Source organism: Streptomyces sp. NPDC028991, from assembly GCF_055564775.1.
Window position 1 is genome coordinate 331,400 of sequence record NZ_JBVHVP010000002.1, and the last position, 56,944, is coordinate 388,343.

The 56,944-nt window shown below is 72.9% G+C and carries 51 protein-coding genes and 1 pseudogene (2 of these 52 cut by a window edge); 38 read left to right on the plus strand and 14 right to left on the minus strand.

What is annotated here, in order from left to right:
• Together ACZ4V1_RS05680 and ACZ4V1_RS05685 are read left to right on the plus strand one after the other, a co-directional pair.
• Positions 1–597, plus strand: the 3' portion of a protein-coding gene (locus tag ACZ4V1_RS05680; RefSeq protein WP_468329765.1) for a hypothetical protein. Its footprint begins 576 nt before the window's first position; the window shows 597 of its 1,173 coding nt (coding positions 577–1,173); its start codon lies off the left edge, out of view; the stop codon is at positions 595–597.
• Between the two features lie 47 nt (positions 598–644).
• Positions 645–1,256, plus strand: coding sequence for a helix-turn-helix domain-containing protein (locus ACZ4V1_RS05685; RefSeq protein WP_468329768.1), 612 nt, complete (start codon positions 645–647; stop codon positions 1,254–1,256).
• Here the strand turns inward: ACZ4V1_RS05685 and ACZ4V1_RS05690 are convergent.
• Positions 1,238–1,975 carry a formylglycine-generating enzyme family protein gene (locus ACZ4V1_RS05690; protein ID WP_468329771.1) on the minus strand — a complete coding sequence of 246 codons (738 nt, stop codon included), beginning with the start codon at positions 1,973–1,975 and terminating at the stop codon, positions 1,238–1,240. The two genes, ACZ4V1_RS05685 and ACZ4V1_RS05690, sit on opposite strands and share 19 nt — an antisense overlap.
• 147 nt (positions 1,976–2,122) lie before the next feature.
• On the opposite strand from ACZ4V1_RS05690, the gene ACZ4V1_RS05695 reads away from it, so the two are divergent.
• Complete coding sequence (locus ACZ4V1_RS05695; RefSeq protein WP_468329774.1) at positions 2,123–2,878, plus strand: hypothetical protein; 756 nt, start codon at positions 2,123–2,125, stop codon at positions 2,876–2,878.
• A 74-nt stretch (positions 2,879–2,952) separates the two neighbouring features.
• Here ACZ4V1_RS05695 and ACZ4V1_RS05700 read toward each other — a convergent pair whose 3' ends face one another.
• A complete protein-coding gene (locus ACZ4V1_RS05700) occupies positions 2,953–3,324 on the minus strand; it encodes a holo-ACP synthase (protein WP_468329777.1) in 372 nt (123 codons plus the stop codon).
• 82 nt (positions 3,325–3,406) lie between these two features.
• Here ACZ4V1_RS05700 and alr point away from each other — a divergent pair, with 82 nt between their 5' ends.
• The 4 genes from alr (at position 3,407) to ACZ4V1_RS05720 (ending at position 6,746) form a co-directional block, all read left to right on the plus strand.
• A complete protein-coding gene (gene alr, locus ACZ4V1_RS05705) occupies positions 3,407–4,573 on the plus strand; it encodes an alanine racemase (RefSeq protein WP_468329780.1) in 1,167 nt (388 codons plus the stop codon).
• A 95-nt stretch (positions 4,574–4,668) separates the two neighbouring features.
• A complete protein-coding gene (locus ACZ4V1_RS05710; RefSeq protein WP_468329783.1) occupies positions 4,669–5,940 on the plus strand; it encodes an alpha/beta fold hydrolase in 1,272 nt (423 codons plus the stop codon).
• The gene (tsaE, locus tag ACZ4V1_RS05715; RefSeq protein WP_468329786.1) at positions 5,906–6,439 is read left to right on the plus strand and encodes a tRNA (adenosine(37)-N6)-threonylcarbamoyltransferase complex ATPase subunit type 1 TsaE; all 534 of its coding nucleotides are present in this window, start codon (positions 5,906–5,908) and stop codon (positions 6,437–6,439) included. The genes ACZ4V1_RS05710 and tsaE overlap by 35 nt, the downstream gene beginning before the upstream one ends.
• A gap of 139 nt (positions 6,440–6,578) precedes the next feature.
• Positions 6,579–6,746: a hypothetical protein gene (locus ACZ4V1_RS05720; protein WP_468329789.1), complete on the plus strand. Its 168-nt coding sequence runs from the start codon at positions 6,579–6,581 to the stop codon at positions 6,744–6,746.
• Between the two features lie 162 nt (positions 6,747–6,908).
• Here the strand turns inward: ACZ4V1_RS05720 and ACZ4V1_RS05725 are convergent, their stop codons facing one another.
• Entirely contained in the window at positions 6,909–7,463 is a 555-nt protein-coding gene (locus tag ACZ4V1_RS05725) for a hypothetical protein (protein WP_468329792.1), read from the minus strand.
• 151 nt (positions 7,464–7,614) lie between these two features.
• On the opposite strand from ACZ4V1_RS05725, the gene tsaB reads away from it, so the two are divergent.
• The 8 genes from tsaB to ACZ4V1_RS05765 all read left to right on the plus strand — a co-directional run bounded on the left by tsaB (position 7,615) and on the right by ACZ4V1_RS05765 (position 14,571).
• Positions 7,615–8,268 (plus strand): tRNA (adenosine(37)-N6)-threonylcarbamoyltransferase complex dimerization subunit type 1 TsaB, encoded by a 654-nt coding sequence (gene tsaB, locus ACZ4V1_RS05730; RefSeq protein ID WP_468329795.1) that lies wholly within the window; start codon positions 7,615–7,617, stop codon positions 8,266–8,268.
• Between the two features lie 29 nt (positions 8,269–8,297).
• Positions 8,298–8,783 carry a ribosomal protein S18-alanine N-acetyltransferase gene (gene rimI, locus ACZ4V1_RS05735; protein WP_468330918.1) on the plus strand — a complete coding sequence of 162 codons (486 nt, stop codon included), beginning with the start codon at positions 8,298–8,300 and terminating at the stop codon, positions 8,781–8,783.
• Entirely contained in the window at positions 8,776–9,888 is a 1,113-nt protein-coding gene (gene tsaD / locus ACZ4V1_RS05740) for a tRNA (adenosine(37)-N6)-threonylcarbamoyltransferase complex transferase subunit TsaD (RefSeq protein WP_468329798.1), read from the plus strand. Before rimI ends, tsaD begins: the two co-directional genes overlap by 8 nt.
• Entirely contained in the window at positions 9,885–10,148 is a 264-nt protein-coding gene (locus ACZ4V1_RS05745; RefSeq protein WP_468329801.1) for a hypothetical protein, read from the plus strand. Before tsaD ends, ACZ4V1_RS05745 begins: the two co-directional genes overlap by 4 nt.
• 274 nt (positions 10,149–10,422) lie before the next feature.
• Positions 10,423–11,475: a LacI family DNA-binding transcriptional regulator gene (locus ACZ4V1_RS05750; RefSeq protein WP_468329804.1), complete on the plus strand. Its 1,053-nt coding sequence runs from the start codon at positions 10,423–10,425 to the stop codon at positions 11,473–11,475.
• A 317-nt stretch (positions 11,476–11,792) separates the two neighbouring features.
• Entirely contained in the window at positions 11,793–12,800 is a 1,008-nt protein-coding gene (locus ACZ4V1_RS05755; RefSeq protein ID WP_468329807.1) for an LCP family protein, read from the plus strand.
• Between the two features lie 110 nt (positions 12,801–12,910).
• On the plus strand, positions 12,911–13,267 hold the full coding sequence (locus tag ACZ4V1_RS05760) for a YciI family protein (RefSeq protein WP_468329810.1): 357 nt from the start codon (positions 12,911–12,913) through the stop codon (positions 13,265–13,267).
• A gap of 44 nt (positions 13,268–13,311) precedes the next feature.
• Positions 13,312–14,571: an RNA polymerase sigma factor gene (locus ACZ4V1_RS05765; protein WP_468329813.1), complete on the plus strand. Its 1,260-nt coding sequence runs from the start codon at positions 13,312–13,314 to the stop codon at positions 14,569–14,571.
• A 79-nt stretch (positions 14,572–14,650) separates the two neighbouring features.
• On the opposite strand, the gene ACZ4V1_RS05770 is transcribed toward ACZ4V1_RS05765, so the two are convergent.
• The gene (locus tag ACZ4V1_RS05770) at positions 14,651–15,826 is read right to left on the minus strand and encodes a class I SAM-dependent methyltransferase (protein ID WP_468329816.1); all 1,176 of its coding nucleotides are present in this window, start codon (positions 15,824–15,826) and stop codon (positions 14,651–14,653) included.
• 150 nt (positions 15,827–15,976) lie between these two features.
• On the opposite strand from ACZ4V1_RS05770, the gene ACZ4V1_RS05775 reads away from it, so the two are divergent.
• The 4 genes from ACZ4V1_RS05775 (at position 15,977) to groL (ending at position 19,933) form a co-directional block, all read left to right on the plus strand.
• Entirely contained in the window at positions 15,977–16,876 is a 900-nt protein-coding gene (locus ACZ4V1_RS05775) for a polysaccharide deacetylase family protein (RefSeq protein WP_468329819.1), read from the plus strand.
• Positions 16,873–17,607 carry a polysaccharide deacetylase family protein gene (locus ACZ4V1_RS05780; RefSeq protein WP_468329822.1) on the plus strand — a complete coding sequence of 245 codons (735 nt, stop codon included), beginning with the start codon at positions 16,873–16,875 and terminating at the stop codon, positions 17,605–17,607. The genes ACZ4V1_RS05775 and ACZ4V1_RS05780 overlap by 4 nt, the downstream gene beginning before the upstream one ends.
• Before the next feature lie 266 nt (positions 17,608–17,873).
• Entirely contained in the window at positions 17,874–18,182 is a 309-nt protein-coding gene (gene groES / locus ACZ4V1_RS05785; protein WP_003974211.1) for a co-chaperone GroES, read from the plus strand.
• A gap of 125 nt (positions 18,183–18,307) precedes the next feature.
• Positions 18,308–19,933, plus strand: a complete 1,626-nt coding sequence (groL, locus tag ACZ4V1_RS05790; RefSeq protein ID WP_468329825.1) for a chaperonin GroEL — start codon at positions 18,308–18,310, stop codon at positions 19,931–19,933.
• A 126-nt stretch (positions 19,934–20,059) separates the two neighbouring features.
• Here the strand turns inward: groL and ACZ4V1_RS05795 are convergent, their stop codons facing one another.
• Both ACZ4V1_RS05795 and ACZ4V1_RS05800 read right to left on the minus strand, forming a co-directional pair.
• Positions 20,060–20,833, minus strand: a complete 774-nt coding sequence (locus ACZ4V1_RS05795; protein WP_468329828.1) for an SDR family NAD(P)-dependent oxidoreductase — start codon at positions 20,831–20,833, stop codon at positions 20,060–20,062.
• 41 nt (positions 20,834–20,874) lie between these two features.
• The gene (locus tag ACZ4V1_RS05800; RefSeq protein ID WP_468329831.1) at positions 20,875–21,543 is read right to left on the minus strand and encodes an MOSC domain-containing protein; all 669 of its coding nucleotides are present in this window, start codon (positions 21,541–21,543) and stop codon (positions 20,875–20,877) included.
• Positions 21,544–21,635: 92 nt separating this feature from the next.
• Here ACZ4V1_RS05800 and ACZ4V1_RS05805 point away from each other — a divergent pair, with 92 nt between their 5' ends.
• Positions 21,636–22,556: a LysR family transcriptional regulator gene (locus ACZ4V1_RS05805; RefSeq protein WP_468329834.1), complete on the plus strand. Its 921-nt coding sequence runs from the start codon at positions 21,636–21,638 to the stop codon at positions 22,554–22,556.
• A gap of 62 nt (positions 22,557–22,618) precedes the next feature.
• Here the strand turns inward: ACZ4V1_RS05805 and ACZ4V1_RS05810 are convergent, their stop codons facing one another.
• Positions 22,619–22,951 (minus strand): WhiB family transcriptional regulator, encoded by a 333-nt coding sequence (locus ACZ4V1_RS05810; protein ID WP_468329837.1) that lies wholly within the window; start codon positions 22,949–22,951, stop codon positions 22,619–22,621.
• Between the two features lie 382 nt (positions 22,952–23,333).
• Between ACZ4V1_RS05810 and ACZ4V1_RS05815 the strand changes: the two genes are divergently transcribed.
• The 4 genes from ACZ4V1_RS05815 (at position 23,334) to ACZ4V1_RS05830 (ending at position 27,703) form a co-directional block, all read left to right on the plus strand.
• Positions 23,334–23,945: a response regulator transcription factor gene (locus ACZ4V1_RS05815; protein ID WP_003948568.1), complete on the plus strand. Its 612-nt coding sequence runs from the start codon at positions 23,334–23,336 to the stop codon at positions 23,943–23,945.
• 280 nt (positions 23,946–24,225) lie between these two features.
• On the plus strand, positions 24,226–24,813 hold the full coding sequence (locus ACZ4V1_RS05820) for a sigma-70 family RNA polymerase sigma factor (protein WP_055418308.1): 588 nt from the start codon (positions 24,226–24,228) through the stop codon (positions 24,811–24,813).
• 140 nt (positions 24,814–24,953) lie between these two features.
• The gene (gene guaB, locus ACZ4V1_RS05825) at positions 24,954–26,462 is read left to right on the plus strand and encodes an IMP dehydrogenase (protein ID WP_468329841.1); all 1,509 of its coding nucleotides are present in this window, start codon (positions 24,954–24,956) and stop codon (positions 26,460–26,462) included.
• 116 nt (positions 26,463–26,578) lie between these two features.
• Positions 26,579–27,703, plus strand: a complete 1,125-nt coding sequence (locus tag ACZ4V1_RS05830) for a GuaB3 family IMP dehydrogenase-related protein (RefSeq protein ID WP_468329844.1) — start codon at positions 26,579–26,581, stop codon at positions 27,701–27,703.
• A gap of 123 nt (positions 27,704–27,826) precedes the next feature.
• Here ACZ4V1_RS05830 and ACZ4V1_RS05835 read toward each other — a convergent pair whose 3' ends face one another.
• Entirely contained in the window at positions 27,827–29,035 is a 1,209-nt protein-coding gene (locus ACZ4V1_RS05835; protein WP_468329847.1) for a nucleotide sugar dehydrogenase, read from the minus strand.
• Between the two features lie 314 nt (positions 29,036–29,349).
• Between ACZ4V1_RS05835 and ACZ4V1_RS05840 the strand changes: the two genes are divergently transcribed.
• The 9 genes and pseudogenes from ACZ4V1_RS05840 (at position 29,350) to ACZ4V1_RS05880 (ending at position 45,873) form a co-directional block, all read left to right on the plus strand.
• Positions 29,350–31,056, plus strand: a complete 1,707-nt coding sequence (locus tag ACZ4V1_RS05840) for a glycerol-3-phosphate dehydrogenase/oxidase (protein ID WP_468329850.1) — start codon at positions 29,350–29,352, stop codon at positions 31,054–31,056.
• 231 nt (positions 31,057–31,287) lie between these two features.
• Entirely contained in the window at positions 31,288–33,402 is a 2,115-nt protein-coding gene (locus ACZ4V1_RS05845) for a protein kinase domain-containing protein (RefSeq protein ID WP_468330921.1), read from the plus strand.
• A 153-nt stretch (positions 33,403–33,555) separates the two neighbouring features.
• On the plus strand, positions 33,556–36,327 hold the full coding sequence (locus ACZ4V1_RS05850) for a protein kinase (protein WP_468329852.1): 2,772 nt from the start codon (positions 33,556–33,558) through the stop codon (positions 36,325–36,327).
• A gap of 171 nt (positions 36,328–36,498) precedes the next feature.
• A complete protein-coding gene (locus ACZ4V1_RS05855; protein WP_468329855.1) occupies positions 36,499–38,241 on the plus strand; it encodes a serine/threonine-protein kinase in 1,743 nt (580 codons plus the stop codon).
• Between the two features lie 116 nt (positions 38,242–38,357).
• Positions 38,358–39,596, plus strand: coding sequence for a serine/threonine-protein kinase (locus ACZ4V1_RS05860; protein WP_468329858.1), 1,239 nt, complete (start codon positions 38,358–38,360; stop codon positions 39,594–39,596).
• A gap of 81 nt (positions 39,597–39,677) precedes the next feature.
• Entirely contained in the window at positions 39,678–41,414 is a 1,737-nt protein-coding gene (locus tag ACZ4V1_RS05865) for a serine/threonine-protein kinase (protein WP_468329861.1), read from the plus strand.
• Positions 41,414–42,211 (plus strand): annotated as a pseudogene (locus ACZ4V1_RS05870) (serine/threonine-protein kinase); the annotation flags it as partial. The gene ACZ4V1_RS05865 and the pseudogene ACZ4V1_RS05870, both read left to right, overlap by 1 nt.
• 175 nt (positions 42,212–42,386) lie before the next feature.
• The gene (locus tag ACZ4V1_RS05875; RefSeq protein ID WP_468329864.1) at positions 42,387–44,000 is read left to right on the plus strand and encodes a succinic semialdehyde dehydrogenase; all 1,614 of its coding nucleotides are present in this window, start codon (positions 42,387–42,389) and stop codon (positions 43,998–44,000) included.
• Between the two features lie 37 nt (positions 44,001–44,037).
• Positions 44,038–45,873, plus strand: coding sequence for a GMC oxidoreductase (locus ACZ4V1_RS05880; RefSeq protein ID WP_468329867.1), 1,836 nt, complete (start codon positions 44,038–44,040; stop codon positions 45,871–45,873).
• Positions 45,874–45,979: 106 nt separating this feature from the next.
• On the opposite strand, the gene ACZ4V1_RS05885 is transcribed toward ACZ4V1_RS05880, so the two are convergent.
• Complete coding sequence (locus tag ACZ4V1_RS05885; RefSeq protein WP_468329869.1) at positions 45,980–46,639, minus strand: LAETG motif-containing sortase-dependent surface protein; 660 nt, start codon at positions 46,637–46,639, stop codon at positions 45,980–45,982.
• Here ACZ4V1_RS05885 and ACZ4V1_RS05890 point away from each other — a divergent pair.
• Positions 46,626–46,916 (plus strand): hypothetical protein, encoded by a 291-nt coding sequence (locus ACZ4V1_RS05890; RefSeq protein ID WP_468329872.1) that lies wholly within the window; start codon positions 46,626–46,628, stop codon positions 46,914–46,916. The two genes, ACZ4V1_RS05885 and ACZ4V1_RS05890, sit on opposite strands and share 14 nt — an antisense overlap.
• Positions 46,917–47,704: 788 nt before the next feature.
• Here ACZ4V1_RS05890 and ACZ4V1_RS05895 read toward each other — a convergent pair.
• A complete protein-coding gene (locus tag ACZ4V1_RS05895; protein WP_468329875.1) occupies positions 47,705–47,992 on the minus strand; it encodes a chorismate mutase in 288 nt (95 codons plus the stop codon).
• 343 nt (positions 47,993–48,335) lie between these two features.
• Here ACZ4V1_RS05895 and guaA point away from each other — a divergent pair, with 343 nt between their 5' ends.
• Entirely contained in the window at positions 48,336–49,916 is a 1,581-nt protein-coding gene (guaA, locus tag ACZ4V1_RS05900; protein WP_468329878.1) for a glutamine-hydrolyzing GMP synthase, read from the plus strand.
• Between the two features lie 4 nt (positions 49,917–49,920).
• Here the strand turns inward: guaA and ACZ4V1_RS05905 are convergent, their stop codons facing one another.
• Together ACZ4V1_RS05905 and ACZ4V1_RS05910 are read right to left on the minus strand one after the other, a co-directional pair.
• Positions 49,921–50,460: a pyridoxamine 5'-phosphate oxidase family protein gene (locus tag ACZ4V1_RS05905; protein ID WP_468329881.1), complete on the minus strand. Its 540-nt coding sequence runs from the start codon at positions 50,458–50,460 to the stop codon at positions 49,921–49,923.
• Positions 50,461–50,569: 109 nt separating this feature from the next.
• The gene (locus tag ACZ4V1_RS05910; protein ID WP_468329884.1) at positions 50,570–51,517 is read right to left on the minus strand and encodes a DUF4429 domain-containing protein; all 948 of its coding nucleotides are present in this window, start codon (positions 51,515–51,517) and stop codon (positions 50,570–50,572) included.
• Between the two features lie 228 nt (positions 51,518–51,745).
• Here ACZ4V1_RS05910 and ACZ4V1_RS05915 point away from each other — a divergent pair, with 228 nt between their 5' ends.
• Both ACZ4V1_RS05915 and ACZ4V1_RS05920 read left to right on the plus strand, forming a co-directional pair.
• Complete coding sequence (locus tag ACZ4V1_RS05915; protein ID WP_468329887.1) at positions 51,746–53,041, plus strand: hypothetical protein; 1,296 nt, start codon at positions 51,746–51,748, stop codon at positions 53,039–53,041.
• A 253-nt stretch (positions 53,042–53,294) separates the two neighbouring features.
• The gene (locus tag ACZ4V1_RS05920; RefSeq protein WP_468329890.1) at positions 53,295–53,813 is read left to right on the plus strand and encodes a DoxX family membrane protein; all 519 of its coding nucleotides are present in this window, start codon (positions 53,295–53,297) and stop codon (positions 53,811–53,813) included.
• A gap of 60 nt (positions 53,814–53,873) precedes the next feature.
• On the opposite strand, the gene ACZ4V1_RS05925 is transcribed toward ACZ4V1_RS05920, so the two are convergent.
• Both ACZ4V1_RS05925 and ACZ4V1_RS05930 read right to left on the minus strand, forming a co-directional pair.
• Positions 53,874–54,116, minus strand: coding sequence for a hypothetical protein (locus ACZ4V1_RS05925; protein WP_468329892.1), 243 nt, complete (start codon positions 54,114–54,116; stop codon positions 53,874–53,876).
• A complete protein-coding gene (locus ACZ4V1_RS05930) occupies positions 54,103–55,539 on the minus strand; it encodes a PspC domain-containing protein (RefSeq protein WP_468329895.1) in 1,437 nt (478 codons plus the stop codon). Before ACZ4V1_RS05930 ends, ACZ4V1_RS05925 begins: the two co-directional genes overlap by 14 nt.
• A gap of 180 nt (positions 55,540–55,719) precedes the next feature.
• Here ACZ4V1_RS05930 and ACZ4V1_RS05935 point away from each other — a divergent pair, with 180 nt between their 5' ends.
• Positions 55,720–56,944, plus strand: the 5' portion of a protein-coding gene (locus ACZ4V1_RS05935) for a PspC domain-containing protein (protein WP_468329898.1). It continues 68 nt past the right edge of the window; the window shows 1,225 of its 1,293 coding nt (coding positions 1–1,225); it begins with the start codon at positions 55,720–55,722; its stop codon lies off the right edge, out of view.

Sequence of the window (56,944 nt, forward strand, 5' to 3'; positions counted from 1 at the left end):
TGGTCCCGCAACATCCGCATCGACAGCGTCTACGTCTCCGGTGCCTCCAGCCACGCCGTGGAGACGTACGGCGTGGACGGCATCACCATCGGCACGGTCACCGCCCGCAACGTGGGCGAGTCGGGCCTGCTCCTCAACCAGACGATCAACGCCACCGTCACCAGGGTCGACACGGACGGCGCGGGCACCGGCACCGGCTACGCCGCCTTCCGCATGGCCAACCGCAACGGCCGGATCGGCAGCGGCTACCCGACCAACATCCGCGTCGGCGAGGTGATCGCGCGCGGCGGCGGGCGGGGCGTCTTCTGCGTCTCGGAGAGCGGCGGCGCGGTCATCGACCGGGTGAACATCTCGAACACCGGCAACAACTCGGTCCTCATCGAGAACTGCCACAACGTCACCCTCGCCGCCCGGAGCGGCAGCGTCACGGGCGGCGGCGAGATCCGGCTCGCGGCCCGCTCCGAGTTCGCCAACAACTCCGACATCACCGTCCAGAACCTGACGGTGACCAACACCTCCATCCGCGAGAGCCCCTGCGGCACGAACACGACGTTCCGCAACAACACCCTGGTGAACAGCAGCCAGTCGATCTGCTGAGCCGAGCCTCCGCACGGCCGCATGGCCGCATGGGGGAAAGTTGTCCCATGGGCGACGACGAGACGGCCGAGACGACGCGGGTGATGACCTCACTGGGGGTCCGCCTGCGCGCCATCCGGCAGGCCCGCGGCCTCACCCTGGCCCAGCTCGGCGCCGCCACCGGCATCTCCGTGTCCACGCTGTCCCGGCTGGAGTCGGGACAGCGTGAGCCGGGGCTGCGGCACCTGCTGCCGCTGGCCAGGGCGCACCGCCTGCCACTGGACGAACTGGTCGGCTCCCGGACCGGCGACCCCCGCGTCCACCCGCGCCCCTTCACCCGGCACGGCCAGACCTGGATCCCCCTCACCCGCAACCCCAACGACGGCCTGCACGCGTACAAGCAGATCCTCCCCGCCCCGCCGGTCGCGCGGACCGGATCGACCCCGCGCCCCGACCAGGGCTCCCACGAGGGCCACGAGTGGATCTACGTACTCTCCGGCCGCCTGCTCCTCGCCCTGGGCGACCACGACCTCGTCCTGACGGCCGGGGAGACGGCGGAGTTCGACACCCGCGTCCCGCACGGCATCGCCAACGCCGGGGACCGGCCCGCCGAGTGGATCGCCCTGTACGGGGCGCAGGGCGAGCGGATGCACATCCGGGTTCAGCCGACGGGCGACTGACCTCCGTCGACCGAACGGGCGACGCGGAACCCCACGTCGTCGACCCGGAACGTCGGGTGGCTGCGGCGCCGCACGGAGGCCCGGCAGCTCCAGTGCTCGTCGAACCAGCCGCCACCGCGCAGCACCCGGTAGGCGCCGTAGACCTCGGCGTCGTAGACGTCCCAGCACCACTCCCAGACGTTGCCGAGCATGTCGTACAGGCCCCAGCCGTTCGGCCGCCTGCCGCCCACCTCGTGGACGCGCTCGTGCGAGTTGCCCCGGTACCAGGCGATGTCGTCCAGGGCGCCGTAGCGCGGTCCCTCCGTCCCGGCGCGGCAGGCGTGCTCCCACTCGGCCTCGGTCGGCAGCCGGTACCCGTCGGCGGAGGTGTCCCAGGTGACACCGGCGTCGCCGTCCCCGTCGCCGTCGCCGTCGCCGTCGGAGAGGAGATAGGCCGGGCGGAGGCCCTCGCTTCGCGACAGGGAGTTGCAGAAGCCGACCGCGTCCGCCCAGGAGACGTCGGCGACGGGCAGCCGCGCCTCCCGCGCGGCGACGGGCCGCCGCCCGGTGACCCGCGCGTACTCGGCCCGCGTGACCGGGAACGCCGCCAGCCGACAGGACGCGACCTCCACCGGCCAACTGCGCCGCGTCCGCCGGTCCGACAGGGTCACCCGTCCCGGCGGAACGGAGACCATGCCGATTCCGGCACCCGCGTCCTCGGTTCCCGCGCTCGCATCCATGGTCGGATGATCGTACGACCTGTGCTCTGCCCTGTCCCGTCCCGGTGCCTTGCGGTCCCGGCCCCGGTCCCGGTCCCGGTCCCTGTCCGCATCCCGGTCCCGGTCCCGGCCACGGCCACGGCCACGGCCACGGTCCATAATCTCCGGATGACGACGCGGGATGCGGAGGCGGCGCGGCGGTGGCTCGCCGAACGGGGGGTCCGGGCGGACGGGGACGGCTGGACGGCGGACGGGGAACCGGAGCGGCGGCTGACGGCCAACGAGGTCGCGCACTCCTGGGCGGGCGAGGTGTTCGACGACGAGCGCCTGGACGCGCCCGGCCGGGTGCGGTTGGCGTTCGGGCTGCTCGACCTGCTCGGTGAGTACTGGGTGACCTGCGAGATCCGGTCCGCGGACCAGGGCGCGGCCGGCCCGTTGCCCACCGACTCGCTCTGGGACGGTTACCGACGCCGGCTGGAGGCCGAGGAGGACGCCGAGGCTCTCACCTACTCACTCTGGGTCGACTGGTTCGAGGACCGGGCCACCGCGGCGGCGGCCTTCCACGAGGTGCTGGGCCGCGACATCGACCGCGTGGTGGGCGAACCGACGGACGCCCTGCTGCGCCGGGCTCGCCGGGTACTGGAGTGCACCGGGCCGGTGCCCTGGCCGGTGAAGGCGACGGCGTACGACACCGCCGTGCGGCTCCCGGCCCTGCACCACGCCCTGTTCAGGGGACTGCTGGCCGGCTACCACGACGTCTACGGAGACCTGGAACCGTCCGCCGCGCTCGCGCTTCTGGCCCGCCTGGACCTGCCCCCGGACACCGAGCACCTCGCCGCACTGCGCCACGTACTCACCGAGGGCCACCGGAACCACCACCTCGGCCGCTCCGCCTGGGACGAGGCGATCCGCGCCCACGGCTGACCCGCGTCCGGTGTCCATCGCCGGTCCGCGCCCACGGCCGGCCGGCGCCCGCCGTCGGCCCGGGGAAGCCCGCCCTACCCCTCCGCGATCACCACCGCCGACGCCACCCCCGCGTCATGGCTCAGCGACACGTGCCACGACGTCACGCCCAGCTCCGCCGCCCGCGCCGCCACCGTCCCCGTCACCCGCAGCCGAGGCCGCCCGCTGTCCTCGACGTACACCTCGGCGTCCGTCCAGTGCAGTCCCGCGGGCGCGCCCAGCGCCTTCGCCAGGGCCTCCTTCGCCGCGAACCGGGCGGCGAGCGAGGCGACGCCCCGGCGTTCCCCGCTCGGCAGCAGCAACTCGCTCTCCAGGAAGAGCCGCCGTGCCAGGGCCGGTGTGCGTTCCAGCGACACCCCGAACCGCTCGATCTCGGCCACGTCGATCCCGACCCCGATGATGCTCATGCCGGGCACCCTAACGACCTCGCGAGCGATCCGTGTTCCGCGGGAAAGCGGGCCCCGGGTGCTCTGAGAGACTGGGGGGACGATGAGTGAGACAGCTACTCGGCGGGACGCGGTACTGCGGGCCCGTGCCGAGATCGACCTGGCCGCCCTGCGGGCCAACGTCCGCGCACTGCGCGAACGGGCCCCCGGGGCGGCGCTCATGGCCGTCGTCAAGGCCGACGGCTACGGCCACGGTGCGATTCCGTGCGCCCGCGCGGCCATCGACGCGGGTGCGACCTGGCTGGGCACCGCCACGCCTCAGGAGGCCCTCGCGCTGCGCGCGGAGGCGGGACTGCCGGACGACGTGCGGATCATGTGCTGGCTCTGGACGCCGGGCGGCCCCTGGCAGGAGGCCGTCGAGGCGAACCTCGACGTGTCCGTCAGCGGGGTGTGGGCCCTGGACGAGGTCACCGGGGCGGCACGGCGGGCCGGGCTCCCCGCGCGCGTGCAGCTCAAGGCCGACACCGGGCTCGGTCGCAACGGCTGCCAGCCGGGCGAGGACTGGGAGGAGCTGGTCCGGGCGGCCCTGCGGGCCGAGCGCGAGGGGCTGCTCCGCGTCACCGGCCTCTGGTCGCACTTCGCCTGTGCCGACGAGCCCGGGCACCCCTCCATCGCCGCCCAGCTCGCCCTCTTCCGGGAGATGACGGCCTACGCCGAGCAGCGGGGCGTACGCCCCGACGTGCGGCACATCGCCAACTCGCCGGCCACGCTCACCCTCCCCGAGGCCCACTTCGACCTCGTACGGCCGGGCATCGCCATGTACGGCGTCTCGCCCAGCCCCGAGACCGGCACCCCCGCCGACTTCGGACTGCGCCCCGTGATGACGCTCGCCGCCTCGCTGGCCCTGGTCAAACAGGTCCCCGGCGGCCACGGCGTCAGCTACGGCCACCACTACACCACCCCCGGCGAGACCACCCTCGGCCTCGTCCCCCTCGGCTACGCGGACGGCGTCCCCCGCCACGCCTCCTCCACCGGCCCCGTCCTGGTCGACGGCAAGTGGCGCACGGTGGCGGGGCGGATCGCGATGGACCAGTTCGTCGTCGACCTGGGCGGGGACCGGCCGGGGCCGGGCACCGAGGCGGTGCTGTTCGGCCCCGGCGACCGGGGCGAGCCGACCGCCGAGGACTGGGCGCAGGCGGCCGGCACCATCGCGTACGAGATCGTCACCCGGATCGGAAGCCGGGTTCCGCGCGTCTACGTGAACGAGTGACGCGTCCGTCAGCGGCGCGACGCGCGCGACGCGCGTTCAGGTGAAACAGCGACCAGCGGGTATCCGCGCAGCGGCCCGGTGAAGAGGAGCGGTACGTGAGCGAGAGCAACGCGGAGGCCGTAGCGGACGTCGCCGCGGCGGCCGTCGCCTCCGCCGCGGAGGCCGCCACCGAGGCCGCGGCCGGCGGCTGGCGCCGGGCGACCGGCATCGCCGGTGTCGCGATAGGCGTGGTCGCGGCGGGCGCCGCGGCGGGCGTGGCGATAGAACGGCTCACCGTCGGCCGCGGGATACGGCAGAAGGCCCGGCTCGCCCTCGACTCGGCGGGCCCTTACGGCGGACTGCGCGGCACCCCCGGCAAGGCGTACGCCGACGACGGCACCGAGCTGTACTACGAGGTCGACGACGTCGATCCGGAGAAGGAGTCCGCGCTCACCCGGCGCCGGCGGCGGCTGTTCGGCCGCAAGGCGCCCGCCCCCGTGACCGTCGTCTTCAGCCACGGCTACTGCCTCAACCAGGACTCCTGGCACTTCCAGCGGGCCGCCCTGAGGGGCGTCGTCCGCACCGTGTACTGGGACCAGCGCAGCCACGGCCGGTCCGGGCGGGGTGTGGCTCAGGTACGGGACGACCGGCCGGTCACCATCGACGAGCTGGGCCGCGATCTGAAGGCCGTCATCGACGCGGCGGCACCCGAGGGCCCGATCGTGCTGGCCGGGCACTCCATGGGCGGCATGACCGTGATGGCCCTGGCCGACGCGTTCCCCGACCTGGTCCGCGAGCGGGTCGTCGGCGCCGCCCTCGTCGGCACGTCCTCCGGCCGGCTCGGCGAGGTCAACTTCGGGCTGCCCGTGGCCGGTGTCAACGCGGTGCGGCGGGTGCTGCCGGGCGTGCTGAAGGCGCTGGGGCAGCGGGCCGACCTGGTGGAGAAGGGGCGGCGGGCGACGGCGGACCTGTTCGCGGGGATCATCAAGCGGTACTCGTTCGCGTCCCGGGACGTCGACCCGGCCGTGGCCCGGTTCGCCGAGCGGATGATCGAGTCGACGCCGATCGACGTGGTCGCCGAGTACTACCCGGCCTTCAACGACCACGACAAGACCGAGGCCCTCGCCCACTTCACCGGCCTGCCGGTGCTCGTGCTGGCCGGCGTGCGGGACCTGGTCACGCCGAGCGAGCACAGCGAGGCGATCGCCGACCTGCTGCCGGACGCGGAGCTGGTGCTCGTGCCGGACGCGGGGCACCTGGTGATGCTGGAGCATCCGGAGCTGGTCACCGACCGCCTCGCCGACCTGCTCGCCCGCGCGGGAGCCGTGCCCGCAGCGGCTACCGTTGATGGCTATGGAAGCACCAGCAGCACCGCAGGACCCGGCTGAGCCCTCCGGGCCCGCACCCGACGTCGAGATCACCGTCACCTCCCCGGAGCAGATGCGGGAACTGGGCCGCAAGCTCGCCAAAGTGCTGCGCGCCGGTGACCTGGTGATGCTCAGCGGGGAGCTGGGCGCGGGCAAGACGACGCTGGCCCGGGGGCTCGGCGAAGGCCTGGGCGTGCGCGGCGCCGTCACCTCCCCGACGTTCGTGATCGCCCGCGTGCACCCGTCCCTCGGCGACGGTCCGCCGCTCGTCCACGTCGACGCCTACCGGCTCTCCGGCGGCCTGGACGAGATGGAGGACCTCGACCTCGACGTCTCCCTGGCCGACTCGGTGATCGTCGTCGAGTGGGGCGAGGGCAAGGTCGAGGAGCTGACCGAGGACCGGTTGCAGCTCCGGATCCACCGGGCCGTCGGCGACACCACCGACGAGGTGCGGCACGTGACGCTGACGGGCGTCGGCGAGCGCTGGGACGCGGCCGGCCTGAGCGTGCTCGCCGTCTGAGCCGGCGCCCCGGATCCGGGACGTTCCGACAAGACGTCGGCAAGATATTGCGCTCGGGGTCTCGCGCGTGGTCACATGGTATCCAGCTCGTAGTTAGGTATGCCTAACTACGCCCGCCCCCGACCTTCAGGAGGCGTCCATGCCGGAGACCGATCCGCAGCCGCAGCCGCCCGCGCTCGCCGGGGTGTCCATGCGCGACCTGCTCGCGTCCTGCGCCGCCGCGAAGGCGATCTCGACGCCCCCGCGCGTGCCCGAGCCGGAGACGTGCCACCACCGTCCCGTCCGGGAGCACCGCGAGGCCGCCTGACCCGCACGGCTTCCGCGATCCGCGGCCCCGGTGCGACTCGGGCTGCGACTCGGGCTGCCATCCGTACGCCCCGTATCCGTAGGGCCGTAGGCCCGTAGGTCGTAGGTCGTAGGCCGTAGCCCGTACGCGTCGCGCGGCTGCGGCTCGCGCTGCCCCGGCGCCTCAGGGGACGACGACGACCCGTTGCCCGATCGTCGCGAACCGCCACATCGCGTCGCCGTCCGCGCGGCTCTCCCGGATGCCGCCGGTGCGCTCGTCCGGGTCGGGCTTCGCCGTCGAGCCGTCCACCGCCGCGCTGAACCCGATGACCACGCCCTCGACACTGGTGAAGCGCACGACGTGCTCGACCGCGACGCCGTCGGACCCGGTGACCCGGTTCGAACGGGACGTGACCGCGTAGGTGCCCGGCGCCGGGTCGACCGTACTGGGCGTGACCCTGAACGTGCGCTGGACCCTGTCGCCCGCGCCGACCAGCCACACCCGGTCGTCGTCCACCGAGTACACCACCCGTTCGCCCGTCCCGGAGCCCGTGGGCAGGGCGTCGGGGTGCCGCCGGTCGCGGGGGGCCTTGGAGGCGCCGGGGGCGGGCGTGCCGCTCGCGTGGGTCCGGCCGAGGTCGGCGGGGGCACCGGCGGACGCCTGGTAGCCGAGGACGCCGATCGTCGCCAGGGCCGCCGCGGCGAGGACGGTGACGAAACCGGCGCTGCTGCTTGCCACTGGCGACCACCTCGTCGTCGTACGTCGTGCTCCGATTCCCGGCGACCGTAGCAGTCCGTTACCGCATGATCGCGGTGTGCGACACGGGTGCCGTCGGCTGCCCGCCGGACGGGGGTCCGACGCGGGCCCCGCGGCGCCGTAGGCTGTTTGTGTGCTCTTGCTCGCTCTGGATACCGCCACGCCCGCCGTGACCGTCGCGCTGCACGACGGTACGGACGTCATCGCCTCGTCGAGCCAGGTGGACGCACGCCGGCACGGTGAGCTGCTGCTGCCCGCCGTCGACCGGGTGCTCGCCGAGGCCGGCCTGGCACTCGACGCCGTCACCGGCATCGTCGCCGGGACCGGCCCCGGCCCCTACACGGGCCTGCGCGTCGGCCTGATGACCGCGGACACCTTCGGCCTCGCACTCGGCGTGCCCGTGCACGGCGTGTGCACGCTGGACGGCCTCGCCTACGCCGCCGACCTGAAGGGCCCCTTCGTGGTGGCGACCGACGCCCGCCGCAAGGAGGTCTACTGGGCCCGGTACGCCGACTCCCGCACCCGCCTCACCGATCCGGCGGTCGACCGTCCCGCCGACATCGCCGGGCAGGTGGCCGGTCTCCCGGCCGTCGGCGCGGGCGCGCTGCTGTACCCGGACACCTTCCCGAAGGCGCACGAGCCCGAGCACGTGTCCGCGTCCGCCCTGGCGTGCCTGGCCGCCGAGAAGCTCGCGGCGGGCGAGGAACTGCCCGCGCCCCGGCCGCTCTACCTGCGCCGGCCCGACGCCCAGGTCCCCAAGAACTACAAGGTGGTCACCCCCAAGTGACCGAGTCAGCCACTGCCGCACTGCGCGAGATGCGCTGGTGGGACATCGACCCCGTGCTCCGGATGGAGCGGGAGCTGTTCCCGGAGGACGCCTGGTCGCGGGGGATGTTCTGGTCCGAGCTCGCCCACGCGCGCGGCCCGGGGGCGACCCGGCGGTACCTGGTCGCCGAGGTGGACGACCGGGTCGTCGGCTACGCGGGCCTGGTCACCTCCGGGGAGCAGGGCGACGTGCAGACCATCGCCGTCGCCCGCGACCACTGGGGCACCGGCCTCGGCGCGCGGCTCCTGACCGAACTGCTGCGGGCGGCGACCGCCTTCGAGTGCGCCGAGGTGCTGCTGGAGTGCCGGGTGGACAACACCCGCGCCCAGCGGCTGTACGAGCGCTTCGGCTTCGAGCCCATCGGCTTCAGGCGCGGCTACTACCAGCCCGGGAACGTGGACGCCCTGGTGATGCGCCTGACCGACCCTTCCACCTCCGTACCGGGAACCGAGCGAGGAACCGACAACCATGGCTGACCCACGCGACGAGCCTCTCGTTCTGGGCATCGAGACCTCCTGCGACGAGACCGGCGTCGGTGTCGTCCGCGGCACCACCCTGCTGGCCGACGCCGTCGCGTCCAGCGTCGACGAGCACGCCCGTTTCGGCGGTGTCGTACCCGAGGTGGCGAGCCGCGCCCACCTCGAGGCGATGGTCCCCACCATCGACCGCGCCCTGAAGGAGGCGGGGGTCGGCGCCCGCGACCTCGACGGCATCGCCGTCACCGCCGGCCCCGGCCTCGCCGGCGCCCTGCTGGTCGGCGTCTCGGCGGCGAAGGCCTACGCCTACGCCCTCGGCAAGCCCCTCTACGGCGTCAACCACCTCGCCTCGCACATCTGCGTCGACCAGCTCGAGCACGGCCCGCTGCCCGAGCCGACGATGGCGCTGCTGGTCTCCGGCGGCCACTCCTCCCTGCTGCTGTCGTCGGACATCACCTCCGACGTCCGCCCGATGGGCGCCACCATCGACGACGCGGCCGGCGAGGCCTTCGACAAGATCGCCCGCGTGCTGAACCTGGGCTTCCCCGGCGGCCCGGTCATCGACCGGTACGCGCGCGAGGGCGACCCGAACGCGATCGCCTTCCCGCGCGGCCTCACCGGTCCGCGCGACCCGGCGTACGACTTCTCCTTCTCCGGGCTGAAGACGGCCGTGGCCCGCTGGATCGAGGCCAGGCGGGCGGCGGGGGAGGAGGTGCCGGTGCGGGACGTGTCGGCCTCCTTCCAGGAGGCGGTCGTGGACGTGCTCACCCGCAAGGCCGTGCGGGCCTGCAAGGACCAGGGCGTCGACCACCTGATGATCGGCGGCGGCGTGGCCGCCAACTCCCGGCTGCGGGCCCTGGCCCAGGAGCGCTGCGAGGCGGCCGGTATCCGGCTGCGCGTGCCGCGGCCGAAGCTGTGCACGGACAACGGCGCGATGGTGGCCGCGCTCGGTGCCGAGATGGTCGCCCGTAACCGGGCCGCCTCCGACTGGGACCTCTCGGCCGACTCCTCCCTCCCGGTGACGGAACCGCACGTGCCGGGACTCGGCCACACGCACGACCACGACCACGTGCACGAGGCCGGCGAGGAGAACCTGTACTCATGACCGTCGTGCTGATGTGGGAGGCGCGGGCCCTGCCCGGCCGGGGCGAGGAACTGCTCGCCTGGGCGCGGGCGCAGCCGCTCGACGGCACCCCGCTGCGCCGGGAGACCCTCCGCGCCCCGCAGGACCGTGTTCTGGTCGTCACCTGGTGGGACGGGGACGTGCGGCACGACGCCGAACTCCCGGAACTGCCCGAACCGGATGGGAACCTGGTCGCGCGTGCGGTGCACCGGTGGCGGTTCGAGTCGGTGGACGGGGACTGACCGGGACGGAGGCGAAACCCCACGTCTCCCCTCGGCGGCTGCCGCGGGAGCGGCCGGCCCGTCCGGCGCTCCCGAGCGGCGAGCACCGCGGCCTCGACGGGCCGCTCGGCCGCCACTGTCGCGGGCGCGCCCGTGCGACCCGCGGTTTCCCCTTCCGGCCGCGGCCGAGACCACACAACGGCCCGAATGTTTCGGATCGAAATGCGAATCTTCCGGGAAGTCATGACTCACCCAAGGCTTCGTCATCAGGGCTCGCAGGGATACGATCGCAGCCATGACATCCCCGCAGCCCGCTGAGACCCCGACGCGAAAGCGGTCCGCGCAGACCGCGACGCTCGCCGAGATCGCGCGCGAGGCCGGTGTGTCGGCGCCGACTGTTTCGAAGGTCCTCAACGGTCGCGCCGATGTCGCCCCGGCGACCCGGGCCCGCGTGGAGGAGCTGCTGCGCGCCCACGGCTACCGGCGCCGCAGGGCCGAGTCGACCCGCTCCCCCCTGATCGACCTGGTCTTCCACGAGCTGGAGAGCGCCTGGGCGATGGAGGTCATCCGCGGCGTGGAGAACGTGGCGCGGGACACGGGGCTCAGCGTCGTGCTCTCCGAGAGCGCGGGGCGCCTCACGCCCGGCCGTACCTGGGCCGACCAGGTCGCCGCCCGCCGTCCGCACGGCGTGATCCTCGTCCTGTCCGGCCTCGACGAGTCCCAGCGGGCGCTGCTCACCAGCCGCTCCATCCCCTTCGTGGTGATGGACCCGGCCGGCGACCCGGGCGCCGACGTGCCGTCCATCGGCGCCACCAACTGGCAGGGCGGACTCGCCGCCACCCGGCACCTGGTCGACCTCGGCCACACCCGCATCGGCGCGATCAGCGGACCCACTCGGATGATGTGCAGCCGCGCCCGCATGGACGGCTACCGGGCCGCCCTCGAGACGGCCGGGCTGCCCGTCGACCCGGACCTGATCATGACCGGCGACTTCCACCACGAGGCCGGCTACCGGCAGGGCCTGGCGCTGCTGCGCCGCCCCGACCGGCCCACCGCCGTCTTCGCCGGCAACGACCTCCAGGCGCTCGGACTGTACGAGGCCGCGCGCGAGCTGGGTCTGCGCATCCCGCAGGACCTGAGCGTGGTCGGCTTCGACGACCTGCCGGTGGCCCGCTGGGTGGGGCCGCCGCTGACGACCGTACGGCAGCCGCTCATGGAGATGGCCGAGGCTGCGGCCCGGCTGGTCCTGGACCTCGGGCGCGCCGACGGCTCCGCGGCGGCATCCCGGGTGGAGCTGGCCACGAGCCTGGAGGTGCGCAGCAGCACGGGGGCGCCTCCGGCCGCCTGACGAGCCGTTACGAGCCGTTACGAGCCGTTACGAGCCGTCAGGAGCCGCCCGCCACCCGGCTCCCCCCGGCCCCCTGTCCCCTGTCCCCTGTCCCCTGTCCCCTTGGCCCCCCGCTTCTCCTGGCGCCCTGCTCTCCTGGCTCCCCTGCTTCCCGGGTCTTTCCCGCTCCCGGTTCTTTGGACGGCCTCCGAAATCTGAGAATTTCCGCAGAATCACGACCCGCGTATGTCCGCTCCCGATAATTCGGACTTATGTTCCTTCCGATGGGGCACTCGGGTGGGGACGCGAACGGGACCGGCAGGGGCGGGGGCGGACGCATGGCTGCGCGGGGTGCGCGCTCGAAGGGGCTGAAGGCGGCAGGCCTCGCCCTGGCCGGTGCCCTGCTGCTCGGGGTCGCCGCGGCGGGCTGGGCCTACTGGCATCTCAACGGCAACATCAAGAGCGTCGACATCAACGGCGCGCTCGGCGACGACCGCCCCGCGAGGCCGGGAACGGCGCCCTCCGCGTCCCCCGTGCCCACCGGCGCCCTGAACATCCTGGTCCTCGGCTCGGACTCGCGCAGCGGCGAGGAGAACCAGGAGCTCGGCGGCGGCGACAGCGAGGGCGCCCGCTCGGACACGGCGATGGTCGTCCACCTCGACGCGGGCCGGACCGCCGCCACCGTCGTCAGCATCCCGCGCGACACGCTCGTCACCCGCCCGCCCTGCCCGCTGCCGTCCGGCGGCGAGAGCCGGGAGGCGAGCGACGCGATGTTCAACACCGCCTACGCCCTGGGCGGACCGGTCTGCGCGGTCAAGACCGTCGAGTCGATGACCGGCGTCCGCATGGACCACTACATCGAGATCGACTTCTCCGGCTTCGCCAGACTGGTCGACGCCCTCGGCGGGGTCACGGTCACCACGGACGTGGACATCGACGACGACAAGAGCCACCTGCGCCTGGCCGCCGGCACCCACCACCTCGACGGCACCGAGGCCCTCGGTCTGGCCCGCACCCGGTACGGACTGGCGGGCGGCAGCGACCTCGCCCGCATAGAGCTCCAGCAGAAGCTGGTGAAGGCGCTGCTGGAGCGGATCTCCGCGACCGACCTGCTCACCGACCCCGCTCGGCTCTACCAGGTCACCGACGCGGTCACCGGAAGCCTCACCACCGACACCGGCCTGGACTCGCTGGGCGAGCTGATGAGCCTCGGCCGCAGCCTCGGGGGCCTGTCGGCGGACGACGTGCGCACGGTGACGATGCCTGTCCTGCCGGCCCCCTGGGACGCCAACCGGGTGGTGGCCCGGCAGCCGGACTCCGGTGACCTGTGGAAATCACTGCGCTGAGAAAACTCCCGGAAATCCCGGGACGTGTGTCGATCCAGGTGTCTCCCGTTCGACGCACGGGGTGAGAGGCCGGGAAGGACCCGGCCCCCGTCCCACCCCGAGGAGTCACCATGCCCCGCTACCTGTCGCTGATCCGGATCGAGGAGAGCGACGCCCTCTCCGGCGGCCCCAGCCCCGAGCTGGTGCAGCGCATGGAGAAGCTGATGGACGAGATGACGAAGGCCGGCGTCCTGCTCGACACCGCCGGGCTGACCCCGACGGCCCAGGGGACCCGCGTCCACTACGAGGGCGGACGGCTGTCCGTCACCGACGGGCCCTTCACCGAGTCCAAGGAGGTCGTCGGCGGCTACTCGCTCCTCCAGGCCAAGGACAAGGCCGAGGCGGTCGAGTGGACCAAGCGCTTCCTGAAGGTGCACGAGGAGCACTGGACGGTCACCTGCGAGGTGCGGGAGCTGATGGAGGGCTGACCGGAGTTTCGCCCCGCGCGCCCGAGGGTGTTGCATGGTGGGCTGTGGAAGCACAGCCCACCGAGGCCCTCGAGACCGTCTTCCGGCTGGAGTCGCCCCGGGTCGTCGCCGGCGTCGCCCGCCTCGTCCGGGACGTCGGCCTCGCCGAGGAACTCACGCAGGACGCCCTGGTCGCGGCCCTGGAGCAGTGGCCCAGGGACGGTGTGCCCGACAACCCGGGCGGCTGGCTCATGACCACCGCCCGGCGCCGCGCCGTCGACCTGATCCGGCGCCGGGAGAACCACGCCCGCAAGCTCGCGGAGATCGGCCGGGACCTGCCCGCCGCGGCGGCACCCCCCGAGGAGCCCGCCGACCCGGAGGACATCGACGACGACCTGCTGCGCCTGGTCTTCACCGCCTGCCACCCGGTCCTCTCCGCCGAGTCCCGCATCGCCCTCACCCTCCGCCTGCTCGGCGGCCTCACCACCCCCGAGATCGCCCGCGCCTTCCTGGTGCCGGAACCGACGGTCGCGCAGCGCATCGTGCGCGCCAAGCGCACCCTGGCCACGAAGAACATCGCCTTCGAGGTGCCGTACGGCCCGGACCGCGCGGCCCGTCTCGGCTCGGTCCTGGAGGTCATCTACCTGATCTTCAACGAGGGTTACGCGGCCACCGCCGGCGACGACTGGCTCCGCCCGGGCCTGTGCGAGGACGCGCTGCGCCTGGCCCGCGTGCTCTCCGCGCTGATGCCGAAGGAGCCCGAGGTGCACGGACTGACCGCCCTGCTGGAGTTCCAGGCGTCGCGCACCGCCGCCCGCACCGGTCCCGACGGCGCGCCGGTGCTCCTCGAGGACCAGAACCGCCGTCGCTGGAACCGCATGCTCATCGCCCGCGGCATCACCGCCCTCGACCACGCCCACGCCCACGCCACGACCGGATCCGGCGGCCCGGGCCCGTACGCCCTCCAGGCCGCGATCGCCGCCTGCCACGCGACGGCGTACACGTACGAGGAGACCGACTGGCGGCGCATCGCCACGCTCTACGGCCTGCTCGCGGCCCGCGCCCCGTCCCCGGTCGTCGAACTCAACCGCGCGGTGGCCGTGTCGATGGCCGAGGGCCCGGCCCCGGCACTCGCCCTCGTCCACAGCCTCGCGTCCGATCCCGCCCTGCGCGGCTACCACCTGCTCCCCAGCGTCCGCGGGGACCTGCTGCTCCGGCTGGGCCGTACGGCCCAGGCGCGCACGGAGTTCGAACGCGCCGCGTCCCTGGCCCGCAACGAACGCGAACGCGAGCTGCTGACCCGCCGGGCGGAGGACTGCCGCTGAGCCGGGCGTGCCCGCGGCGGCGGCCGGTGGGGACGCCGGGCCGGCCCCGCCTCCCGCGTGATCCGTCGCCGGCCGGGCCTCAGCGCACCGGATGCCCGATCAGCATCGTGGGCGCCCCCGCGACCCGGGTCATGAAGACCGTCGCCGCGTTCGGCCCCTGGGGCTTGACCTTCCGCCGCAGCTCCTCCGGCTCCACCGCCGAGCCCCGCTTCTTCACGGTCAGGACGCCCACCCGACGCTCCCGCAGCAGCGCCTTCAGCTTCTTGACGTTGAAGGGCATCCGGTCGGTGATCTCGTACGCCGTGGCGTACGGCGTCGGGACCAGCTCGTCCGCGGTGACGTAGGCGATGGTCGCGTCGAGCAGCCCCCCGCCCACCCGCTCGGCGACCTCGGCGACGAGATGGGCGCGGATGACGGCGCCGTCCGGTTCGTACAGGTACCGGCCGGGCGTGCGGACCGCCGGGTCGGGCAGGCCGGTGCCGAGCAGGGTGCGGGTCCCCGGCAGCAGCGTGGCCCGCACGGCCCCGGGCGCGGTGCCGAACCACAGCACGGCCTCCTTCACGTCCCCGCCGTCCGAGATCCACTCCGCCTCGGCGCCGTCCGGCACCGCCTCGTGCGGAATACCCGGCGCGACCTTCAGCGCGGCGGCGCGGGAAGCCGTACGGGCCGCCTCGACGGCCCAGGACAGCGGCGGCGAGTAAGCCTCCGGATCGAAGATCCGGCCGCGTCCGCCCCGCCGCGCGGGGTCCACGAACACGGCGTCGTACCCACCCGTCTCCACCCGAGTGACATCCGCCTCGCGCACCTCGATCAGCTCACCGAGCCCCAGCGCCTCGGCGTTGGCCCGGGCCGCGGCGGCCGTCGCCGGGTCCCGGTCCACGGCCAGCACCCGGATCCCGGCCCGGGCCAGCGCGATCGCGTCGCCCCCGATCCCGCAGCACAGGTCGGCGACGGAGGTCACGTCCAGGGCCCTGAGCCGCTCCGCCCGGTACGCGGCCACGCTCGCCCGCGTCGACTGCTCGACCCCGTTGGGCGTGAAGAACATCCGTCCGGCGTCCTCGGCCCCGAACTTCGCCACCGCCCGCTGCCGCAGCCGCGCCTGCCCGAGCGCCGCCGACACCAGCCCGGCGGGATGCGTGCGCCGCAGCCGGGTCGCGACCGCGAGTTCCCGTGCCGGGTCGGTGTCGCGCACCTCGTCGAGGAGGGCACGGCCCTCGGGGGTGAGCAGGGCGAGGAGGGCGTCGAGGTCGTTCACCGGAACATTGTGGGCCAGTCGGTGGATGGTGTGCCTCCGGCGCGGTGTCGGGCCGGGAACGGCGGCCGGGGACTGCGAGGATCCGGCACCATGCGAGCAGTCGTACAAAATGACAAAAGCCGGGCGTCTCAGGTGTTCCGGGCGTCTCAGATGTTCCGGGCGTCGTCTCCAGGGCTGCGGACGCGCGGCGGTGTCGCCGTGCTCGCCGTCGCCGCCCTCGCCTCCGGCTGTGCGCAGGACGCCTCCGAGGTCCGGGGGGCCGCCGGCCGGCAGCCCCTCCAGGCGCCCCCGGCCCGCGCGCTGGACGCCTACGCGTCCAAGCTGCGCGCCGCGCAGGCCGCCCGGGTGGCCGCCGCCAAGCGCTGGAAGCTGAAGAAGGTCCCGCTGGCGGCCCCGCCGCCCCCCGCGAAGAAGCCGGAGATCAAGGCGCGCGAGGGCTTCGAGGTGAGGGGCCAGAAGAACCTCCCGCCGGTCTTCACCTCGATCCCGACCAAGGAGAAGATCGTCTTCCTCAGTATCGACGACGGCGCCGAGAAGGACCCGGCGTTCCTGCGGATGATGAGCGACCTGAAGATCCCGTACACCGCCTTCCTCAGCGACTACCTGGTGAAGGAGGACTACGGCTACTTCAAGAAGATGCAGGACCGGGGCGTCACCCTCAACAACCACACCCTGAACCACCCCTACCTGCCCGGCCTGTCCTACGCCGAGCAGAAACGCGAGATCTGCGGCATGCAGGACGTGATCGAGAAGCGCTACGGAAAGCGCCCGGTCCTCTTCCGCCCGCCCTACGGCAACTACAACCGGGACACCCTGCGCGCCGCGAAGGCCTGCGGCATCAGGTACGCCCCGATCTGGAACGAGGAGGTCTTCGCCGACCACTGGGACTACCGCGAGTGGGACCGCAGGATCCACCCCGGCGACATCGTCCTCACCCACTTCCGGGGCGAGGGCGACTGGGGCGGCACCATGCGCGACATGGTCCGCGAGTTCCTCGACAAGGTCACCGCCGAGGGATACGCCGTGGCCCGCCTGGAGGACTACCTGTGAGGCGCGGGCGGTACCGGCCGGCCGGCGCCGCCCTGGCCGCCGTACTGCTCACCGGCTGCGCCCAGTTCGCCGCCCCCGCCGACCGCCCGCCCACCGCGGAACAGGCCCGCGCGGCCGGGGGCCAGGGCAACGGCCGGGAGCAGGACCTGCCGCCCGTCGTGGACCACGTCCGCACCACCGACCGGGTCGTCTTCCTCACCTTCGACGACAGCGCCGAGCGGGACCCGCACTTCGCCGACCTGGTCCGCGAACACCGGCTCCCGGTCACCCTGTTCCTCACCGACGCCGTCGCCGGACCGGCGTACGGCCACTTCGCCCGGCTGCGCTCGGTCGGCGCGAGCCTGCAGAACCACACCCTCGACCACCGCTCCCTGCGCGGACTGCCCTACGCCGGCCAGCGCGCCGAGATCTGCGGCCAGCAGACCAAGCTCAACTCCCGCTTCGGCGTCCGCCCCCACCTCTTCCGCCCGCCCTACGGCATGTACGACACCACGACCCTGCGTGCCGCCGCCGACTGCGGCATCACGGCGGTCGTGCTGTGGCGGGCGACCCTGGACCCCGGCGGCGGCCTCGCCTACACCCGCGGCGCCGAGCGCCTGCACCCCGGCGACATCGTGTCCGTCGCCCCGGACCATCCGACCGGCCTGGGCCTGAGCACCCGCACGGAACGACTGCTGGAGGAGATCGAGGAGCAGGGGCTGAGGGTGGGGCGCCTGGGGGACTATCTCTGACTTCCGCCCTGGCGGGACGGGCGGCGCACCCCCGCGCGGGGGTGCGTTTCGGCGCGGCACTTCGACGGAAAACACGGCGACGCGCCGTCGGCATTGGCACTCCGCTTGACCGAGTGCTAATCGCGGTCATAGTCTCGGCCCTGGCACTCCCCACTGGAGAGTGCCAACTACGCGACGGGCAGGTCCGGCACCCGCGACGACGGATCCACCTGGTCGCCACCTCAGACAGTTAACCCCGTGAGATCTCCGAAGGGGGAGGTCGGATCGTGACGACCACCAGCTCCAAGGTTGCCATCAAGCCGCTCGAGGACCGCATTGTGGTCCAGCCGCTCGACGCCGAGCAGACCACGGCTTCGGGCCTGGTCATTCCGGACACCGCCAAGGAGAAGCCCCAGGAGGGCGTCGTCCTGGCCGTTGGCCCGGGCCGCTTCGAGGACGGCAACCGTCTTCCGCTCGACGTCAGCGTCGGCGACGTCGTGCTCTACAGCAAGTACGGCGGCACCGAGGTGAAGTACAACGGCGAGGAGTACCTCGTCCTCTCGGCCCGCGACGTGCTCGCGATCGTCGAGAAGTAGTTCACCGAAGCACCGAAGCACCTTGCTTTACTGCTGCGCCCCTGGCCCCCGCGATCGATATGAAGCCGGGCGCCCGGGGCGCAGTGCCGTTTAACCCCAAGATTTCCGAGAGGGCTCACGCTCCCATGGCGAAGATCCTGAAGTTCGACGAGGACGCCCGTCGCGCCCTCGAGCGCGGCGTCAACAAGCTCGCCGACACGGTGAAGGTGACGATCGGCCCCAAGGGCCGCAACGTCGTCATCGACAAGAAGTTCGGCGCCCCGACCATCACCAACGACGGTGTCACGATCGCCCGCGAGGTCGAGATCGAGGACCCGTATGAGAACCTCGGCGCCCAGCTGGTGAAGGAGGTGGCGACCAAGACCAACGACATCGCGGGTGACGGCACCACCACCGCCACCGTGCTGGCCCAGGCCCTGGTCCGCGAGGGCCTGAAGAACGTCGCCGCCGGCGCCTCCCCGGCGCTGCTGAAGAAGGGCATCGACGCGGCGGTCGCCGCCGTGTCCGAGGACCTCCTCGCCACCGCCCGGCCGATCGACGAGAAGTCCGACATCGCCGCCGTGGCCGCGCTGTCCGCCCAGGACCAGCAGGTCGGCGAGCTGATCGCCGAGGCGATGGACAAGGTCGGCAAGGACGGTGTCATCACCGTCGAGGAGTCCAACACCTTCGGTCTGGAGCTGGACTTCACCGAGGGCATGGCCTTCGACAAGGGCTACCTGTCGCCGTACTTCGTGACGGACCAGGAGCGCATGGAGGCCGTCCTCGAGGACCCGTACATCCTCATCAACCAGGGCAAGATCTCCTCCATCGCGGACCTGCTGCCGCTGCTGGAGAAGGTCATCCAGGCCAACGCCTCGAAGCCGCTGCTGATCATCGCCGAGGACCTGGAGGGCGAGGCGCTCTCCACCCTCGTCGTGAACAAGATCCGCGGCACCTTCAACGCGGTGGCCGTCAAGGCCCCCGGCTTCGGCGACCGCCGCAAGGCGATGCTGCAGGACATGGCCGTCCTCACCGGCGCCACGGTCATCTCCGAGGAGGTCGGCCTCAAGCTCGACCAGGTCGGCCTCGAGGTGCTCGGCACCGCCCGCCGCATCACCGTCACCAAGGACGACACCACCATCGTCGACGGTGCCGGCAAGCGTGACGAGGTCGACGGCCGCATCGCGCAGATCAAGGCCGAGATCGAGTCCACGGACTCCGACTGGGACCGCGAGAAGCTCCAGGAGCGCCTCGCGAAGCTGGCCGGCGGCGTGTGCGTGATCAAGGTCGGCGCCGCCACCGAGGTGGAGCTCAAGGAGCGCAAGCACCGTCTGGAGGACGCCATCTCCGCGACCCGCGCCGCGGTCGAGGAGGGCATCGTCTCCGGTGGTGGCTCCGCGCTGGTCCACGCCGTCAAGGTCCTCGAGGGCAACCTCGGCAAGACCGGCGACGAGGCCACCGGTGTGGCGGTCGTCCGCCGCGCGGCCGTCGAGCCGCTGCGCTGGATCGCCGAGAACGCCGGCCTGGAGGGTTACGTCATCACCTCCAAGGTCGCCGAGCTCGACAAGGGCCAGGGCTTCAACGCCGCCACCGGCGAGTACGGCGACCTGGTCAAGGCCGGCGTCATCGACCCGGTGAAGGTCACCCGCTCCGCCCTGGAGAACGCCGCCTCCATCGCCTCCCTCCTCCTGACGACCGAGACCCTGGTCGTCGAGAAGAAGGAAGAGGAAGAGCCGGCCGCCGCGGGCCACGGCCACGGCCACGCTCACTGAGCGCAGCGCGGCGCAGTGCTGAACTGAGCCGAGCCCGGCCGACCGACCGGCCGGGCCGACGGTGCCCAGTACCCCCTCGGGGGTGCTGGGCACCCTCGCGTTCCGGGCCTGACCGCGGCCGGCCGCCTATCGCGGCCCGTACTTCCGCCCCGTCCGCGACGTGATCCCGCCCAGCATCCCCCGCGGCACCAGCTTCGCCGCGCCCATCAGGGCCTTGTAGCGCGGGTCGGGAATCGACAGGGTCTTTCCCCGCGAGAGGTCGTCCAGCGCCGCCGCGACCAGCTTGTCGGCGTCCAGCCACATCCAGTTCGGGATGTTGTCCGTGCCCATCCCGGCCCGCTGGTGGAACTCCGTGCGCACGAAGCCGGGGCACAGGGCCATCAGACGTACGCCGCTGCCGGACAGGTCCTTCGCCACGCCCTGGGTGAACTGCACGACCCACGCCTTGGAGGCGCCGTAGGTGCCGCGCGGGACGAAGGCCGCGACCGAGGCCACGTTGACCACGCCGCCGCGCCCCCGTTCCCGCATCGACTCCGTCGCCGCCGAGGTCAGCCGGAGCACCGCCTCGCAGTGCACCTTGAGCATCGTCAGCTCGTCGGCCATGGAGACGTCGAGGAAGCGGCCCTTGTTGCCGAAGCCGGCGTTGTTGACCAGCAGGTCGACGGGGCTCCGGCGCTCACCGAGCCGGGCGGCCACCGCCTCGATGCCCGGGTCCGTCGCCAGGTCCGCCGTCAGGACCTCCGCCTCGATGCCGTGCCGGTCGTGCAGTTCGGTCGCCTGTTCGCGCAGCCGCTTGGTGTCGCGGGCCACCAGCACCAGGTCATGTCCGCCGGCCGCCAGCCGCCGCGCGAACGCGGCGCCGATGCCGGCCGTCGCTCCCGTAATCAATGCCGTTGTCATGGCGCAAGGTTATGGGTCCGGACCGAGCAGGTCCGTTTCGCTCAGGCGCTGTACGTCGCCACGTACTTCCGCGCCGCCGCCAGCGCCTCCGGATGCAGCGCCTCGCGGGCCTCGAGCAGCCGGGGCAGCAGCTCCCGTTCGGTCGTCACCGCCCGGAACTGCAACGCCACCGTGACCCCGTGGGCGGGCCTGCGCACGATCTCGACGGCATCGCCCGCCCGTATCCCACCGGGCTCGATCACCCGCAGGTACGCGCCCGGCGCGCCCTTCTCCGTGAAGCGCCGCACCCACCGCTGCTCACCCAGATGGCCCTGGAAGGTGCGGCAGGGGATGCGGCCACTGGTGACCTCCAGCACCAGGTCGGGGCCGATCCGCCAGCGCTCGCCGATCAGGGCGCCGGAGACGTCCAGGCCCGTCGTGGTGAGGTTCTCGCCGAACGCGCCGTTCGGCAGCGGGCGGCCCAGTTCGCGTTCCCAGTCGTCGAGGTCCTCGCGTGCCATGGCGTACACCGCCTGGTCGTCGCCGCCGTGATGGCGCCTGTCGCACACCGTGTCCCCGGCCAGCCCGCTCGCCCCGGCCCCCTTCGGCCCGGGCGCCGTCACCCGGACGGCCCCGTCGGCGGGGCGCTTGTCGATGCCGGTGACGCCCTCGGGGTGGTCCGTGTACGGCACGGTCTTCGCGCGGCCCAGGTTGACAGACAAAAGCTTCATGGCGGAACGGTAGGACAACCCTCGTCAAAGCGTCGCCGCGTTATTCGGCGCCCGGTCAAAGAGTCGCTTATCCCTCGCCTATCCTCGAGGGTGTGATCGAGGCTCGTCATCTCCGTGTCCTGCGCGCCGTGGCGTCGACCGGTTCCTTCTCCGCCGCGGGGCGCGAGCTGGGCTGCACCCAGCCCGCCGTCAGCCAGCAGATGAAGGCCCTGGAGGCCTCCGTCGGCACCCCCCTGCTGGTGCGCACCGGGCGCGAGATGCGGCTGACCCAGGCCGGAGAGGCACTGGTGCGGCACGCCGCCGGGATCATCGCCGGGCTGACCGCGGCCGAGGAGGAGGTCGCCGCCATCGCCGGGCTGCGCGCCGGGCGGGTCCGGCTGGTCTCCTTCCCCAGCGGCAGCTCCACCCTCGTACCGACCGCCCTGGCCGCACTGCGTGCCGCCCACCCCGGCACCCGGGTCTTCCTGGAGGAGGCCGAGCCGCCGAAGTCCGTGGAACTGCTGCGCGAGGGCGACTGCGACGTGGCGCTCGCCTTCCGCTACGAGGGCGCGGCCGGCGCGGAGGAGTGGGACGACCTCGTCGTACGCCCGCTGCTGACCGACCGCCTCGTGGCGCTGGTGCCCGAACGGCACCGGCTCGCGCGCACGGAACCGGGCGGGTCGGTGGCCATCGGGGAGCTGGCCCGGGACCCGTGGATCGCGGGCTGCCCGCGGTGCCGGGGGCAGTTGGTCGAGGTCTGTGAGGGGGCCGGCTTCACGCCCCGCATCGACTTCGCGACCGACGACTATCCGGCGGTCGCCGGCCTGGTGGGGGCCGGTCTGGGCGTGGCCGTCCTGCCCCAGCTCGCCGTCGAGTCCGTACGTCCCCGGGGGGTACGCACGGTGACGCTGGAGCCGGCGGTGCGGCGGGAGATCGTCGCGCTCACCCTGCCCGACCTGGCCCAGGTGCCCGCGGTGACGGCGACGCTGGACGAGCTGGCCCGGGCGGGGGCGCGCCAGTCGGCGACGCGCTGAGGGTACGCGCGCGCCCTCGCGGCGGCGCTCCGTACGCGCCCGCGTTTCAGAGAAACGTTCCTTCAGTGATGTGCGGACGCCTCCCCGCCGGCCGATGCCGTCGCCGCCACCAGGCGGTTGCGAGCCCGTCCCATGAGCTCCTCGCGTTCGTCCTCGGTCAGCCCGCCCCACACGCCGTACGGCTCACGCACCGCCAGCGCGTGCGCCGCGCACTCGGCGCGGACCGGGCACCTCATGCAGACCTCCTTGGCCGAGTTCTCACGAGCACTCCGTGCCGCACCGCGTTCGCCCTCCGGATGGAAGAAGAGCGAGCTGTCCACCCCGCGGCACGCAGCCAGGAGCTGCCAGTCCCACAGGTCCGCGTTCGGTCCGGGAAGGCGGGAGAAATCTGCCATTGCGTGACCCCTTGTAGCCGATCTGGGTGGATACGGTGTCCACGACCGTACAACTACGATCTAAGGAGATGAAAATATGACTCATTGCGAATCTAGCCGCAGACACCAGCGAAGCGGAAGAAAAGCGGCTAAATGGGGCACCGGTTGTGATGAAACGGCGCGGGTCCCACGCGCATGTCTGCTGCGTGGCCGCCCCCTCACGTAGAGTGCCGAAGACGACACACAGCCCCGTAACTCTTTCGAGTGACCGTCGTTGAGAGTGCGGAGGCGGTTGAAGGAACAAGTGCTCGGGCGGGCGTCCGGGACGGTCGACCGCACAGGTGACGATTTTCGTACCAGCCTGGAGGCTCAACGTGACGCGCATCAGCTGCGGAGGACGGCCATGACTTCCGTCCTCGTCTGCGACGACTCCCCGCTTGCCCGAGAGGCGCTCCGCCGCGCGGTCGCGACCGTGCCCGGCGTCGAGCGCGTGACGACGGCCGCCAACGGCGAGGAAGTCCTCCGCCGCTGGGGTGCCGACCGCTCGGACCTCATTCTGATGGACGTGCGCATGCCCGGCCTGGGCGGTGTCGAGACCGTCCGGCGGCTGCTGTCCGCCGACCCCGGTGCGCGCATCATCATGCTCACCGTCGCCGAGGACCTGGACGGCGTGGCCCTCGCCGTCGCCGCCGGTGCCCGCGGCTACCTGCACAAGGACGCCTCGCGCGCCGAACTGCGCGCCACGGTCACGCAGGCCCTCGCCGACCCCACCTGGCGGCTCGCCCCGCGCCGGCTGCGCTCGGCCGAGATGGGTGCCGCGCCCACGCTCACCGCCCGTGAGATCCAGGTCCTGGAGGGCATGAGCCACGGCCGCTCCAACGCGGAGATCGGCCGCGAGCTGTTCCTCTCCGAGGACACCGTCAAGACCCACGCCCGGCGGCTCTTCAAGAAGCTCGGCGCCTCGGACCGGGCGCACGCGGTCGCGCTCGGCTTCCGGTGGGGCCTGGTCCGCTAGGGCACCCCCGTGCGATGGAGTCCGAGAGGGCCCGTCGGGGAGGCGGCGATCCCCGCTTATCGCGAGGTGGGCGGGGGTGACAAGGCGACCCGCCGGGTGCCCGCTGCTCGTTTCGGCGCGGATGACGCATCCTTGAGATGTGGAGTTCCTCGGGGACGAGTCGGTCGAGCGGAAGGGGAGGGCGCAGGGGATGAGTTCCGGCGCACCTGCTCATAACGCTTCGGTGCACAACAACGGGCGCGAAGCCACGGATCGGACGGCCGCAAGGCACCATGGACCGATGCGTGACGACGATGCGGCCCCTGATCAAGGGACGGTCGGTGGGCTCGTCCATCGTGCCGTCGACGGGGACGAGCAGGCCACGCACGACCTGCTCGCCCATGTCCACCCCTTGGCGCTGCGCTACTGCCGCACGCGTCTGTCCCGCCTGCCCGGCGACGCCCGGCACTTCGTCGAGGACCTCGCCCAGGAGGTCTGCGTCGCGGTGCTGCTCGCGCTGCCCCGCTACAAGGACACCGGACGTCCCTTCGAGGCGTTCGTCTTCGCCATCGCCGCCCACAAGGTCGCCGACCTGCAGCGCGCGGCGATGCGGCACCCCGGCTCGACGGCCGTCCCGTCCGACGAGATGCCCGAGCGGCCGGACGACTCGCTGGGCCCGGAGGAGCGCGCGCTGCTCAACAGCGACGCCGCCTGGGCCAAGAAACTGCTGGCCAACCTGCCCGAGAACCAGCGCGAGCTGCTCCTGCTGCGCATCGCGGTGGGGCTCACGGCGGAGGAGACCGGGCAGATGTTGGGAATGTCACCCGGTGCCGTGCGAGTCGCTCAGCACCGGGCCCTGAGCCGGCTGCGGGCTCTGGCGGAGCAGTAGCGCCGGGGCATGAACGGACGGTGACGGATGTCCGTACGAAGCTACGAAGGCGGTGGGCGCCCTTGATCGTGGAATGAGCCACGTCCGCTTCCCGTTAGCATGGACATCCGCACCGATCAAGGCCATTTGGGGAAGGTGTCATGACTGCCAACGTCGACGGAGTGCCCGAAAAATTCGCGACGCTCGGGCTGACCTACGACGACGTGCTGCTCCTGCCGGGCGCGTCCGACATGGCGCCCGACGAGATCGACACCGCCTCGTACGTCTCCCGGAACGTGCGGGTCAACATCCCGCTGCTGTCCGCCGCCATGGACAAGGTCACCGAGTCGCGCATGGCGATCGCGATGGCCCGCCAGGGCGGCGTCGGCGTCCTGCACCGCAACCTGTCCATCGAGGACCAGGCCAACCAGGTCGACCTGGTCAAGCGCTCCGAGTCGGGCATGGTGGCCAACCCCATCACCATCCACCCGGACGCCCTGCTCGCCGAGGCCGACGCGCTGTGCGCCAAGTTCCGCATCAGCGGCGTGCCGGTCACCGACGGCGCCGGCAAGCTGCTCGGCATCGTCACCAACCGCGACATGGCCTTCGAGACCGACCGCTCCCGTCAGGTGCGCGAGGTCATGACCCCGATGCCGCTGGTCACCGGCAAGGTCGGCATCTCCGGCGTGGACGCCATGGAGCTGCTGCGCCGCCACAAGATCGAGAAGCTGCCGCTGGTCGACGACCACGGCGTGCTCAAGGGCCTGATCACGGTCAAGGACTTCGTCAAGGCCGAGAAGTACCCCCACGCCGCCAAGGACGCCAGGGGCCGGCTGCTGGTCGGCGCCGCCGTCGGCGTCGCCGGCGACGCCTTCGAGCGCGCCCAGGCGCTGATCGAGGCGGGCGTCGACTTCATCGTCGTCGACACCGCGCACGGCCACTCCCGCCTCGTCGGCGACATGGTCGCCAAGATCAAGTCGAACTCGGCCGGCGTCGACGTCATCGGCGGCAACATCGCCACTCGCGACGGCGCCAAGGCGCTCATCGACGCCGGCGTGGACGGCATCAAGGTCGGTGTCGGACCCGGCTCCATCTGCACCACCCGCGTCGTCGCCGGCATCGGCGTCCCCCAGGTCACGGCCATCTACGAGGCGTCGCTCGCCGCCAAGGAGGCCGGTATCCCGGTCATCGGCGACGGTGGCCTCCAGTACTCCGGCGACATCGCCAAGGCCCTGGTCGCGGGCGCCGACACGGTGATGCTGGGCTCGCTGCTCGCGGGCTGCGAGGAGTCGCCGGGCGAGCTGATGTTCATCAACGGCAAGCAGTTCAAGTCGTACCGCGGCATGGGCTCGCTGGGCGCCATGCAGACTCGCGGCGAACGCAAGTCGTTCTCCAAGGACCGCTACTTCCAGGAGGGCGTCGCCTCCGACGAGCAGCTGGTCCCCGAGGGCATCGAGGGCCAGGTGCCCTACCGCGGTCCGCTCTCCTCGGTCGTCCACCAGCTGGTCGGCGGCCTGCGCCAGTCGATGTTCTACGTCGGCGGCCGGACCGTGCCCCAGCTCCAGGACAACGGCCGGTTCGTGCGGATCACCTCCGCCGGGCTCAAGGAGAGCCACCCGCACGACATCCAGATGACGGTCGAGGCACCGAACTACAGCCGCAGCAAGTAGGCAGCAGCCTGCCCGAGGGCGGCCCCGGACCGGCCGGGGCCGCCCTCAGCAGTGCCCCGCCATGCCCGTCGGGGATACTGGAAGGCGCTGCAACGCATCAGGGAAAGGCCACAGACGTGACTGAGATCGAGATCGGGCGCGGCAAGCGCGGCCGCCGGGCGTACGCCTTCGACGACATCGCCGTCGTCCCCAGCCGCCGTACGCGGGACCCGAAGGAGGTCTCGATCGCCTGGCAGATCGACGCCTACCGCTTCGAGCTGCCGTTCCTGGCCGCTCCCATGGACTCGGTCGTCTCCCCGGCCACCGCCATCCGCATCGGCGAGCTGGGCGGCCTCGGCGTACTGAACCTGGAAGGGCTCTGGACGCGGCACGAGGACCCGCAGCCGCTGCTCGACGAGATCGCCGGGCTGGACTCGGACAACGCGACCCGCCGCCTCCAGGAGATCTACGCGGCTCCCATCAAGGAGGAGCTGATCGGGCAGCGCATCAAGGAGGTGCGCGACTCGGGCGTGGTCACCGCCGCCGCGCTCTCCCCGCAGCGCACCGCCCAGTTCTCCAAGGCGGTGGTGGACGCGGGCGTCGACATCTTCGTCATCCGCGGCACCACGGTCTCGGCGGAGCACGTCTCCGGTTCGCACGAGCCGCTGAACCTGAAGCAGTTCATCTACGAGCTGGACGTCCCGGTCATCGTCGGCGGCTGCGCCACCTACACCGCCGCCCTGCACCTGATGCGCACCGGCGCGGCGGGCGTCCTCGTCGGCTTCGGCGGCGGCGCCGCCCACACCACGCGCAACGTGCTCGGTATCCAGGTGCCCATGGCGACGGCGGTGGCGGACGTGGCGGCGGCCCGCCGGGACTACATGGACGAGTCCGGCGGCCGGTACGTGCACGTCATCGCCGACGGCGGCGTCGGCTGGTCCGGCGACCTGCCCAAGGCCATCGCCTGCGGCGCCGACTCCGTGATGATGGGCTCCCCGCTGGCCCGCGCGACCGACGCGCCGGGCAAGGGCAACCACTGGGGCATGGAGGCCGTCAACGAGGAGCTGCCCCGGGGCAAGAAGGTCGACCTCGGCACGGTCGGCACCATCGAGGAGATCCTCACCGGCCCGTCCCGCAACCCCGACGGCTCGATGAACTTCTTCGGCGCCCTGCGGCGCGCGATGTCGACGACCGGGTACAGCGAGCTGAAGGAGTTCCAGCGCGTCGAGGTGACGGTGGCGGACTCGCAGCACCGGCGGTAGCGCCCGCTCCACGGCTCTGGGGAGGCCGGTCGCCCTTGAGGGGTGACCGGCCTCTGCCGCCTGCACGAAGCGCCCCGTCCACCACCAAGCCCGGTGGCACGGCCACCCCCGCGCGCCCCCTCCTCACAACCGGTGCGCCGCCCCCGTGGGCGTGGCCCCGCGCGTGTCCAGCAGCAGCTGGGCCTTCACCGACAGGCCCTGGAGGTCGTACGTGCGGTGCTGCTGGAGGAGGATCGTCAGGTCGGCGTCGGCGGCGGCCTCGTAGAGGGAGTCGGCGCGGGGCACCGGGCGGTCCAGGACGTTCCAGGACGGGATGTGCGGGTCGTGGTAGCTGATGGCGGCGCCCATCGACATCAGGCGGGTCGCGATCTCCTCGGCCGGGGCGGCCTGCTGGTCGGCGAGGTCGGCCTTGTAGGTGACGCCGAGGAGCAGGACGCGGGCGCCGCGCGCGGACTTGCCGTGCTCGTTGAGGAGGGCGGCGGCGCGCTGGACGACGTAGCGGGGCATCTGGTCGTTGACCTGCTGTGCCAGCTCCACCATGCGCAGGCTGCGGGGGGCGTCGCCGGTCAGGTCCTGGGGGACGGAGTGGCCGCCGACGCCGGGGCCGGGGCGGAAGGCCTGGAAGCCGAACGGCTTGGTCTCCGCGCAGCGCAGGACGTCCCACAGGTCGACGCCGAGGTCGTTGCAGAGGACGGCCATCTCGTTGACCAGGGCGATGTTGACGTGCCGGAAGTTGGTCTCCAGGAGCTGGACCGTCTCCGCCTCGCGGGGTCCGCGCGCGCGGACCACCTTGTCGGTGAGACGGCCGTAGAAGGTGGCGGCGGACTCGGTGCAGGCGGGGGTGAGGCCGCCGATCACCTTGGGCGTGTTGGCCGGGGTGAAGTCGCGGTTGCCGGGGTCGACGCGGCTGGGGGAGTAGGCGAGGTGGAAGTCGCGGCCGGCGCGCAGCCCGGAACCCTGTTCCAGGACCGGCCGCAGGAACTCCTCCGTCGTCCCGGGCCGCACCGGCGACTCCAGGATGACCGTCGTGTGCGGGCGCATGTGGGCGGCCAGGGTGCGGGCCGCGGCCTCGACCTGGGTGAGGTCCAGGCCGCCGTCCGCGCCCGGCGTGGTGGGGGCACAGATGACGGCGGTGCGGACGCGGCCCAGCTCGGCCGGTCCGGCGGGGGTGCGGAAGCCCGTGGCGAGCATCCGGCGCACCTCGGCGGGGGTGAGCGGGTCGGCCTCGGGACCTGTGCGGTAGCCGAGGGTGGGGATGCCTGCGGCGACGGCGGCCTGGGCCAGGGGCAGGCCGTACGGGCCGAGTCCGATGACGGCGAGATCTGCGGGCATGGCGTGGGCCGTCCTTCCCAGTAACCGAAGCGGGACAGGTGTGCAAGCCCGGTGGACAGGATGGGCGAGCACAACGTCAGACTAGGAGTAAATATGACCGATATGCGGGATTGGTCCGCCTAGTTTCGAGGAGTGTCGAGTGTCGGCGGTGAGCCGCGGCGTGGGTGCGGCGACTGCGGGGGAGTTGTCCACAGGCTGGGGGCCGTGCGGCTGCCGATGTCGGGCAGGCCGGTCAGAATCTGGGCATGGTGGGTACCAGGAACCGGGCTTCGCCCGACGGGTGCGGCCGACGCGACCGACAGCGGGAGGCAGCAGTGAGGACAGCGACCCTGGGGCCGGCGCAGCGCGCCGAGTCACTCGCGGCCATGGCCGAGCGCGAGCTGGACGTACTGGTGGTGGGCGCGGGCGTGGTCGGTGCGGGCACCGCGCTCGACGCCGTGACGCGCGGCCTGTCCATCGGCCTGGTCGAGGCGCGGGACTGGGCGTCGGGCACTTCCAGCAGGTCCAGCAAGCTGATCCACGGCGGCCTGCGCTACCTGGAGATGCTCGACTTCGCACTCGTACGGGAGGCGCTGAAGGAGCGCGGGCTGCTGCTGGAGCGGCTCGCGCCGCATCTCGTGAAGCCGGTGCCGTTCCTGTATCCCTTGCAGCACAAGGGGTGGGAGCGGCTGTACGCCGGGTCCGGCGTCGCGCTCTACGACGCCATGTCCATGGCCCGCGGGCACGGCCGGGGACTGCCGATGCACCGTCACCTGAGCCGCGGTCACGCCCTGCGAGTGGCACCCGCCTTGAAGAAGGACGCGCTGGTCGGCGCGCTCCAGTACTACGACGCCCAGATGGACGACGCCCGGTTCGTGACGACGCTGGTGCGCACGGCTGCGGCGTACGGCGCCCCGGTCGCCAACCGCGCGCGGGTCACCTCCTTCCTGCGCGAGGGCGAGCGCGTGGTCGGCGCGCGCGTGCAGGACGTCGAGGCGGGCGGGGAGTACGAGATCCACGCCAAGCAGGTCGTGAACGCGACCGGTGTGTGGACCGACGACACCCAGTCGATGGTGGGCGAGCGCGGCCAGTTCCATGTCCGCGCCTCCAAGGGCATCCACCTGGTCGTACCGAAGGACCGCATCCACTCCAGCACCGGCCTGATCCTGCGCACCGAGAAGTCCGTGCTGTTCGTCATCCCCTGGGGCCGGCACTGGATCATCGGCACCACGGACACCGGCTGGGACCTGGACAAGGCCCACCCGGCCGCCTCCAGCGCGGACATCGACTACCTGCTGGAGCACGTCAACTCCGTGCTGTCCGTGCCGCTCACCCGCGACGACGTCGAGGGCGTCTACGCCGGGCTGCGCCCGCTGCTGGCCGGCGAGTCCGACGCCACCAGCAAGCTGTCCCGCGAGCACACCGTCGCGCATCCGGTGCCCGGCCTGGTCGTCGTGGCGGGCGGCAAGTACACGACGTACCGGGTGATGGCCAAGGACGCCGTGGACGAGGCGGTGCACGGACTCGACCTGCGGGTCGCCGACTGCGTCACCGAGGACACACCGCTGCTCGGCGCCGAGGGCTACCGGGCGCTGTGGAACGCGCGGGCGCGAGTCGCCGCGCGCACCGGCCTGCACGTCGTACGCGTGGAGCACCTGCTGAACCGGTACGGCGCCATGGCGGAGGAGGTGCTGGAGCTCATCACCGCCGACCCCTCCCTCGGCGAGCCGCTGCACGCGGCCGACGACTACCTGCGCGCCGAGGTCGTCTACGCCGCCTCCCACGAGGGCGCACGGCACCTGGACGACGTACTGACCCGGCGCACCCGCATCTCCATCGAGACCTTCGACCGGGGCACACGCAGCGCCCGCGAGGCCGCCGAACTGATGGCACCCGTGCTGGGCTGGGACAAGGACCAGATCGAGCGGGAGGTTCAGCACTACGAGAAGCGGGTCGAGGCCGAGCGGGAGTCACAGCGTCAGCCGGACGACCTGACGGCCGACGCGGCGCGGCTGGGGGCACCGGACATCGTGTCGCGATAGGACATGCGACAGGGCAGGTGGCAGGACATGCGACAGGGCAGGCGACAGGGCAGGTGACAGGGCATGTGCCAGGGCAGGTGACAGGGGCCGCCGGGGCAGGGGTGACGCAGGGTCACCCCCCGTGTCACCCGCCCTCCCGCCCGGTCGGCGCCAGAGGCACCCTGGGCGTCGAGCACTTGTCGGGTGAGGGACAATGAAGGCTCTGTCAGGGCGGGTTGCATGAGGGGACGCATGTCGGAGGCGGAGCGGGCGGGGACACCCCGTACGGACAAGAGCGCACGTCTCCTCGCCGGGCGGTACCGGCTGGGAGACGTGCTCGGCCGCGGCGGCATGGGGACGGTGTGGCGGGCCGAGGACGAGACCCTGGGACGCACGGTCGCCGTCAAGGAGCTGCGGTTCCCGGGCAACATCGACGAGGAGGAGAAGCGGCGCCTGATCACGCGCACGCTGCGCGAGGCCAAGGCGATCGCGCGGATCCGCAACAACAGCGCCGTGACGGTCTACGACGTGGTCGAGGAGGACGACCGGCCGTGGATCGTGATGGAACTCGTCGAGGGCAAGTCGCTCGCCGAGGCCATCCGTGAGGACGGCCTGCTGGAGCCGAAGCGCGCGGCGGAGGTGGGCCTCGCGGTCCTCGACGTCCTGCGCTCCGCGCACCGCGAGGGCATCCTGCACCGTGACGTGAAGCCGTCCAACGTACTGATCGCCGAGGACGGCCGGGTCGTCCTCACCGACTTCGGCATCGCCCAGGTGGAGGGCGACCCGTCCATCACCTCCACCGGCATGCTCGTCGGCGCCCCCTCCTACATCTCCCCGGAGCGTGCCCGCGGCCACAAGCCGGGACCGGCCGCCGACCTGTGGTCGCTCGGCGGGCTGCTGTACGCGGCGGTGGAGGGCACCCCGCCCTACGACAGGGGCTCCGCGATCGCCACGCTGACCGCGGTGATGACGGAGAACCTGGAGGAGCCGAAGAACGCCGGCCCGCTGCGGGACGTCATCTACGGGCTGCTCAACAAGGACCCCGCCCAGCGCCTCGACGACGCGGGCGCCCGCGCGCTGCTCAACAAGGTCATCCACGCCCCGGACAGAGCGGCGGAGACCGAACCGGTCGACGCCACCAAGGTCGTGCCGCTGCCGGCGCAGCCGGACGAGCGGACCCGCCGGGGCGGCCCGGCGGGCACCGGGGGCCGGCGGGGCGAGGAGGCCGGGGAGCGGTTGCGCGGGGCGCTGCGCTCCGTGCGCAAGGCCGCCGTCGGGGCCGGGGCGGCCGGTGCCGCGGCCGCCTCCCGGACCAAGCCGGGCGGGGCCGACCGGGCCGCGTCGGGCGCCGCCGGTTCCGCCGCCGCCTCGGCCGCACCGGGACACGGCGCAGCGGGTTCCGCTGCGTCGGCTGCTGGATCGGGTGCCGGCCCTGGTTCCGGTTCGGGTGCCGGTGCCGGTGCCGGTGCCGGTGCGGGAGCGGGTTCGGGTTCGGGTTCGGGTTCGGGTTCTGGGCAGGGTGGGGCGAACATGCCCGCGGGTGCCCGGAGTTCCGGCTGGCCCGTCGTGCCACCGCCGGACCTGCCGCAGCGGTCCGTGCCCCGGGCGCCGCTCACCGACGTGGTGCCGCGCAGGACGCTGGTGATCATCGCCGTGATCGTGGCACTCGCCGTGCTCGGCACCGTGCTGGCCCTCACGCTCGGCGGCGGCGACGAGGACGGTGCCAAGGGCGGCAGCGGTGACAAGGCCGTCGCCTCCGCCGGCGCGAGCGGCGACACCAAGCAGGACGAGGAGGGCGGGACCCGTACCGACGGCTCCGCCTCGGCCCCGTCGACGGACGGGGCTCCGGGCGGCGCCCCGGGCTCCGGAGCGAGCGAGTCCGGCGACGCCGGGACCGGATCCGGGCCGGACGGTGCCGGAAAGTCCGACGAGGAGGGCGCTGCCGCCACCCACCAGGGCAAGCAGGGCTACACCCTCGGACTGCCGGAGGGCTGGCAGTACCGGTCCACGGGCTCCGCGGGGGACCGGTTCACCGGCCCGAACGGGCAGAAGCTCCTCGTCGCCTGGACGTCCACGCCCAAGGGCGACCCGGTCGCCGACTGGAAGAACCAGGAGCGGGGCATGGTCCGCTCGCAGTACAAGAAGATCCGCATCGAGAAGGTGGGCTACCGCGGCTGGAATGCCGCCGACTGGGAGTTCACCTACACGGACGGCGGCACCAAGTACCGGACCGTGGACCGGGGCTTCGTCGTCAACGACCACCAGGGTTACGCGCTCATGTACACCGCCAAGGCCGCCGACTGGGACAGTGACCTGCGCCGGGACACCTGGCGGACCCTGACGAAGACCTTCGAACCCAAGTCCTGAGCACACGACCCCCGGGTTTGAGCGGCGCGATATCTGGCATCCCCTCTTTGCGGGTTGCCTCCGGCACGTATCGTGAGTGCTTGCGGACCGTACGCAGCCGGAACGGCCCGCCGGGCGAACGGAATTGACCGACGGGCTGCCGGGGGTGGCGACGTGGACGACTATGCGGGACGGGTACTCGCCGACCGCTACCGCCTGCCCCTGCCGCCGTCCGACGAGTACGAACTCACCGAGACCCCCGCCTTCGACACCTACAGCGGCCAGGAAGTCCTGGTCCGGCAGGTGCCGTTGCCGGAGGTCGTCGAGGCGGAGGTGCTCGACGCGGACGGCCTGCCCGACGGCTTCACGGCCCGCGACGGCGCCGGCCGGCACCCCGGCAGGCGGTCGCCGGCCGCCCACGGCGGACAGCGGCGGCCCGCCGACCCGGTGGTGCGCCGGGCCGTCGAGGCCGCGCAGGCCGCGGCTGCGGTCCCCGACCACCCGCGCCTGGACCAGGTCTTCGACGTGTTCGCCGAGGGCGGTTCCCTGTGGATCGTCAGCGAGCTGGTGGCTGCCAAACCGCTGGCCGCCCTGCTCGCCGAGCAGCCCCTGACGCCGTACCGGGCGGCCGAGGTGGCCTCCGACATCCTCCTGGCGCTGCGGGTGCTGCACACCTACGGCTGGGTGCACCGCAACATCACCGCGCGCACGGTGCTCGTCTGCGACGACGGGCGCGTGATGCTGACCGGCCTGGCGGTCGGGGCGGCGGAGGAGGCGCTGTGCGGATACGACCCGGTGCCCGCCCCCGAGGGCGGGGAGGAGCAGGGCAACAGCGCGGTCGCCCCTGACGGGACCTTCGGCCGGGGCGGTGGAGCGGAGACCGCGGCGCTCGGCCCCGGCGGTGCCGGGGCCGGGCTTTCCGGCCCCTTCGGCGCCGGTCCCGGGCTCCTGGCCCCCGGCGGCGCAGGGAGCGGGGCCCACGCCCCCGGCGGCGCGCGGACCGGGATGCCCAGCCCCGGCGGTGCCGATCCCGAGGCCGCGCGACGGGCCGCCATCGAGGCACGGACCGCCCGCGGACTGCCGGTGCCCGGCGCCCAGGGGCCGGGCGGCGCCTCCGCCGGGCTCGCACCCGCGCCGCTCGAGACCGGCGGAGACGCCCGCGCCGCGCGTGCCGGGGCGATCGCCGCCTACCGCGCCGGCGCCCGCGCCGCGGCCCGCGTCCAGGAGGCGCAGAACGGCCACGCGGCCCTGCCCGGCGCCCGCCCCGCCCCGGACAACGACGCCGGCCGGCCTCCCGCCACCCCCGGCGCCGGGACCGGCGGGGTACGGCCCCCATACGCGGCCGGCCCCGAGCAGTCACCGCGCGCCGCCGGCCCCGGCGCGGAGCCGGGCCCTTCCCACACCGCCGGTCAGGGCGCCCCGTCCGCAGCCGGGCGCTCCGTCTACGCGGCCGGCCCCGGTGCCGCCCAGCCCGGGCAGATCGCCGACCCCTACGGCGTGGGCACTCCCTCCTGGCACGGCGCCCCGCCCCGCCCGGCAGGCGACCCGTCGTCCGCCTCGCCTGCCGCGCCGGCAGCCGCACGGGCCCTGACCGCCGCCCCGCAGCAGGAACCGGGCCCCACCCCGCCCACCGGGCACTGGGACGACCCGGCCACCCGCACGCCCGCGCCGCGCGGTCCGGCCACCGCGCTCGCCGCCGAGCGGGCGCGGCAGACGCGGATGGCCGTGGTCGGACCGGTGACCGAGCGCTGGGCGCCGGAGCAGGCCGGGCCGGTGCACGAGAACTGGCAGCTGGCCGCGCCCATCGGCCCCGCCACCGACCTGTGGGCGCTGGGCGCGCTGCTCTTCCGTGCCGTACAGGGACACGCGCCCTACCCGGAGGAGTCGACCGCCGAGCTGGTGCAGATCGTGTGCGCGGAGCCGCCGGCGTTCGCCGAGGAGTGCGGGCCGCTGCGGCCGGTCGTGGAGTCGCTGCTGCGTCAGGACCCCACCGAGCGCATCGACTTCGAGGAGCTGAGCGGCTGGCTGCGCTCCCTGGTGCGGTCGGCGCCCGAGCCGGAGGCCGGCCTGCACGTCGTCTCCGCCCCGCCCGCCGAGACCGGCCGGCTGCCGATCGTGCGCCGCCGAGGCGAGCTGGTGCGCAGGCGGCGCGCCGGGCTGCCCGCGCACCACGGACGGCACAAGCGGGGCAGGCGGGAGACGACCCGTTCCCCGCGCGGCCTCGGCCGGACGCTGCTCCTGCTGATACTGCTCGCCCTGGCCGGAGCGATCGCCTACGCCATGTTCTTCATGCCGAAGAGCGACCCGAACGGCAAGGGAGCCACCGGCCGGACGGGCGCCGTCGGCGAGGCGAGCCAAGCACCGCCCGAACGGTCCCCGGACGTCAGCGGCGAGCCCCGGCCGGAGCAGACGTCCCCGGATTCCGGTGCCGGTGCCGGTGCCTCCGAGACGGAGTCCGGTTCCACCGAGACGCAGACCAACGACCCGGACGTCGCCGACGGGTTCGCCCTCCGCGAGGACGCCGAGGGCTTCCGCGTCGCCGTCGCCGAGGGCTGGAACCGCACGCCCCGCAACGGCAGCGGACAGGTGGTCTACTCGAAGGGCGACTTCGAACTCGTCGTCGTACCGGGACGGGACCGCGCGGCCGAGTACGGTGACGACCCGATGGTCTACCAGCGCGACAGCGAACCCGAGTTGGCGTCGTACCGCGCCTCCAGCTGGGCCACGTCCAGCGGGCTGAAGACCATCGAGGTCGGCGGCCGGACCATGGCCGAGGGGCAGTTCACCTGGACCGGCGCCGACGGCGGCGAACTGTACGTGCGCAACGTCGCGATGCTGATCGACGGGCGTTACCACGTCGTGCAGGTGCGTGGGCCGGAGGCGGAGCGCGACGAGGTGACCCGGCTGTACGAGCAGGCGTCGGCTACTTACCGGTACACGGGCTGACCGCACGCCAACTGAGGGCGGTCCGACCCTGCCAGTCCCGATGGTTGCCTCCTGACACGGAAAGCGACAACCGTCACAGAGCTGTTTCCATGCCACCCCACCCGTTCCCCGGACGAGGCCCGGTCCCTAGTCTGACCCTGGACAAGACCATTGCGGGGCAACGTGAATCAGATGCAGGGCCGGCTCGTCGCGGGCCGTTACCGGCTCGGGGACGCCATCGGCAGCGGCGGCATGGGCCGGGTGTGGCGCGCTCACGACGAGGTGCTGCACCGGACCGTCGCGATCAAGGAGTTGACCGCCGCGCTCTACGTCTCCGAGAGCGACCAGGCGATACTGCTGGCGCGCACCCGGGGCGAGGCGCGGGCGGCGGCGCGGATCAACCACTCGGCCGTCGTCACCGTGCACGACGTACTCGAACACGACGGCCGGCCCTGGATCGTGATGGAGCTGGTCGAGGGCCGCTCGCTGGCCGACGCGGTCAAGGAGGAGGAGCGGGTCGAGCCGCGGGAGGCGGCCCGGATCGGCCTGTGGGTGCTGCGCGCCCTGCGCGCCGCGCACGCCGCCGGTGTCCTCCACCGCGACGTCAAGCCCGGCAACGTACTGCTCGCCGACGACGGCCGGGTGCTGCTCACCGACTTCGGCATCGCGCAGATAGAGGGCGACTCCACCATCACGCGGACCGGAGAGGTCGTCGGCTCCGTCGACTACCTGGCACCCGAGCGCGTCCGCGGCCACGACCCCGGGCCCGCCTCCGACCTGTGGGCGCTCGGCGCGACGCTGTACACGGCGGTGGAGGGCAGGTCGCCGTTCCGGCGCACCTCGCCGCTCACCACCATGCAGGCGGTCGTCGAGGAGGAGGCCACCGAGGCCCGGTACGCCGGGGCACTCGCGCCCGTCATCAGCGCCCTGCTGCGCAAGGATCCGGCCACGCGGCCCGGCGTGACCGAGACCGAGCAGATGCTCGCGGAGGCGGCGGAGGGACGACGACCCGACGCGGCCCAGGCGTATGTGCCGACGCGGTACTCGGATCCGCGGGGACCCAGCGGCACGGGCCGTCCCGGGGCGCCGGGGCCGACCGGCGCGACCTCCGCGACGCCGTACCGGCCGATGACCGGTCCGACGGCGGTGGGCCCCACGGCGGTGGGCCCCACGGCGATGGGGCAGGCGGCCACGGGGCACGCGGCGTCGGGACCCGTGCCGATGGGCCCCACGGCGGCGGGGTACGCGTCCGCCGATCCCACGGGCGCCGCTCCCGTACGGTCCCGGCGCCGCCGCCTGCGCACGCTCGCCCTGGTCGTCGCCGTGGCCGCCCTCATCGGCGCGGGCACCGCCGTGGTGCTGCAGCAACGGGGCGGGGGCGGCTCGACGGCCGGGGGAGATCCCACCCCCTCGCCGTCCCCCACCGCCTCCACCACGACCGGCAAGGACACCGGCGGGTCCGTCCCGGACGGCTGGGTGCGCCGGGACGACCCGGTGGGTTTCAGCCTGTACCTGCCCGAGAACTGGCAGCGGAAGGCGTTCGACGAGGAAGGCGAGCTGCGGCAGATCGACTACACCCCCGACGGCGGCGAGCACTTCGTCCGCATCGCCGTCGACACCGCCCCCGACTACAACGACCCGTACGCCCACCAACTCGACCTGGAGGCCCAGCTCCAGCGACTGGTCGACTACCGGCGCGTCACCCTGGAGCGGACCACCTACCGCGACCGCAAGAGCGCCCGGTGGGAGTACACCTGGACCGCGCTGGCGAAGGACACGCCCTTCCCGGGGCCGCGCCGCGCCGCCGAGGAGACGTACATGTCCCGTGACGGCGTCGAGTACGTCATCTACATGTCGGCGCCCGCCGAGGACTGGGAGACCGCTCGGCAGCAGTTCCGTACCGTGCTGCAGAGCTGGCAAGAGAAGACCGCCTGAGTCGCGCCGCCTGATGGCCGAAAGCCGTCGCGACAGCGCACACTCGTCCGTCGGTTGTCGGCCACCCGGGTTACGCGGGCCCGGAGCCGGTCCGTCCGGTGGGGCATGATGGGCGCATGGTGACCGAGGGGGCGGGCGGGCGTGTCATCGCGGGCCGTTACCGGCTCCACGAGCGGCTCGGCCACGGCGGCATGGGCATCGTGTGGCGGGCCACCGACCAACTGCTCGCCCGCGAGGTGGCCGTGAAGGCGCTCCCCCTCGACGAGACCCTCTCCGCGGCCGAGGCCCGGCGGCGCCGTGAGCGCACCCTGCGCGAGGCCCGCGCGGTGGCACAGCTCAGCCATCCGCACGTCATCGTCGTGCACGACGTCGTCGAGGACGACGAACGCGCGTACATGGTCATGGAGCTGATCGACGGCGGCTCGCTCGCCGACCGCGTCCTCGGCCACGGCCCGGTGAACGCCACCGAGGCCGCCCGGATCGGCGTCGCCCTGCTCGACGCCCTGCGCACCGCGCACACGGCCGGGATCCTCCACCGGGACGTGAAGCCGTCCAACGTGCTGGTGGCCGACGACGGCCGGGTCGTACTCACCGACTTCGGCGTGGCCCAGGTCGCGGGCGCCACCACGCTCACCGAGACCGGTTCCTTCGTCGGCTCACCCGAGTACACCGCCCCCGAGCGGATGTCCGGTGCCGGGACCGGGCCGGAGTCGGACCTGTGGTCGCTGGGTGTGCTGCTGTGCGCGATCCTCAGCGGCGCCTCGCCCTTCCACCGCGACTCGCTGGGTGGCGTCCTGCACGCCGTGGTCACCGAGGAGATCCGCCCGCCCGCGCAGGCCGGGCCCATCCTCCCGGTCGTGCAGGGCCTGCTGGAACGCGACCCGGAACGGCGGCTGAACGCGCCGGAGGCCGAGCGGATGCTGCGTGCCTTTCTGGCCACGGGCCGAACTCCCGCGCCGCCCCGCACCGGTGCGCCCCGTCGCGTGACGCGGGGCGTGCTCATGGCGGCGCTCCTGGTCGTCGCCGCGGCCGGCGCGGGCATCTCGGCGGCGGCCCTGCTCGCCGAAGGGGACGGCGACGGGGGCGGTACGCCGACGAGTTCGACCCCCGTGACGCCGACTACGGGCCTGATGCCTCCGTCCCCGTCTCCGTCCCTGTCCGCGTCCGCGTCCGGGGTCGCCTCCGCGTCCGCGTCTGCCTCCGCGTCCGGGGTCGCCTCCGTGTCCGGGGTCGCGTCCCGCTCCGCATCTTTTCCCCCGTCTCTTCCCGTGTCCCGCGCCACCTCTCCTCCCGGGGCTCTCGCCGCGTCAGCATCCCTCTCGGAGTCCTCCGCACCGCACCTAAACAGGAGATAAGCGGCAGCACGCGTCACGGGTCTGTGACCAGGGCGCACGGTGGGTGGATTCGGACACGCACGGCGCGATATGGATGGACCCATGAGCAGCAACGGGGGACCCCGCAACGGGTCGGACGAGCCGACGAGTTTCGGCCTGCAACCACCGAACCAGCCCGTCGCGGTGCCACACCCCGGCAACCCGTACGCGGCACCCACTCAGGTCGTACCGCCGCGGTCGCCGTCGCGGCCCGGTCCCCCGGAGCCGTCCGCGCCGGGCCCGAATCCGGATTCGGGCCCGAATCCGGACCCGGGCCCGAATCCGGAGCCGGGCGCGGGGCGGCTCATCGTCGGCCGCTACCGGCTGATCGCCAAGCTCGGGCACGGCGGCATGGGCACGGTGTGGCGGGCGAAGGACGAGACCGTGGACCGCGAGGTCGCCGTCAAGGAACCCCGCGTACCCGACCACCTTCCCGAACGTGAACGAGGCAACGCCTTCGAGCGGATGCGCCGCGAGGCACGCGCCGCGGCCCGACTCGACCACCCCGCCGTGGTCAACGTGCACGACGTGGCGGTGGTGGACGACCAGCCGTGGATCGTGATGGAGCTGGTGCGGGGCCGCTCACTGGGCGACGCGTTGCAGGAGGGCACGCTCGACGCGCGCGAGGCGGCCCGGATCGGCCTCGAGGTGCTCGGCGCCCTGGAGGCCGCGCACGCGGCCGGCATCCTCCACCGGGACGTGAAGCCGGACAACGTCCTGCTCGGCCGGCACGACCGCGTCGTCCTCACCGACTTCGGCATCGCCCAGATCGAGGGCGAGACCAACCTGACCGACACCGGCGGCTTCGTCGGGTCGCCCGAGTACATCGCTCCGGAGCGGGTGCTGGGCCAGCGTCCCGGCCCGGCGAGCGACCTGTGGTCGCTGGGCGTGGTGCTGTACGCGGCGACGGAGGGCGTCTCGCCGTTCCGTCGCAGCAACACCCCGGCCACGCTCCAGTCCGTACTCAACGCCGCGCCCGCGCCGCCCGCCGCCGCGCGGGGACCGCTGGCCGAGGTCATCACGGGCCTGCTGGACAAGGACCCGGCACGCCGCCCGGACGCCGCGCGGGTCCGCGCCCTGCTGGACGCCGCCGCGAACCCGCCCGCCCCGCCGCCCACCCAGGTGGTCCGGCTCGACGGGCCGGAAGGGACGGTCGCGGCGCGCGCGTCCCGGTGGAGCGTCCGGCTGGGCCGCAACGCGTGGATCACCCTCGGCGCGGCGGTGGTCGCGGCGGCGGTGGCGTCGTACCTGGTGATCGCGGATCCCTTCGCGGGGCCCCTGCCGGAGGGCTGGAAGCAGCAGAAGCTCGACGGCAAGGCCGGTGTGAGCGTCGGAGTACCGGCCGATTTCGTGAAGCAGAAGCATCCGGACGACTGGGACGGCACCAACGAGACGTTCGCCGACCCGAGCGGTGCGGTCGCCGTCGTGGTGGACCGCGACATCAAGGCCGACGACGAGGACGACAAGATCCCGGGCACCGCGATCGCCAACGCGTGGGCGGACTGGGACGTGCTCAAGGACGGCGAGTACTCCTGGAACTTCGCCGACGAGCCCGCTCCCCGGGGCGAGCCCGTCGCGACCGAGTACAAGGACGGCAAGGCCGCCGAGAACACCATCGCCTACACGACCGCGGACACGCAGAACCCCCGCGAGCGCGAGTTCCGCATCGTCTACTACCGGGCCGGAAACGGCGACATGTACAAGGTGTCGATCGACTATCCCCGCACGGGCTACTTCGCCGACGAGGGACGGGAGATCGCCCGGACGGTGATCGCCAACTGGGAGGTCGACAACCCCTGATGGAAGCACAGGACCGGTTGGTCGGGCAGCGGTACCGCCTGGACCGGCGCGTCGGTTCCGGCGTGTCGGGCACCGTCTGGCGGGGGTACGACGAGGTCGCGGACCGCGAGGTCGCCGTCAAACGGCCGCGGCTGCCCGGCGGCCCGGCGGACGAGACGTACCGCCGGGCCGCCCATCGCCTCTACCGCGAGGCCCGCGCCGCCGCCCGCGTCGACCATCCCGCCGCCGTGCGCATCCACGACGTGGTCGTGGAGGAGGCCGGACCCGACGGACCGCCCTGGATCGTCATGGAGTGGGTCCGCGGCGAGTCCCTGCACGAGGTGCTCCGGCGGGGACCGGTGGCAGCGCCCGAGGCCGCCCGCATAGGGCTCGCCGTCCTGGGCGCCCTGCGTGCCGCCCACTCGGTCGGCATCGTGCACCGCGGTGTGAAACCCGCCCACGTCCTGCTCGGCCGGCACGGCCGCGTCGTGCTCACCGGCTTCGGCACCGCCCACCTGCCGGGCGAGGAACCCCTGCGCGGCGCCGGACCCGCCGCCGACCTGCGGTCCCTGGGCGTTCTGCTGCACGCCGCCACCGCGGAACACGCCACAACCGCCGAGCCCACCGCTGCCGCCGCCGAGCCCACCGCTGCCGCCGCCGAGCAGGCCACCGCCGCCGAGCGCTCGGCCGCCGGTCCGCTCGGTCCGCTCGGTCCGCTGATCGAACGGCTGCTGGCCAAGGACTCCGGACGGCGACCGGAGGCGGAGCAGTTCGCCGAGGAGATCGCCGAGGGGCTGGCGGCGGTGGCCGGCGACCGTCGGCGCGGCCCTGGGCCCGCTCCGGACCGAAAACAAGTGATCGGGTCCAACCCTTCCACATAACGCCCTGATCAGCGTGTTTGTTGCCAGCGATCACTGGCGTTGTGTGAGCACTCGGTGAATCCCGATTACCGACGGGTACACAAAGCCCTCGCGGCGTCATACCCTGCGGCTCATGACGGATGCGCAGGCCCCGGAAATCACCGGCACGAACCCTCTCGCCCCCGCCCCCGCGGGCGCCCGCACCGCTGCCGACGTGGTCATACCCGAGTTGGTCGCCCAGCTCACCAAGGGCGTGGCCGGCTCCGGCCGCACCGCCAACCACACGCCGTTCACCGGCGAGAAGCTGGCCGACCTGCCCGAGTCGACGCCCGAGGACGTGGCCGGCGCCTTCGAGCGGGCCCGCGCCGCCCAGGCCGTGTGGGCCCGCGTTCCGGTACGGCAGCGTGCCGCCGTCCTGCTGCGCTTCCACGACCTGGTCCTGGAGCGCCAGGCCGAGGTGCTCGACCTCATCCAGCTGGAGACCGGCAAGGCCCGCCTGCACGCCCACGAGGAGGTCCAGGCCGTCGCCGTCGCCGCCCGGCACTACGGCCGCAAGGCCCCGGCGTACCTGCGCCCCAAGCGGCACACCGGCGCCGTACCGACCCTGACGAAGGTCACCGAACTGCGCCACCCGCGCGGCGTCGTCGGCCAGATCGTTCCGTGGAACTACCCCTTCGAACTGTCCGTCGGCGACGCCCTGCCCGCCCTGGTCGCGGGCAACGCGGTCGTGATGAAGCCCGACACCGAGTCCTGTCTCACCGCGCTGTGGGCCCGTGACCTGCTGATCGAGGCCGGGCTGCCCGCCGACGTCCTCCAGGCCGTCATCGGCGTCGGCCCGGTCATCGGTCCCGAGGTCGTCAAGCACGGTGACTACGTCTCCTTCACCGGTTCCACGCGCACCGGCCGAGAGGTCGCCACGGTCGCCGCGGACCGCCTGGTCGGCGTCTCGCTGGAGCTCGGCGGCAAGAACGCCATGCTGGTCCTGGAGGACGCCGACATCGAGAAGGCGGCGGCAGGCGCCGTCCGCGCCTGCTTCTCCTCCGCCGGCCAGCTGTGCGTGTCCATCGAGCGGATCTACGTCCACGAGTCGGTCGCCGACGTCTTCCTCGACCGCTTCGCCGCCCGCACCCGCGCGATGCGGCTGGGCAGCGCCCTGGCCTACGGAGCGGACATGGGCTCCCTGGTCAGCGGGCACCAACTGGAGACCGTGAAGCGGCACGTCGAGGACGCCGTCGACAAGGGCGCGCGCGTCGTCGCCGGCGGAGTGGCCCGTCCCGACATCGGGCCGTACTTCTACGAGCCGACCGTCCTCGAGGGCGTCACGGACGCCATGACCCTGTGCTGCGAGGAGACCTTCGGCCCCGTCGTGTCCGTCTACCGCTTCAAGACGCTGGACGAGGTTGTCGACCGCGCCAACGCCACGCCGTACGGGCTGAACTCCTCGGTGTGGACCACGAACGCCCGCCTGGGCCGCGAGACCGCCGCCCGTCTGCGCACCGGCACGGTCAACATCAACGAGGGCTACGCCTCCGCGTACGGCAGCGTCCAGTCGCCCATGGGCGGCATGAAGGACTCCGGCCTCGGCCGCCGGCACGGCTCCGAGGGCATCCTCAAATACACCGAGGCCCAGACGGTCGCCCACCAGCGGCTGCTGCCCATGGCACCGTCGCTGGGCATGGACGACGAGAAGTACGCGGCGTTCATGAGCCGGAGCCTGCGCCTGATGAAGGCGTTCCGTTTCCGCTGAGCCCCCAACCAACGCCCGTTCTCAACGAGGAGAGCACGTGTCGCAGGAGAAGTCTGTCCAGACCCGGGACGAGAACGGGTACGACTACGACGTCGTCGTCGTGGGGTCGGGGTTCGGCGGTTCGGTCTCCGCGCTCCGCCTCACCGAGAAGGGCTACCGCGTCGGCGTCCTGGAAGCCGGCCGCCGCTTCACCGGCGAGTCGCTGCCGAAGAACTCCTGGGACCTGAAGAACTACCTCTGGGCCCCCAGGCTCGGCATGTTCGGCCTCCAGCGCATCCACCTGCTCGGGAATGTCATGGTCCTGGCCGGCGCCGGCGTCGGCGGCGGATCCCTGAACTACGCCAACACCCTCTACGTGCCGCCGAAGCCCTTCTTCGACGACCCCCAGTGGCGTGACATCACCGACTGGCACGAGGAACTGACGCCGTACTACGACCAGGCCAAGCGCATGCTCGGCGTCCGGCTCAACCCGACCATGACCCCCTCCGACGTGCACCTGAAGGCCGCCGCCGAGCGGATGGGGGTCGGCGACACCTTCCACATGGCGCCGGTCGGCGTCTTCTTCGGCGACGGCGAGGACGCCGACGGCGCCGCGAAGGCGAAGCCGGGCGAGCGGGTGTCCGACCCCTACTTCGGTGGCGCGGGCCCCGACCGCAAGGCCTGCAACGAGTGCGGCGAGTGCATGACCGGCTGCCGGCACGGTGCGAAGAACACCCTCAACGAGAACTACCTGTACCTCGCCGAGAAGGCGGGCGCGGTCGTGCACCCCATGACGACGGTCGCCTCGGTGACCGAGGACTCGCGCGGCGGTTTCGCCATCGCCACCCTCCCCACCGACCGTCGGAAGAAGGGCACGGGCCGCACCTTCACGGCCCGACGGGTCGTCATGGCCGCCGGCACCTACGGCACCCAGACCCTGCTGCACCGCATGAAGTCGGGCGGCCGGCTCCCGCACATATCCGACAGGCTCGGCGAGCTCACCCGCACCAACTCCGAGGCGCTGGTCGGCGCCCAGACCGACGACCGGCGCTACCGCAAGGCCACCGGCGAGCCCCGGGCCGACTTCACGCGCGGCGTCGCCATCACGTCCTCGATCCACCCGGACGCCAACACCCACATCGAGCCGGTCCGTTACGGCAAGGGCTCCAACTCGATGGGCGGCCTGTCCATCCTCCAGGTCCCGTACGCCGGGCACACCGCCTCGGGCGCGTCCCGCGTCCTGGGCTTCCTGGGCCACGCGGCCAAGCATCCGATGCTGGTCCTGCGTTCACTGTCCAACCGACGCTGGTCGGAGCGGACCATCATCGGCCTGGTGATGCAGTCGGTGGACAACTCCCTGACCACGCACCTGAAACCGACGGGCGTCGGCAAGGGCCTGCTCACCGCCCGCCAGGGCCACGGCTCGCCCAACCCCAAGCAGATCAAGGCGGCCACGGAGGGCGCCTCCGCGCTCGCCGCCGAGATCAACGGCTTCGCCGGCTCCAACGTCGGCGAGCTGATGGGCACCCCGCTCACCGCCCACTTCCTCGGCGGCTGCCCGATCGGCGCCTCCCGCGAGACCGGTGTCATCGACCCGTACCACCGGCTCTACGGCCACCCGGGCATCTCGGTCGTCGACGGCGCCGCGGTCTCCGCCAACCTGGGCGTCAACCCGTCCCTGACCATCACGGCGCAGGCGGAGCGGGCGATGTCGTACTGGCCGAACAAGGGCGAGAGCGACCCGCGCCCGGCGCAGGGCACGGCCTACGAGCGGCTGACCCCCGTCGAGCCCAAGTCCCCGGCGGTTCCGGCGGAGGCCTTCGGCGCGCTGCGGCTGCCGTTCCTTGGAATGCCGACGGTGCCGCCGAAGAAGCAGGCGTCGCGGGAGAAGTAGGAGCCGCGGCAGGCAAAGGCGAGAGGGACCTGCGCCCCCCTCCGAGCGCAGGTCCCTCTCACCCAGCCTGTGTCACGCGTTACGCGTTACGCCGGTCCGTGCCGTGTCACGCCTCCGCGCCGGCCTTCCGCCGCCGCACCACGAACACCGCACCGCCACCGACGACGACGGCGAGCCCGCCGACGAGGCCGATCACCGGCAGCGCGGAACTGGAACCGGTCTCGGCGAGGCTGCCGGTCACCTCGGGCGTGTTGGCGGCCGGCTTCTCGACGGCGACGGGTGCCTTGCCGCCCTCGGTCGGCTTGGTGCCCTCGGTGTCGGTGCCGGCGGCCACGATCTGGAACTTGTAGGCGACGTCACCGAAGCCGGTGCACTCGCCGTCCGCGTCGCCGTAGATGGTCGCGCCGAGCGTGAAGCCGGCGCCGACCGGGGCGTCGGACCTCACGTTGATGCGCATCGGGATGTCGACCTCGTAGTCGGGTGCCAGCTCGTCGGTGTAACCGATGTAGCCGACCGCGTAACCGAACTCGTTGAGGTCCTCCCAGATCTTGTCCTCCGGGTTCCACGCCTGGAGGCTGACCTTCTTGCTCTCGAACAGCTCCTCGCCGTTCCGGTCGGCGGAGGCGCCGGCCAGGTACTCCAGGTTCTGGAGCGTGGAGTCGGAGTTGTTGGCCACACTCAGCGAGAACTTGTGCCAGCCGCTGCCCGCCGCGATCTGGCCGGGCAGGCCGGTGATGTTGACGTCGACCTTGGTGTCCTCGCACACGGAGGGCTCGGGGAGCGGGGGCCCCGTCTCCTCGGGGGCGGAGGTGCTCGGCGACGGGTCCGCGGGGGCGGACGTGGTCGACTCCGAGGTGCCGGGAGAGGGGGTGCCCTCGCTCTCCGTCGCGCTCGGGGAGGTGCTCGTCGAGGCGCTCGGCGCGGTCCCGTCCGTCGACTCGCTCTGGGACGGCGACGCCTCGGCGGACGGGCTCGTGGCCGGTGCGCTCGTCGAGCTGCTGGACGAGGTGGACGGGGACGGCGACGTTTCGCCGGTCGCGTAGGCGGCCGGGGCCGCGAGCAGCGCCACCGGGGCTATCACAGCCGTGGCGGCCGCTGCTGCCATGGCACGACGAAGCTTCATGAAGACCTCGGGTAGTCCGGCGTACCGCGCGTGCGGTACGGGAGAGTCAGGGAGGCCTCCGCGTGTGGGGCGCGGCTGTGGCCCTTGGTTCGTTCCGTACGCCTGTTTGATCTGTGAAGGCTGTGAATGGTTGCCCCGGAACTCACAGAACTTTTATGTGGCGTGCGTCACTCCGGACCGGTGAGGAGAAGGGGGGCATGGCGAAGGGCCCCGCGGGCGGTGCGCCGCGGGGCCCTTCCTCGGCCGGCCCCGGCGTCAGGGCGGCGCCGGTGCCTCGGAAGCGGCGCCGGGGGGTCGCGCCGCTTGCTCCGAATGGCAGTGGGATCGAGCGGACCGTGCGGTGGAGTGGACCGTGCGGTCGAGCGGACCGTGCGGTGGAGCGGACCGTGCGGTCCGAATGTGCTGTGCAGTCGAGTGGGCCGGGGGACCGGGCCGCCCGTCGGCCGGCCCCGGGCGTCCCCGGAGCCGGCCGTTCTCGTGGGTGACCGGGCTGCTGTCCCCTGCCGTCCGGTCACTTTCCTGGGGCGAGGTCCCACGACGTACGGCACGATCCGCACGTCTCATCGCCCCAGCGAGCCACGCGTGGTTCTTTCGGGCCCGCCCCTGGCTGACACGGACACCGGGACCAACGAAGCCGCCCGCCTACCGGTCACGCGCCGTACGGGTGAGAAGAATCCCGAACTCGGATGCGACGCTCGGACGCGAGCCTCAGACCCGCCCCCGGCACAGCTCCAGCATCGTCATCGCCAACGCCGTCCCCGGCCTGCCCAGCGCCTGCCGGTAGTGGTCGAGGACCTCCATCTCGCGGGAGAGGTTCACGCGCCGGCCGCCGGAGGTGATCCGCGCCTCCTGGATGACGGCGGAGACGGCCATCCGTTCCTGGATCAGCCCGATGATCCGGTCGTCCAGTGTGTCGATGCGCTCCCGCGCGCCGGTGATCACGTCGGCGGCCTCGGTGGTGCGGGCGCCGGTCTTGTCTGCCGCGGTGACGGTCATGTCGGGGTCTCCTCGTCGAAGGGGTGGTGCCCCCGGCCGACGGGATCCGCGAACGCCAGGCGCCCCGGACCTTGTCGGCCCGGGGCGCCTGGGGAGTCGCTTGTCAGATGCTCAAGCAGCACGACCATGGCAGCCGGTGGGCCGGTTGCCATAGGTAAACAGGAAGGTCGGGTGCGTGAGCATGGGGCCAGTATGCCCCGGGGACGGATGGTGTCCAAGCCGGTTCGCATGGTGAGACGTGGGGCGGGGTGACGGAGGGGCACCGTGGGCGGGACGGGCCGCCTGCCCACCTCGGTAGAATCGGGAGCACAAGACCCCCCGCCCGACCGCCGGAAGGCACCCCGTGTCATCAGCGACTCCCGCTGCCGCCGCCCCCGACACCGTCCTGGTCGTCGACTTCGGCGCGCAGTACGCCCAGCTCATCGCCCGTCGTGTCCGCGAGGCGCGGGTCTACAGCGAGATCGTGCCGAGCTCCATGCCGGTCGCGGAGATGCTCGCCAAGAACCCGGCGGCCATCATCCTCTCCGGCGGCCCCTCGTCGGTGTACGAGCCGGGTGCCCCCACCCTCGACCGTGCCCTGTTCGAGGCGGGCGTCCCCGTCTTCGGCATGTGCTACGGCTTCCAGCTGATGGCGCAGACCCTCGGCGGCACCGTCGACAACTCCGGCGCCCGTGAGTACGGCCGCACCGACCTGTCGGTCTCCAAGCCGTCCTCCACCCTCTTCGAGGGCACCCCGGCCGAGCAGGCCGTGTGGATGTCGCACGGCGACGCCTGCTCCGCCGCCCCCGAGGGCTTCACCGTCACCGGCTCCACGGCCGTCGTCCCGGTCGCCGCCTTCGAGAACGACGACAAGAAGCTCTACGGCGTCCAGTACCACCCCGAGGTGATGCACTCCACGCACGGGCAGCAGGTGCTGGAGCACTTCCTGTACCGGGGCGCGGGCCTGAAGCCCGACTGGACCACCGGCAACGTGATCGAGGAGCAGGTCGCGGCCATCCGCGAGCAGGTCGGCGACAAGCGCGCCATCTGCGGACTGTCCGGCGGCGTGGACTCCGCCGTCGCCGCCGCCCTCGTCCAGAAGGCCATCGGCTCCCAGCTCACCTGTGTCTACGTCGACCACGGCCTGATGCGCCAGGGCGAGACCGAGCAGGTCGAGAAGGACTTCGTCGCCGCGACCGGCGTACAGCTCAAGGTCGTGGACGCGAGCGCGCGGTTCCTGAAGGCGCTGGCCGGGGTCTCCGACCCCGAGGAGAAGCGGAAGATCATCGGCCGCGAGTTCATCCGGGTCTTCGAGCAGGCCCAGGCCGAGATCATCGCCGACGAGGGCCCCGCGGTGGAGTTCCTCGTCCAGGGCACCCTCTACCCGGACGTGGTCGAGTCCGGCGGCGGCACCGGCGCGGCGAACATCAAGTCCCACCACAACGTGGGCGGGCTCCCCGAGGACCTCGAGTTCCGGCTCGTCGAGCCGCTGCGCAAGCTGTTCAAGGACGAGGTCCGGATGGTCGGCCAGGAGCTCGGCCTGCCGGACGAGATCGTCCAGCGCCAGCCGTTCCCCGGCCCGGGTCTCGGCATCCGCATCGTCGGCGAGGTCACCAAGGAACGGCTCGACCTGCTCCGCGAGGCCGACGCCATCGCCCGCGAGGAGCTCACCGCGGCCGGCCTCGACCGCGACATCTGGCAGTGCCCCGTGGTGCTGCTCGCGGACGTCCGCTCCGTCGGCGTCCAGGGCGACGGCCGCACCTACGGCCACCCGATCGTGCTGCGGCCCGTCTCTTCCGAGGACGCGATGACGGCCGACTGGTCCCGGCTGCCGTACGACGTGCTGTCCAAGATCTCGACCCGCATCACCAACGAGGTCAAGGACGTCAACCGGGTCGTCCTCGACGTGACGTCGAAGCCGCCGGGGACGATCGAGTGGGAGTGATCCCCTAGGTGCGCCGCGTGGTGCGCAGGGGCTTGCCGGGCTGCCAGACCTGGACGACCAGATACGCGTCGTCCTCCACGTAGGTCCGCACGACCTCCGTCAGCTCGGTACGGAAGAGGTGGAACGGCTCCGGCGGTTCCACCTCTTTCGCGTATCCGGCCCGTGTCTCGGCGTCCTCGACCTCGATCGCCCGGCCGCCGATCCGCACGTCCCCGCCGCCCATGCCGGTGCCGTCGCCCGGGTTCGCCTGCAACGCGAACCGCGGGTCGCGGCGCAGGTCGAGCGCCTTCAGGGAACCCGGCATCATGCCGAGCCAGAGCTCGCCGCTCAGGAAACGCACCTCCAGGCCGGTGGTGCGGGGCGAGCCGTCCTTGCGCAGGGTGGCGAGGACGTGGTGGGTGTACGCGCCGAAGCGCGCCTCGACGGTGGCGGCCAGTCCGGGTTCGGCGGCGACGAAGGCGGCCCAGCTGCTGGTGCCGGTGGTGTCGGTGGTGCCGGTGGTGTCCGTGGCGGGGGTGCTCTCGGCGGCGGTGTTTGATGTCATACGTCGAGTCTGGACCCGAAATCCGACACCCTCTGTCTGGTATCCCCCCCGCGGGCAGGCCGCCCCACCGTGCGCTCACGGCTCCCTCCGCAGGCTGCCGGGCGCTTGTTCAGAAGCCCCGGAGCACCGCCGCCTTCGCCGTGGCGAGCTCCGCGTCCGTGAGGACGCCGCCGCGGTGCAGTTCCCCCAGCTCCCGCAACCGGCGCAGCAGGACGTCGTGATGGTCGGACGGCGGCGGAGCGGCACCGGGGAGCCGGGGCCCGGGTCGGCTTCCGGCACGGTCGGGGGCAGTGTCGTCCGCGTCGTCCGCGTCGTCCGCGTCGTCCGCGTCGTCCGCGTCGTCCGCACGGGCCGACGGATGCGGCAGCCGGGCCGTGACCGCGGTGGCGACCAGCGCGGTGAGCAGATCGCGGCGGGCGCTGCCCCACAGGTCGAGGGCGTACGGGTCCTTCTCCGGCCGCAGCCTGGAGCACACCGTCTCCCGGGTCACGAACCGCAGGAAGCCCTCCTCGGCCCCGGAGTTGGGCAGCCACTCGACGCGCACCAGGTCGCCGACGTCGATGATCCGCGGACCGGTGGCGCGTTTGACCCGGTCGGAGGTGTCGGCCCAGTCGATCCGCACCCGGGTGCCGTCGAAGGAGACCGTGCCGTCCGAGGAACGCGCCGAGACCGGCACTGGCGGCCCGGGCAGCAGGTAGGTCTTCACCGGCTCCTTGGGGACCCGGTCGAGGAGCAGCGCGCGGCGGACCTCCTCGGCGACGTACTCGGCGACCCCGCAGCGGTCGGTCTCCACCGTCAGCCGGTACGGGTCCGCCGCGTCGGGCAGCCGGCCGCCGGTCGCCTGGAGGAGCGGATCGGCGCCCTCGCGCAGCCGCAGACGCAGCCGCCCGCGTCTGCGGTCCGGCTCGAAGACGACGCCCGCGACAGCCTCCAGCGGTACCGAGACCTCTCCGTACGTCTGCCGGAACAGCGGCACCGAGCGGTGCAGGCCCGGCGTGATCCGGACCGTCGCGCCGTCGAACGCCCAGGTCCCGTCACGCTGGATGATCTCGGCCATACGGGAATTCTCGCAGCCGGGGTCAACACGGTGGTTCGCGTGTCACCCGCGCTGAGCAGAGCGGACCGGGGGTGCCGGGCGCGCGAGGGGTGGGGTACGGCACAATTCGCTGTCGTCCCAAGGGACTTACGGTTCCTCCACGGGCGGTGCGGCAGGTGCTGCCGCAGACGTTGGCGCGGATGTTGTCACTGGGTTGTTCGCAGGGGTTCGGGAAGGCAGGCGTCGGGCGTGGCGGTGCAGGAGGCGAGGCGCGGCAGCGGCTCGGACAAAGGCGCGTACGAGGTGGCGCACGGAGGCGGCTGCACCTGCGGAGACTGCCCGCACGGCGCCCGCGAGGGGCACCGCCGGGCGGTCGCAGCGTTCCTGCTGCGGCGGGACGAATTCGCGGCCGGGCAGGGGCTGCCGGCCGCGGTGGCCCACTCGGCCTCCGCCTCGCGGCAGTGGGTCTCGGAGGAGCTGACCCAGTCCGCGGAACTCGTCGCCGAACGCGGACGCGCCGAGGGCGGGGCATGGCTCGCGGGCCTCGGGCGCCGCACGGCGGCCGTCGTGTGGGCCGGGGTCGTACTGCTGCTGCTCGTGCAGTCGCTGACCGCGATCGGGTCCGGGTGGACGGCGGCACGCACCGCCGGGCTCGCGGCGGCACTGGTCGTGGCCGGCGCCTTGACGGCGGCGTCGTGGTTCCACCGGGCGCGGGGCGGGGCGCTGGCCCCGGTCATCGGCGAGGACAACCGCCTGTCCACGTCCCGGGCCGTGGCCGCGGCCTGGGTGCTGTTCATCGCCTACGCGGTGCTCGTCCTGGCCGGACAACTGGCCGTGGCCTCGGGCCCCGGGCGACGGGACGCGCTGATCGCCGGACTCGAACTCGCCCGCGGCGCAGGGGCGGTGACCGTGCTCGCGGTGGTGTGCGGGATCGCGGTCCTGGTGCGGCGGGTGGTCGGACTGCGGGTGCTGGGGCAGCGGCTGCAGAAGGTACGGGCGGACCGGCCGCGCGCGGCCGACCTGCTGACGGACGACGCGGGGCGCGGGACCTTCGCCGACATCCAGTACGTGGTGATCAGTACCGTCGCCCTGGTGTTCGCGGCCGTACGGCTGGCCCGGCGCCCGGAGCAGCTGCCCGACCTGCCGTGGGGGCTGGCGGTCGTGGTGCTGGTGTCGGCGGCGACCTACGTGGCCGGCAAGTACGCGGAGGGCGGGCGGCCCGTGATCCTCTCCGTGGTCCGGGCACGGGAGGCCGGTGACCTGGACGCCCCGATCCGCACCGGCGACGACATCGAGATCCGGGGAGCCGGCTTCGTACCGCCGGGCGCGCAGCGCGCCGACCGCCTGTCCCGGATGGTTGTCCGCATCGGCGCGGTCAACGTCCACGTGCCCCTGGTCCCGGTGACCGGCGGCTTCAGCAATCCCACGGACGACCTGCTGACGGTCCCGGTACCGGCGGACGTGGAACCGGGCCGGCTGGACGTCCAGGTGGTCACGAGCGCGGGAGTGGAAACCAACCGGTACGCGATCGAAGTGACGGACTGACGCCCCACCGTTCGGCTCCACCGCCGTTCGGCTCCACCACCGTTCGGCTCCACCGCCGCTCGGCTCCACCGACGAGCGGCGGCCTGCCGGGACCGGAGGCTGTCGAAACGGCAGGCCGTCGCAGCCGCAGTCTGTCGAAACCGACAGGAAGAAACCGGTCGCAGAGGGATTGAGAGACGCCCCCACGTCGTACGTATGGTCTGGTGGGGGTCTCGGCACGCGCGGGAGGCGGCTGGCAATGATGACTCACGGCATGCGGACGGATGCGTACGCCTCGCATCCGGGTGGCGGCGGAGACTGGCGGGACCACGCCACCCGGCACGCCCTCCTGCCCCTACGGATCTTTCTGGGCGTCACCTTCATCTACGCGGGCCTGGACAAACTGACGGACAGCGCCTTCATGAAGGACGCGGGCGCCGGCTCCGTCGGCGACATGATGCGTACCGTCCGCGACTCCTCCGCCATTCCCGCCCTGGTCGACCTGGCGCTGAAGAGCCCCGCCGGTTTCGGCTACGCCATCGCCCTGGGCGAGCTGGCGGTCGGCATCGGCACCCTGCTCGGTCTGCTGACCCGGCTGGCGGCGCTCGGCGGCGCGCTGATCTCGCTCAGCCTGTGGCTGACCGTCAGCTGGGCCTCCGACCCGTACTACTACGGCAACGACCTCGCCTACCTCATGGCCTGGACGCCGCTCGTCCTCGCGGGCGCCCCGCTGCTGTCACTGGACGCGGCTCTGCGCTCCCGGCGGCGACAGCGAACGGGTGGATACCGGTAACAGCCCGCGAGCCACGAACCGGCTGCCCCGGTTGCCTGCCGGCCCCCGCCGGGAGCCCGGTCAGCCGGGGAGATCTGCCCGGGGGGCGTCCTTGTTCGCGCGGAGCGACCCGCGGCGGCGGTGTACGGCCTGGGCCAGGACCCCGACCGCTCCCGCGAGACAGAGGCCGCCCACGACGACGGGGATCACCACGAACCACGGCGTGTCCCACAGACCGCCCGCGTCGCCGGCGTAGATGACGCCCGCCAGGGTCAGGAAGAGGCCGGCGACCAGCCGCCCGGGCTGGAACCTATGACGCAGCACGGGCCACCTCCGCCTGTCCGACGCCGACCTGGAGGTCGAGGTCGAGCGTGCCGGCGCTCTTGCCGCCCGTGGCGGGGGACAGGGTGACCTCCTTGTGTTTGCCCGGTGCCACGTCCACGTCCTTGCTGTCGTCGCCGGGCAGTTGGATGTCGCCCACGCCCACCTCGACGCTCAGCCGCACGGTCACGTCCTGCGGCACGACGACCCGTATGCGGCCCATGCCCACGTCGGCCCGGGTGGTCAGCGTCTGGCCGTCGGCCAGGACCAGCCGGGACAGATCGAGGGTGCCGCTGCCGGTACCGAGGTCGTACTGCTCCCGCACGCCGGCCACCGTCGTGGGCTTCCAGGTGGTCCGGACCCACTCGGTGCCGACGTCCTTGGGCAGGGCGGCCGACCCGGCGAGCAGGCCCGCCGTGATGATCGCCAGGAAGATCGAACCGGCCCCGGTGCGCCCCAGGAAGGCGCTGACCGCGATGCCGACGCCGAAGACGGCGAGCGCGCAGGCCAGGCCGGTCTGCAGACTGGTACCGAGCGGGTGTTCGTCCCAGGTCAGCCGGGTGCCGAGGAACGCCGCGAGCAGGGCGAGGAGGAACACCCAGCCGCCGATGCCACGAGGACCGCGCTGCTGCGGGGTCCGGGAACGCCGGTCGCTCGCGGCGGCGCGGTCACCGGCCCGGGCCCGGCGGCCGATGTCGACGGCCGCCGCGATGTCACGGTCCTCGGAGTCCGGCGGGCCCCACAGATAGCCCGTCCCGCCGACGTGGGTGCCGTCCTTGACTATGGGGTCGCGCCACCAGGAGGGCCAAGTGATCATGACCGGGGGTGCCTGGGCCTCCGGTGGAGCGTCGGCGACGGCCTGAGCGGAGCGGGGATCGGGGTCGGGAGCCTTCCGGTGCCGGGACCAGTACCCCGCGCCCGCGAGGACCAGGGAGAGGACGACGGCGAAGGTCAGCACCCCGCCGTTGTTCAGCATGGTCAGGAAGACCCCGCAGCCGACCAGGGCGAACAGCACGGCCGCCAGCGCCTGGCCGTCGACCCGGCCGGTCAGCAGCTTGCGCACCTCGTTCTCTTCCTCGTCGTCGTAGGGGACGAAGAGCCAGGCGAAGCCGTAGAAGATGAGGCCGATGCCGCCGGTCGCGGAGAGCACGGCGAGGGTGATCCGGAAGATCACCGGATCCATGTCGCACTGCCGCCCCAGGCCGGCGCACACTCCGGCGAGCGTCTTGTGCCGCCGGTCGCGCCGGAACCGGTGGGGCGGCCCGGGGGCATCGGTGCCCGCGTGGACGCCCGCGTCGGCTGCCGCGCCACCCGCGCCACCCGCGGCATCCGCGGCGGGCGCGGCGCCCTGCGGCCCGGCGCCCAGGGGAGGGCGCGGGCCGGGACCGGGTCCCGGACCCGTCGCGGCGTGCTCGTGATCTGTCATGCGTCCATGGTGACGGGCGCGGCGCCGCGACGGCAGTCGGTTCGACCCTGGTCGGACCCTGATATCGGCCCTGACGCGACGCCCGGGGAGCGTTCGAAACCCTCCGGCCCCGAAGATCAGGGGTGTCTCGGGGACCGACCCTGATGCTCCGGCTCCCGCGGCCGTGTGACCATCAGTGGCATGCCGGAAGCCGCAGCAGCACCACTCGTCGAACCGCGGCCGCCGCGCAAGCTCTACCGCAGCAGCGACGGACGCTGGCTCGGTGGCGTGGCGCGGGGGCTCGCCGGGCACCTCGGGCTGCCCGTCATCTGGGTGCGGTTCGCCTTCGTCGGCCTGTTCATGGCCGATGGCCTGGGTGCGCTGCTGTACGCGGCCTTCTGGTTCTTCGTGCCGCTGGGTGTCGGCGGCGTCGACGCGCAGCGGCCGCCCTCCCTCGTCACATCGGAGACCTCGCCGGACGGACGCCGCAGACTCGTCGCCCGCAAACCGGACAAGGGCCAGATAGTCGCCCTGCTCCTCATGGTGGTGGTGGCCCTGGTCTTCGTGGGTAACGTCGACCTCGGCGGCGGGGCCAGGGCCTACCTGTGGCCGACCGTCCTCGTCGGCGCCGGCGTCGCCCTCGTCTGGCGCCAGGCGGACAACGCCCGCCGGGCCCGCTGGGCCGAGGTGGGACGCCACCGGCGCACGGTCACGCTGCTGCGTTCCGTGGCCGGTGTGCTGCTGGTGACGGCCGGTGTCACCGGGATCTTCGTCCTGCAAGGGTCCGCCGCCCACCTCGGCTCCGTGCTCCAGGCGGCCCTCGCCGTCCTCGTCGGCATAACGCTCCTCGCGGGCCCCTACCTGGTGCGCATGACGCAGGACCTCTCGGAGGAGCGGCTGATGCGCATCCGGGCCCAGGAGCGTGCCGAGGTCGCCGCCCACGTCCACGACTCGGTGCTGCACACCCTGACCCTGATCCAGCGCAACGCGGAGAGCCCGGGCGAGGTGCGCCGCCTCGCCCGGGCCCAGGAGCGCGACCTGCGAGCCTGGCTCTACAAGCCGGAGGGCAACGGCAAGGACGAGGACGACGAGCCCACCACCCTCGCCGAGGCCGTGAGGCGCAATGCCGCGGAGGTGGAGGACAAGCACGGCGTCCCGATCGAGGTCGTGGTCGTCGGCGACTGCCCGCTCGACGAGCGGATCGCCGCACAGATGCAGGCCGGACGCGAGGCGATGGTGAACGCCGCCAAGTACGGTGGCGAGGGCGGCGCCGTACAGGTCTTCGCCGAAGTCGAGGGCAGGACGGTCTTCGTGTCCGTCCGGGACCGGGGCCCCGGCTTCGACCTCGACTCGATACCCGCCGACCGTATGGGCGTCAGAGAATCGATCATCGGCCGCATGGAGCGCAACGGCGGCACGGCGCGGC

Coding starts and splice junctions, on each gene's coding strand:
- ACZ4V1_RS05910 (WP_468329884.1), bottom strand. CDS start 51,517: ATGGCCGAGATCATCCAGCGTGACGGGACCTGGGCGTTCGACGGCGCG.
- ACZ4V1_RS05745 (WP_468329801.1), top strand. CDS start 9,885: ATGACCGTCGTGCTGATGTGGGAGGCGCGGGCCCTGCCCGGCCGGGGC.
- ACZ4V1_RS05695 (WP_468329774.1), top strand. CDS start 2,123: ATGACGACGCGGGATGCGGAGGCGGCGCGGCGGTGGCTCGCCGAACGG.
- ACZ4V1_RS05865 (WP_468329861.1), top strand. CDS start 39,678: ATGAGCAGCAACGGGGGACCCCGCAACGGGTCGGACGAGCCGACGAGT.
- rimI (WP_468330918.1), top strand. CDS start 8,298: ATGCGCTGGTGGGACATCGACCCCGTGCTCCGGATGGAGCGGGAGCTG.
- ACZ4V1_RS05860 (WP_468329858.1), top strand. CDS start 38,358: ATGGTGACCGAGGGGGCGGGCGGGCGTGTCATCGCGGGCCGTTACCGG.
- ACZ4V1_RS05690 (WP_468329771.1), bottom strand. CDS start 1,975: ATGGATGCGAGCGCGGGAACCGAGGACGCGGGTGCCGGAATCGGCATG.
- ACZ4V1_RS05845 (WP_468330921.1), top strand. CDS start 31,288: ATGTCGGAGGCGGAGCGGGCGGGGACACCCCGTACGGACAAGAGCGCA.
- ACZ4V1_RS05700 (WP_468329777.1), bottom strand. CDS start 3,324: ATGAGCATCATCGGGGTCGGGATCGACGTGGCCGAGATCGAGCGGTTC.
- ACZ4V1_RS05855 (WP_468329855.1), top strand. CDS start 36,499: ATGCAGGGCCGGCTCGTCGCGGGCCGTTACCGGCTCGGGGACGCCATC.
- tsaE (WP_468329786.1), top strand. CDS start 5,906: ATGGAAGCACCAGCAGCACCGCAGGACCCGGCTGAGCCCTCCGGGCCC.
- guaB (WP_468329841.1), top strand. CDS start 24,954: ATGACTGCCAACGTCGACGGAGTGCCCGAAAAATTCGCGACGCTCGGG.
- ACZ4V1_RS05685 (WP_468329768.1), top strand. CDS start 645: ATGGGCGACGACGAGACGGCCGAGACGACGCGGGTGATGACCTCACTG.
- ACZ4V1_RS05835 (WP_468329847.1), bottom strand. CDS start 29,035: ATGCCCGCAGATCTCGCCGTCATCGGACTCGGCCCGTACGGCCTGCCC.
- ACZ4V1_RS05930 (WP_468329895.1), bottom strand. CDS start 55,539: ATGACAGATCACGAGCACGCCGCGACGGGTCCGGGACCCGGTCCCGGC.
- alr (WP_468329780.1), top strand. CDS start 3,407: ATGAGTGAGACAGCTACTCGGCGGGACGCGGTACTGCGGGCCCGTGCC.
- ACZ4V1_RS05905 (WP_468329881.1), bottom strand. CDS start 50,460: ATGACATCAAACACCGCCGCCGAGAGCACCCCCGCCACGGACACCACC.
- groL (WP_468329825.1), top strand. CDS start 18,308: ATGGCGAAGATCCTGAAGTTCGACGAGGACGCCCGTCGCGCCCTCGAG.
- ACZ4V1_RS05800 (WP_468329831.1), bottom strand. CDS start 21,543: ATGAAGCTTTTGTCTGTCAACCTGGGCCGCGCGAAGACCGTGCCGTAC.
- tsaD (WP_468329798.1), top strand. CDS start 8,776: ATGGCTGACCCACGCGACGAGCCTCTCGTTCTGGGCATCGAGACCTCC.
- ACZ4V1_RS05815 (WP_003948568.1), top strand. CDS start 23,334: ATGACTTCCGTCCTCGTCTGCGACGACTCCCCGCTTGCCCGAGAGGCG.
- ACZ4V1_RS05810 (WP_468329837.1), bottom strand. CDS start 22,951: ATGGCAGATTTCTCCCGCCTTCCCGGACCGAACGCGGACCTGTGGGAC.
- ACZ4V1_RS05755 (WP_468329807.1), top strand. CDS start 11,793: ATGGCTGCGCGGGGTGCGCGCTCGAAGGGGCTGAAGGCGGCAGGCCTC.
- ACZ4V1_RS05875 (WP_468329864.1), top strand. CDS start 42,387: ATGACGGATGCGCAGGCCCCGGAAATCACCGGCACGAACCCTCTCGCC.
- ACZ4V1_RS05795 (WP_468329828.1), bottom strand. CDS start 20,833: ATGACAACGGCATTGATTACGGGAGCGACGGCCGGCATCGGCGCCGCG.
- ACZ4V1_RS05750 (WP_468329804.1), top strand. CDS start 10,423: ATGACATCCCCGCAGCCCGCTGAGACCCCGACGCGAAAGCGGTCCGCG.
- ACZ4V1_RS05895 (WP_468329875.1), bottom strand. CDS start 47,992: ATGACCGTCACCGCGGCAGACAAGACCGGCGCCCGCACCACCGAGGCC.
- ACZ4V1_RS05720 (WP_468329789.1), top strand. CDS start 6,579: ATGCCGGAGACCGATCCGCAGCCGCAGCCGCCCGCGCTCGCCGGGGTG.
- ACZ4V1_RS05775 (WP_468329819.1), top strand. CDS start 15,977: ATGTTCCGGGCGTCGTCTCCAGGGCTGCGGACGCGCGGCGGTGTCGCC.
- ACZ4V1_RS05920 (WP_468329890.1), top strand. CDS start 53,295: ATGCGGACGGATGCGTACGCCTCGCATCCGGGTGGCGGCGGAGACTGG.
- ACZ4V1_RS05760 (WP_468329810.1), top strand. CDS start 12,911: ATGCCCCGCTACCTGTCGCTGATCCGGATCGAGGAGAGCGACGCCCTC.
- ACZ4V1_RS05820 (WP_055418308.1), top strand. CDS start 24,226: ATGCGTGACGACGATGCGGCCCCTGATCAAGGGACGGTCGGTGGGCTC.